The sequence below is a fragment of the Microcoleus sp. MON2_D5 genome (genome assembly GCF_036701905.1).
GTDB lineage: Bacteria > Cyanobacteriota > Cyanobacteriia > Cyanobacteriales > Microcoleaceae > Microcoleus.
This window is the reverse complement of sequence record NZ_JAUBRM010000016.1, coordinates 3,404-61,074: the sequence shown is the minus strand read 5'-3', so window position 1 is coordinate 61,074 and position 57,671 is coordinate 3,404. Positions and strand designations below refer to the sequence as shown.

General features: G+C 46.0%; 48 protein-coding genes and 2 riboswitches (1 of these 50 cut by a window edge). Of the genes, 21 read left to right on the top strand and 27 right to left on the bottom strand.

Annotated features, from left to right (window positions below; all coding sequences use genetic code 11):
* On the top strand, positions 1 to 112 hold the 3' end of the coding sequence (locus tag QUA47_RS08195) for a tetratricopeptide repeat protein (protein ID WP_333404599.1). The gene continues 383 nt to the left of window position 1, outside the view; 112 of the gene's 495 nt are visible here — the last part of the coding sequence; its start codon lies beyond the left edge, outside the window; its stop codon occupies positions 110 to 112.
* 89 nt (positions 113 to 201) lie between these two features.
* On the top strand, positions 202 to 1,269 hold the full coding sequence (gene thrB / locus QUA47_RS08190; RefSeq protein ID WP_333430384.1) for a homoserine kinase: 1,068 nt from the start codon (positions 202 to 204) through the stop codon (positions 1,267 to 1,269).
* 286 nt (positions 1,270 to 1,555) lie between these two features.
* Here thrB and QUA47_RS08185 read toward each other — a convergent pair whose 3' ends face one another.
* Positions 1,556 to 2,803 carry a response regulator gene (locus QUA47_RS08185; RefSeq protein ID WP_333430383.1) on the bottom strand — a complete coding sequence of 416 codons (1,248 nt, stop codon included), beginning with the start codon at positions 2,801 to 2,803 and terminating at the stop codon, positions 1,556 to 1,558.
* Between the two features lie 466 nt (positions 2,804 to 3,269).
* Here QUA47_RS08185 and QUA47_RS08180 point away from each other — a divergent pair, with 466 nt between their 5' ends.
* Complete coding sequence (locus QUA47_RS08180; RefSeq protein WP_333430407.1) at positions 3,270 to 5,972, top strand: endonuclease MutS2; 2,703 nt, start codon at positions 3,270 to 3,272, stop codon at positions 5,970 to 5,972.
* 159 nt (positions 5,973 to 6,131) lie between these two features.
* Positions 6,132 to 7,073 carry a site-specific DNA-methyltransferase gene (locus tag QUA47_RS08175; protein WP_333430382.1) on the top strand — a complete coding sequence of 314 codons (942 nt, stop codon included), beginning with the start codon at positions 6,132 to 6,134 and terminating at the stop codon, positions 7,071 to 7,073.
* Here QUA47_RS08175 and QUA47_RS08170 read toward each other — a convergent pair.
* Positions 7,036 to 7,587 carry a hypothetical protein gene (locus tag QUA47_RS08170; protein ID WP_333430381.1) on the bottom strand — a complete coding sequence of 184 codons (552 nt, stop codon included), beginning with the start codon at positions 7,585 to 7,587 and terminating at the stop codon, positions 7,036 to 7,038. The genes QUA47_RS08175 and QUA47_RS08170 overlap by 38 nt on opposite strands.
* Positions 7,577 to 7,789, bottom strand: a complete 213-nt coding sequence (locus QUA47_RS08165) for a helix-turn-helix transcriptional regulator (protein WP_333334891.1) — start codon at positions 7,787 to 7,789, stop codon at positions 7,577 to 7,579. Before QUA47_RS08165 ends, QUA47_RS08170 begins: the two co-directional genes overlap by 11 nt.
* Before the next feature lie 384 nt (positions 7,790 to 8,173).
* On the opposite strand from QUA47_RS08165, the gene QUA47_RS08160 reads away from it, so the two are divergent.
* Both QUA47_RS08160 and QUA47_RS08155 read left to right on the top strand, forming a co-directional pair.
* A complete protein-coding gene (locus QUA47_RS08160) occupies positions 8,174 to 8,779 on the top strand; it encodes a DUF3038 domain-containing protein (RefSeq protein ID WP_333215091.1) in 606 nt (201 codons plus the stop codon).
* Between the two features lie 207 nt (positions 8,780 to 8,986).
* Entirely contained in the window at positions 8,987 to 10,582 is a 1,596-nt protein-coding gene (locus tag QUA47_RS08155; protein ID WP_333430380.1) for a DUF4335 domain-containing protein, read from the top strand.
* 158 nt (positions 10,583 to 10,740) lie between these two features.
* Here QUA47_RS08155 and QUA47_RS08150 read toward each other — a convergent pair whose 3' ends face one another.
* From QUA47_RS08150 to QUA47_RS08135, 4 genes are all read right to left on the bottom strand, one after another.
* Complete coding sequence (locus QUA47_RS08150; protein WP_333430408.1) at positions 10,741 to 10,953, bottom strand: hypothetical protein; 213 nt, start codon at positions 10,951 to 10,953, stop codon at positions 10,741 to 10,743.
* Positions 10,871 to 11,188 carry a VanZ family protein gene (locus QUA47_RS08145; protein WP_333430406.1) on the bottom strand — a complete coding sequence of 106 codons (318 nt, stop codon included), beginning with the start codon at positions 11,186 to 11,188 and terminating at the stop codon, positions 10,871 to 10,873. The genes QUA47_RS08150 and QUA47_RS08145 overlap by 83 nt, the downstream gene beginning before the upstream one ends.
* A gap of 188 nt (positions 11,189 to 11,376) precedes the next feature.
* Positions 11,377 to 12,735 carry a DUF3370 domain-containing protein gene (locus QUA47_RS08140; RefSeq protein ID WP_333430379.1) on the bottom strand — a complete coding sequence of 453 codons (1,359 nt, stop codon included), beginning with the start codon at positions 12,733 to 12,735 and terminating at the stop codon, positions 11,377 to 11,379.
* A gap of 162 nt (positions 12,736 to 12,897) precedes the next feature.
* Positions 12,898 to 13,821, bottom strand: coding sequence for a nucleoside hydrolase (locus QUA47_RS08135; protein WP_333430378.1), 924 nt, complete (start codon positions 13,819 to 13,821; stop codon positions 12,898 to 12,900).
* Positions 13,822 to 13,899: 78 nt separating this feature from the next.
* On the opposite strand from QUA47_RS08135, the gene QUA47_RS08130 reads away from it, so the two are divergent.
* Both QUA47_RS08130 and QUA47_RS08125 read left to right on the top strand, forming a co-directional pair.
* Entirely contained in the window at positions 13,900 to 15,861 is a 1,962-nt protein-coding gene (locus tag QUA47_RS08130; RefSeq protein ID WP_333430377.1) for a S9 family peptidase, read from the top strand.
* A 236-nt stretch (positions 15,862 to 16,097) separates the two neighbouring features.
* Positions 16,098 to 16,316 (top strand): hypothetical protein, encoded by a 219-nt coding sequence (locus tag QUA47_RS08125; RefSeq protein ID WP_333123847.1) that lies wholly within the window; start codon positions 16,098 to 16,100, stop codon positions 16,314 to 16,316.
* 212 nt (positions 16,317 to 16,528) lie between these two features.
* Here the strand turns inward: QUA47_RS08125 and QUA47_RS08120 are convergent, their stop codons facing one another.
* The 4 genes from QUA47_RS08120 to ntrB all read right to left on the bottom strand — a co-directional run bounded on the left by QUA47_RS08120 (position 16,529) and on the right by ntrB (position 20,749).
* Complete coding sequence (locus QUA47_RS08120; protein ID WP_333430376.1) at positions 16,529 to 17,314, bottom strand: universal stress protein; 786 nt, start codon at positions 17,312 to 17,314, stop codon at positions 16,529 to 16,531.
* 46 nt (positions 17,315 to 17,360) lie between these two features.
* The gene (locus QUA47_RS08115) at positions 17,361 to 18,200 is read right to left on the bottom strand and encodes a nitrate ABC transporter ATP-binding protein (protein WP_333430375.1); all 840 of its coding nucleotides are present in this window, start codon (positions 18,198 to 18,200) and stop codon (positions 17,361 to 17,363) included.
* Positions 18,201 to 18,352: 152 nt separating this feature from the next.
* Entirely contained in the window at positions 18,353 to 19,783 is a 1,431-nt protein-coding gene (locus tag QUA47_RS08110; protein ID WP_333430374.1) for an ABC transporter substrate-binding protein, read from the bottom strand.
* Between the two features lie 117 nt (positions 19,784 to 19,900).
* The gene (ntrB, locus tag QUA47_RS08105) at positions 19,901 to 20,749 is read right to left on the bottom strand and encodes a nitrate ABC transporter permease (RefSeq protein ID WP_333404580.1); all 849 of its coding nucleotides are present in this window, start codon (positions 20,747 to 20,749) and stop codon (positions 19,901 to 19,903) included.
* Positions 20,750 to 20,849: 100 nt separating this feature from the next.
* A riboswitch (cyclic di-AMP (ydaO/yuaA leader) is annotated at positions 20,850 to 21,062 on the bottom strand.
* A gap of 175 nt (positions 21,063 to 21,237) precedes the next feature.
* On the opposite strand from ntrB, the gene QUA47_RS08100 reads away from it, so the two are divergent.
* On the top strand, positions 21,238 to 22,431 hold the full coding sequence (locus tag QUA47_RS08100; protein ID WP_333430373.1) for a sensor histidine kinase: 1,194 nt from the start codon (positions 21,238 to 21,240) through the stop codon (positions 22,429 to 22,431).
* Between the two features lie 128 nt (positions 22,432 to 22,559).
* Here the strand turns inward: QUA47_RS08100 and QUA47_RS08095 are convergent, their stop codons facing one another.
* Positions 22,560 to 22,727 carry a hypothetical protein gene (locus QUA47_RS08095; protein WP_333430372.1) on the bottom strand — a complete coding sequence of 56 codons (168 nt, stop codon included), beginning with the start codon at positions 22,725 to 22,727 and terminating at the stop codon, positions 22,560 to 22,562.
* Between the two features lie 99 nt (positions 22,728 to 22,826).
* A riboswitch (cyclic di-AMP (ydaO/yuaA leader) is annotated at positions 22,827 to 23,039 on the bottom strand.
* A gap of 170 nt (positions 23,040 to 23,209) precedes the next feature.
* Here QUA47_RS08095 and QUA47_RS08090 point away from each other — a divergent pair.
* Complete coding sequence (locus QUA47_RS08090) at positions 23,210 to 24,406, top strand: sensor histidine kinase (protein ID WP_333430371.1); 1,197 nt, start codon at positions 23,210 to 23,212, stop codon at positions 24,404 to 24,406.
* Between the two features lie 191 nt (positions 24,407 to 24,597).
* Here the strand turns inward: QUA47_RS08090 and QUA47_RS08085 are convergent, their stop codons facing one another.
* Complete coding sequence (locus QUA47_RS08085; RefSeq protein WP_333430370.1) at positions 24,598 to 25,935, bottom strand: ArsB/NhaD family transporter; 1,338 nt, start codon at positions 25,933 to 25,935, stop codon at positions 24,598 to 24,600.
* 207 nt (positions 25,936 to 26,142) lie between these two features.
* Between QUA47_RS08085 and QUA47_RS08080 the strand changes: the two genes are divergently transcribed.
* Together QUA47_RS08080 and bchD are read left to right on the top strand one after the other, a co-directional pair.
* Positions 26,143 to 27,426 (top strand): HAMP domain-containing sensor histidine kinase, encoded by a 1,284-nt coding sequence (locus tag QUA47_RS08080; protein WP_333430369.1) that lies wholly within the window; start codon positions 26,143 to 26,145, stop codon positions 27,424 to 27,426.
* Between the two features lie 34 nt (positions 27,427 to 27,460).
* Positions 27,461 to 29,608: a magnesium chelatase ATPase subunit D gene (gene bchD, locus QUA47_RS08075; RefSeq protein WP_333404568.1), complete on the top strand. Its 2,148-nt coding sequence runs from the start codon at positions 27,461 to 27,463 to the stop codon at positions 29,606 to 29,608.
* Positions 29,609 to 29,683: 75 nt separating this feature from the next.
* Here the strand turns inward: bchD and QUA47_RS08070 are convergent, their stop codons facing one another.
* Positions 29,684 to 30,010 carry a PEP-CTERM sorting domain-containing protein gene (locus QUA47_RS08070; protein ID WP_190657859.1) on the bottom strand — a complete coding sequence of 109 codons (327 nt, stop codon included), beginning with the start codon at positions 30,008 to 30,010 and terminating at the stop codon, positions 29,684 to 29,686.
* 564 nt (positions 30,011 to 30,574) lie between these two features.
* Here QUA47_RS08070 and QUA47_RS08065 point away from each other — a divergent pair.
* Both QUA47_RS08065 and QUA47_RS08060 read left to right on the top strand, forming a co-directional pair.
* Complete coding sequence (locus QUA47_RS08065; protein ID WP_333215010.1) at positions 30,575 to 31,303, top strand: Bax inhibitor-1 family protein; 729 nt, start codon at positions 30,575 to 30,577, stop codon at positions 31,301 to 31,303.
* Positions 31,304 to 31,550: 247 nt separating this feature from the next.
* Positions 31,551 to 33,134: a tetratricopeptide repeat protein gene (locus QUA47_RS08060; RefSeq protein WP_333430368.1), complete on the top strand. Its 1,584-nt coding sequence runs from the start codon at positions 31,551 to 31,553 to the stop codon at positions 33,132 to 33,134.
* Between the two features lie 85 nt (positions 33,135 to 33,219).
* Here QUA47_RS08060 and QUA47_RS08055 read toward each other — a convergent pair whose 3' ends face one another.
* On the bottom strand, positions 33,220 to 33,945 hold the full coding sequence (locus tag QUA47_RS08055) for a Uma2 family endonuclease (RefSeq protein WP_333430367.1): 726 nt from the start codon (positions 33,943 to 33,945) through the stop codon (positions 33,220 to 33,222).
* Between the two features lie 204 nt (positions 33,946 to 34,149).
* Between QUA47_RS08055 and prfB the strand changes: the two genes are divergently transcribed.
* Both prfB and rpsU read left to right on the top strand, forming a co-directional pair.
* A protein-coding gene (prfB, locus tag QUA47_RS08050; RefSeq protein WP_333430366.1) for a peptide chain release factor 2 occupies positions 34,150 to 35,284 on the top strand; the annotation gives its coding sequence in 2 pieces (ribosomal slippage) (positions 34,150 to 34,221 and positions 34,223 to 35,284; 1,134 coding nt in all).
* A gap of 173 nt (positions 35,285 to 35,457) precedes the next feature.
* The gene (gene rpsU / locus QUA47_RS08045; protein ID WP_006632476.1) at positions 35,458 to 35,652 is read left to right on the top strand and encodes a 30S ribosomal protein S21; all 195 of its coding nucleotides are present in this window, start codon (positions 35,458 to 35,460) and stop codon (positions 35,650 to 35,652) included.
* 11 nt (positions 35,653 to 35,663) lie between these two features.
* Here the strand turns inward: rpsU and QUA47_RS08040 are convergent, their stop codons facing one another.
* From QUA47_RS08040 to fbp, 12 genes are all read right to left on the bottom strand, one after another.
* On the bottom strand, positions 35,664 to 37,127 hold the full coding sequence (locus tag QUA47_RS08040) for an AtzE family amidohydrolase (RefSeq protein WP_333430365.1): 1,464 nt from the start codon (positions 37,125 to 37,127) through the stop codon (positions 35,664 to 35,666).
* A gap of 14 nt (positions 37,128 to 37,141) precedes the next feature.
* On the bottom strand, positions 37,142 to 37,318 hold the full coding sequence (locus QUA47_RS08035; RefSeq protein ID WP_333430405.1) for a DUF4089 domain-containing protein: 177 nt from the start codon (positions 37,316 to 37,318) through the stop codon (positions 37,142 to 37,144).
* A gap of 119 nt (positions 37,319 to 37,437) precedes the next feature.
* Positions 37,438 to 37,938, bottom strand: coding sequence for a KGK domain-containing protein (locus QUA47_RS08030; protein WP_333430364.1), 501 nt, complete (start codon positions 37,936 to 37,938; stop codon positions 37,438 to 37,440).
* Between the two features lie 57 nt (positions 37,939 to 37,995).
* Positions 37,996 to 38,448, bottom strand: coding sequence for a hypothetical protein (locus QUA47_RS08025; protein ID WP_333430363.1), 453 nt, complete (start codon positions 38,446 to 38,448; stop codon positions 37,996 to 37,998).
* An 11-nt stretch (positions 38,449 to 38,459) separates the two neighbouring features.
* The gene (locus QUA47_RS08020) at positions 38,460 to 38,768 is read right to left on the bottom strand and encodes a hypothetical protein (RefSeq protein WP_333430362.1); all 309 of its coding nucleotides are present in this window, start codon (positions 38,766 to 38,768) and stop codon (positions 38,460 to 38,462) included.
* 26 nt (positions 38,769 to 38,794) lie between these two features.
* Positions 38,795 to 40,060, bottom strand: coding sequence for a cytosine deaminase (gene codA / locus QUA47_RS08015; RefSeq protein ID WP_333430361.1), 1,266 nt, complete (start codon positions 40,058 to 40,060; stop codon positions 38,795 to 38,797).
* A 212-nt stretch (positions 40,061 to 40,272) separates the two neighbouring features.
* On the bottom strand, positions 40,273 to 40,764 hold the full coding sequence (locus QUA47_RS08010) for an ureidoglycolate lyase (protein ID WP_333430360.1): 492 nt from the start codon (positions 40,762 to 40,764) through the stop codon (positions 40,273 to 40,275).
* 236 nt (positions 40,765 to 41,000) lie between these two features.
* Positions 41,001 to 42,545: a cobyrinate a,c-diamide synthase gene (locus QUA47_RS08005; protein WP_333430359.1), complete on the bottom strand. Its 1,545-nt coding sequence runs from the start codon at positions 42,543 to 42,545 to the stop codon at positions 41,001 to 41,003.
* 313 nt (positions 42,546 to 42,858) lie between these two features.
* Positions 42,859 to 44,223: a glucose-6-phosphate dehydrogenase assembly protein OpcA gene (gene opcA / locus QUA47_RS08000; protein WP_333214987.1), complete on the bottom strand. Its 1,365-nt coding sequence runs from the start codon at positions 44,221 to 44,223 to the stop codon at positions 42,859 to 42,861.
* Positions 44,224 to 44,385: 162 nt separating this feature from the next.
* Positions 44,386 to 45,915, bottom strand: a complete 1,530-nt coding sequence (zwf, locus tag QUA47_RS07995; protein ID WP_333430358.1) for a glucose-6-phosphate dehydrogenase — start codon at positions 45,913 to 45,915, stop codon at positions 44,386 to 44,388.
* Between the two features lie 261 nt (positions 45,916 to 46,176).
* Positions 46,177 to 47,331, bottom strand: a complete 1,155-nt coding sequence (gene tal, locus QUA47_RS07990) for a transaldolase (RefSeq protein WP_333430357.1) — start codon at positions 47,329 to 47,331, stop codon at positions 46,177 to 46,179.
* Positions 47,332 to 47,520: 189 nt separating this feature from the next.
* On the bottom strand, positions 47,521 to 48,594 hold the full coding sequence (gene fbp / locus QUA47_RS07985; RefSeq protein WP_333430356.1) for a class 1 fructose-bisphosphatase: 1,074 nt from the start codon (positions 48,592 to 48,594) through the stop codon (positions 47,521 to 47,523).
* 323 nt (positions 48,595 to 48,917) lie between these two features.
* On the opposite strand from fbp, the gene QUA47_RS07980 reads away from it, so the two are divergent.
* The 5 genes from QUA47_RS07980 to QUA47_RS07960 form a co-directional block, all read left to right on the top strand.
* The gene (locus QUA47_RS07980) at positions 48,918 to 49,052 is read left to right on the top strand and encodes a DUF4058 family protein (protein WP_333430355.1); all 135 of its coding nucleotides are present in this window, start codon (positions 48,918 to 48,920) and stop codon (positions 49,050 to 49,052) included.
* Positions 49,053 to 49,257: 205 nt separating this feature from the next.
* The gene (locus QUA47_RS07975) at positions 49,258 to 51,687 is read left to right on the top strand and encodes an ankyrin repeat domain-containing protein (protein WP_333430354.1); all 2,430 of its coding nucleotides are present in this window, start codon (positions 49,258 to 49,260) and stop codon (positions 51,685 to 51,687) included.
* A 29-nt stretch (positions 51,688 to 51,716) separates the two neighbouring features.
* Positions 51,717 to 53,066, top strand: coding sequence for a serine/threonine-protein kinase (locus QUA47_RS07970; RefSeq protein WP_333430353.1), 1,350 nt, complete (start codon positions 51,717 to 51,719; stop codon positions 53,064 to 53,066).
* A gap of 415 nt (positions 53,067 to 53,481) precedes the next feature.
* Positions 53,482 to 55,767 (top strand): AAA-like domain-containing protein, encoded by a 2,286-nt coding sequence (locus QUA47_RS07965; RefSeq protein ID WP_333430352.1) that lies wholly within the window; start codon positions 53,482 to 53,484, stop codon positions 55,765 to 55,767.
* A gap of 36 nt (positions 55,768 to 55,803) precedes the next feature.
* Positions 55,804 to 57,671, top strand: a 1,868-nt coding sequence (locus QUA47_RS07960; RefSeq protein ID WP_333430351.1) for an AAA-like domain-containing protein, incomplete at its 3' end; no start/stop codon positions are given.

Sequence of the window (57,671 nt, the reverse complement as noted above, 5' to 3'; positions counted from 1 at the left end):
CAAACCTGGGGCGATCGCCGATTATCAAAAAGCAGCCGAACTCTATCAAAAAGATGGCAATACCGACGATTATCAAGATGCCATCAAGCATCTTCAAATGCTGCAAGAATAAATGGCTTTTGAAAACATAGTATAATACCTGCGATCGGCGTTCATCCGCATTCATCGGCGGTTAAACACTCCAAATTAACTATTCAAAAAATGCCCGAAACTTCCACCGTCACCGTCACCGTACCCGCCACAACCGCCAACCTAGGCCCCGGCTTTGACTGCATCGGCGCCGCTTTAAGCCTCTACAACCGCTTCCAATTCTCCCGACTCGAACCTTCAGCAACAGAGAAACTAAGAATTACAGTTACAGGTCAAGAAGCCGCCAAAGTCAAGACAGATGACAGCAATCTGGCTTATCAAGCTTTTCTCAAGTTATACGATCGCCTCAACCAATCGCCGCCCCCTGTAGCGATACATATAGATATGCAAGTGCCGCTGGCTAGAGGTTTAGGAAGTTCCGCCACAGCTATTGTCGGTGGCTTAGTCGGTGCAAATGAGTTAGCCGGTGCGCCTTTGAGTCAAGTGGAAGTGATGCAATTGGCGATCGAACTTGAAGGACATCCCGACAACGTTGTCCCCGCTTTACTCGGAGGTTGTCGCCTCGCTGCTAGCAATCCACCCCCCCAACCCCCCCTTAGTAAGGGGGGGCTAAGAGAAGAATTCCCCCTCCGTGAAGCGGGGCTAACAGAACAATCACCCTTAGATTTAGAGGCGGAAATTCTACCATCACCCCCCCTTAGCAAGGGGGGGCAGGGGGGGGGTTCCTGGGAAATTTGCGACATTCCCTGGCATCACAATATTGTGCCCGTGGTAGCCATTCCCGATTTTGAACTGTCTACAGCCGAAGCCCGCAAAGTTTTGCCAGCAGATTACAGTAAGGCTGACGCGATTTTTAATGCCGCACACCTCGGTTTGCTAGTGCGGGCTTTGGAAACTGGGAATGAAAACTGGCTGCGCTGCGCCCTCCAAGACAAAATTCACCAACCTTACCGACAATCTCTGATTAAGGGATATGAAGCGGTGCAACAAGCCGCCGTGAATGCAGGGGCTTGTGGAATGGTAATTAGCGGTGCCGGGCCGACGCTTTTGGCTTTAACGGATGCTACTAATGCTGATGCGGTTGTGAGGGAAATGGCGGCTGCTTGGATGGAATTTGAGGTAAAGGCAGATGTAAGGGCGATCTGCCTCGATACTCAAGGCGCGCAAGTCTCCCTTTAGTTATTCTCCTCCTAGACACGCAACATCTACATAACCGTGTTTTGTAGGGGCAATCTCCCGTGGTTGCCCCTCTCCATGGAATTATTCCTATTTCTATTCTCTTCCTCTCTCCTTCCAATCTCTTGAATATCAACTCACGTCTCTTTTCGATAACTTCTGCCATGCCCTCTACAAAATTTTACCTTTAAAAAAAATGCAGTCATTGTAGGGGCGGACTCACCATAATCTCAGGCTAAAACCAACAATCTCAAAAACCAGTCCCTACAATGAATGTAAATACTATTAATTAGCTGTGACGCATGGGAATTTCTATGTAAATTTTAGTACCTTTACCGGGTTCCGAAAAACACTTTAACTCTCCTTTGTGCTGCTCTACAATTATCTGATAGCTGAGAGCAAGTCCCGAGTAGATGGGTGGTTCCGCAGGAGGGGCAACCAAAAATGGCTCAGAAAGTTGCGCTGTGATATCTTTGCTAATTGCCATGTCGTTATCAGCAATCTCAATAGAAATTCGCTCAGCATCGACCACCTGAGTGCTAATCAAAATCACAGGCTTAAATTTGATTGATTCCAACTCTGCCAACTCTTGAGCAGACTCTTCCAAAATATCGATCGCGTGATTGATGATATTCAGAAAAGCTTGATTGAGCAGACCTGCATAACACTCAATTTGTGGCAAATTGCCGAATTCTTTCATCACCTTGATGTCTCGCCTTCCCTCGCGAGCCGGCAAGCGGTGCTGTAACAACAACAGAGTATTTTCTAAACCGTCAGAAACATCGAATAACTGCCAGCCCGATCGATCGCTGCGGGAAAAATCCTGTAGCGACAAGATTATTTGGCGGATGCGATCGCTCCCGGTACGCATGGAACTCACAATTTTTAATAAATCGTCGAGTACGAATTCCACATCCATATCTTGTTGTTTTTGCATGATTTCTGCTCCGGGTTCTACTACGTCTTTTTGATACAATCGCAGCAGTTCAATTAAATCGGTAGCGTAACTTTGGACGTGAGTTAGATTGCTGTAAATAAAAGTAATTGGGTTGTTAATTTCGTGGGCGATACCTGATACCAATTCGCCCAAACTAGACATTTTTTCAGTTTGCAGCATTCGATCGCGCGACAGTTGCAATTCTTGCTGGGTGAGAGCCAACTGCGCCCTCAACTCGCGCGATCGCTTAGAAGCGCGCACCCGCGCCAATAATTCCTGCTTAACTATCGGTTTAAACAGAAAATCGTCAAAGGGCGCATCCAATTCTTGAACTTCATCAAATTGCTCGGCTGTTGTCAGCAGAATAAAATAGGCTGCCGCCAATTCTCGATCGGCCTTCAGCAGCCGGCACACCTCCAAAAAGTTGATTTGAGGCGAAGTCCCGTCGCAAATTATCGCATCGGGGGACACTTCCCTCGCCAAGTCTAAACCCTCTTTGTCGTCGGAAACGACTCTTACCTGATGTCCCTCTTGGCCGAGTAACTCTTGCACCACTTGAAAAGTCACAGTATCCGCGACGATCGCCAGAATCTTTGCCATACTTCTACCATCTCCACAAATTACTTTTTAGGATACAACCGCCCGAATTGCGCTGACATATTTAAAATTCCCAAATAGTTCAATGCCACCAAAAAACAACCGATGCCCGAGCCCTCAAAACCAAAAATAGCTCATACCATTTTAGATTTTATATTTTAGAGTAAAAAATTGGGAATGACTTACTGTATAATAATAGTTGGGAGCTTGCCTACAGTTGCATATTTTTTGGGGAATGGCATCACTAGAAGGTATAATTTTAGACGGGCAATGCAAAAATGCAAATTTTCTCCTTCGTAATTAATGGTACATCAGAGCTTTCTGCCGAAAGACTGCTGAGGGCGATCGCAGATACTTTCTCAAGTTGCGCCAGGAAACAATAAAAAACTTTAAAATCAATTAATAGTATCGTCAAATTCACCTTCTCGGTCAGCGCCTGAGAATGCCAATTACCAACACCACCTCAACTTTGATTCAAGCCGAAACACTAGAACTATTAGAATGGCCGCGCCTGTGTCAGCACTTGGCTACCTTCGCGGCCACCAAACTCGGCGTCGCCGCCGCCCTCGACCTCGAAATCCCGGCAAATCAAGCTCAAACAGCAGAACTCCTAGCCCAAACTCAGGAAGCTTATCAGTTAGAGAGCCGCGCTGGCGGTGCTTTGAGTTTTGAAGGAATCCAAGACATCGGCACTTCGCTGCAGCGAGCCGAACTGCAAGGTTTGCTCAGCGGCGAAGAATTGCTGGCAATTGCTACCACCCTCGCCGGAGCAAGGCAATTGCGCCGGATAATTGACTCTCAGGCAGATGTGCCGACGCTCAAAGAACTGGTAGCCCAATTGCGGACTTATCCCGAACTAGAGCAAGAAATCCACCGCTGTATAGACGATCGCGCTCAAGTAGCAGACAGAGCCACTCCTAAATTAGCAGGAATTAGAGTTCAAATGCGACAGTTGCGCGATCGCATTTATCAAATATTGCAGGGGATTTTGCAGCGCCAATCCAACGCCGTACAAGAACAGCTAATTACCCAAAGAAGCGGACGCTTTGTCATTCCCGTCAAAGCTCCACAAAAAGATGCCATACCGGGCATCGTTCACGACTCCTCGGCCAGCGGCGCGACACTGTACGTAGAACCCCACAGCACAGTCAATCTTAACAACCAAATGCGGCAGTTTCTCAGGCAAGAACAAGCCGAAGAAGAAGCAGTCCGCCGCGCCCTCACGGAGCAAGTCGCAGCAGTAAAACCTGATTTAGACAGATTGGTGGTGGTAGTTACAACTTTAGATTTAGCGGCCGCTAAAGCGCGTTATAGTTTTTGGTTGCAAGCCAATCCGCCGAAATTTATCGAATTGGGAGAGCCAGAATTAGCACCAAAAAATCCCGAAAAAGAAGATGAGGAAAAAGAAGAAAAAGAAGATGAGGAAAACTCAGAAAACAGTCAATTATTAATTCGCAACCTGCGATCGCAAATTACCCTGCGCCAGTTGCGCCATCCTTTATTAGTTTGGCAGCAACAGCACGAACAAGGCTTTCCAGTCGTGCCGGTCGATTTAACGATCGGGCCGCACATCCGCGTCGTCGCCATCACAGGTCCCAACACGGGCGGCAAAACTGTCACCCTCAAAACCTTGGGATTGGCAGCTTTAATGGCGAAAGCAGGAATGTTTGTTGCCGCCCGCGAACCCGTAGAATTGCCTTGGTTCGACAATATTTTGGCCGATATTGGTGACGAACAATCTTTGCAGCAAAGTTTGTCTACTTTCTCCGGTCATATCCGTCGCATCAGCCGCATTTTAGAAGTTTTACACAATAAATCGCAGGCGGAAGGGGAAGAAAATTCAAATCTTGCAATTACTAATTCCCAACAGCAAGACCAAGAAGTCACAGATACACAAAACACTGTTTCTGCTCTCCCAATTCTCAAACCTAAATTACAAATTCCCCAACCCCAAATCCCAAATCCCAATTCCCAATTACCAATTCTCAAATCTTTAGTTTTGTTAGACGAAGTAGGAGCGGGGACAGACCCCTCAGAAGGCAGTGCATTGGCGATCGCCCTGTTGCAATATCTCGCCCAACATTCCCTATTAACAGTTGCAACTACCCACTTTGGCGAACTCAAAGCCCTCAAATATCAAGACTCCCGCTTTGAAAATGCCTCAGTAGAATTTGACGACAATTCCATGCAGCCAACCTATCGCTTGCTGTGGGGAATTCCCGGACGTTCCAACGCCCTCACCATTGCCAAAAGACTCGGTTTGCTACCATCGATAGTCGATGAAGCTCAAACCTATGTGGGGGGAGCGTCTCAAGATGTCAATCAAGTGATTGCTGGACTCGAAGCACAGCGCCGGAAACAGGAAACCAAGGCCAGAGAAGCAACTCAACTGCTACACCAAACCGAAAAACTGCACAGAGAAGTTTCTCAAAAAGCAGCCGCTTTGCAAGAGCGGGAGAGAGAACTAAAAATAGCTCAGGAAGTGGCAGTAAATGAGGCGATAGGCTCGGCAAAATCAGAAATTGCTCAAATCATTCGTCGCTTGCAGTCGGGCAACCAAACGGCTCAAAATGCCCAACAAGCGACAGAAACCTTAAATCAAATTTCTGAAAAACACCTGCCCTCTCGACAGCAACCGGCTAAACCCAAACCGAGTTTTATGCCGAAAGTGGGCGATCGCATCCGCATTCCCAGCTTGGGCCAAACCGCCGAAGTCCTCAGCGGCCCCGACGCTAACGAAGAGTTGAGCGTTCGGTTTGGGATTATGAAAATGACTGTGAAACTAGGAGAAATTGAATCCCTCGACGGTCAAAAACCGGAAACTAAAGCTCAATTAGCCAAGGCGGCCGCCCAAGCACAAGCACTCGCTACGGCTAAAGCTAAGCAAGCAGCGGCGGAACCTGCAAAACCCAATCCCGAAATTGCCATTCGCACTGCTAATAATACGATCGACCTACGGGGTGCGAGAGTCTCAGACGCAGAAATCGAAATAGACAGAGCTCTTTCCAAAGCCGTGGAATACGGAGTGCTGTGGATAATTCACGGCAAAGGTACGGGACAGTTGCGGCGCGGCGTTCACGAGTTCCTCGCGAATCACCCCCAGGTTTCCCGCTTTGAGCTCGCCAGTCAAAAAGAAGGAGGTGCAGGTGTGACGGTGGTTTATTTGAAATAGTCAGGATTTACGCATTTCCGGTTGACTCGTAATTATATAGTTGTCGGCAGCAAAACAAGTCGCAACGAACATATCATACTGATGCAACCGGAATGAATACTATACTGCAAATGTGGCATAATTAAGAGTTGATTTACCACTTTAGTAACTGCCTGACTAATGAAAAAAACTCCCTCAAATGAAGTTTTGGTTGGCGACTGTCGTGAAGTAATGAAGACCTTGCCAGAAAATTATATTTCTGCGTGTATCACTGACCCACCTTATAATTATGAATTTATTGGTCATAAATGGGATGACTCAGAAATTCAAAGGCGTATTGAAAGAGTCAATGGCAAGGGAAATAAAACCCTTGTTAAAAACATTCCCTATGGCAGTGGTTTAGCAGGTGGAGTCAGAAACGAAAAATGGTATCAAAGGAATCGTAACAACACTCTGGATTATGAAAAGTGGTGCTTTGAGTGGGGTGAGCAGCTTTTTCGGATCTGCAAACCGGGTGCGACAGTTTTAGTTTTCAACAGCACACGGACTGTTGCTCACGTACAAGTAGCACTTGAAAATGCTGGTTTCTATGCGAGAGATATTCTTGTTTATAAAAGATCGAGTGGTATCCCTAAAGGTGTCAATATTAAACAACAGTTAGAGAAGAAAGGATATGAAAATTCTGAAAAATGGGATGGTTGGCACAGTTGTCTGAGGAATGAATGGGAAGCAATCTGCGTACTTCAAAAACCACTGGTCAATAATTACTTGGAAACTCTACAGGAGTATGGTACTGGTGTATTTTATACTAAAGATCAGTTTGGTGGTTTTCAATCAAATATTTTAGAAGGTATACAGCGTGAGAAAACCGAGGAGTTTAACGTCCATTGCACAGTTAAACCAATCGCTCTAATGAGAAAGCTGGTCGAAATATTTGTACCGCGTTTGGAAAATTCTATTCTAATCGATCCTTTCGCAGGATCTGGAACCACATTGCTGGCGGCGAAAGAATTTGGCATTAGGTATGTTGGCATTGAAATAGTACCGGAGTACATAGAGATTATCAACAAGCGCCTTGATAGTTTCAGCGGTATACAGGGAATTCTCCCACTTTTTCAATAAGAAATGACTTTAAATCAAACCCGCTTATTTTTTGTATGAACTCAAACGAATCGTCCCCCGTGTAAACTTTCCAAGTCCCTACTTGGCACGCTGTAATAGCTGCGGGCAAATTATCTTGTCTAAGAATTAAGAATACGGGTTCGTAATTATAAGTACGAAGTAGTGGGCCATAAGATTTGAACTTTTTCAGTGTTCCAGAATCTCCTGAGCCAATACGATATTTTGTATCTATTGCGTACCCATCAACAATCAGATCGCACGGCTCATCGCTTCCAACTTTAAATGCGGGCTGAAAGCTACTGCAATATGTTTTACACGTTTCAGTAACTAACAATTGCCAACACATACCTAACTCACGTCCCCAATATTGCCTATTTTCTTTTTTTATTATTGGAGAAATACCAAACACATCCATTAAAATATCGTGTTCTTCATTCTCTTCTGCATAAATTTTTTTTGTAAATGAGTTTTGGTATCTTCCTAAAATTTCCTCTAGTCTTCTTTCAGTCATCATCAACTACCAGATCAGCTAGACTAACGGATAATGCCTTGGCTATTTTGCTGGCATTAAGTAGCGTTATATTCCTTTCACCTCGTTCAACTGAACCAATATAGGTGCGATGTAATTCAGATAGTTCTGCAAGCTGATCTTGGGAAAGATTTCTGAGCTTTCTGAAATGTCTAACTTTTTTACCAAATTGCTCCGTAATATCCATAGATGGCGCCAGATGAAGCAATGACAACTATAATCTGACAGACTATAAGTAGCGACAGACTATAAGTAGCATTTGAGAGCGCTAGGATCTTGGCATTGATATAAGTCCCGATAGTTTCAAAGCACTGATTTGATTTCGGTCACTCTGTGGCGTAGGATGGTTAGAAGTAAAAATCTATGGGTTTTGCCGATTGCGATCGATCGAACTTGAAGCCGCAACTTTTAACCCGCACCTCCGTCCAGCAATTAGGATTGCCGGAATCAAAGCAACGAGCTATGGAGACAAATTAACAGATGTGCTGTTGCCCACAGGCCGCAAAGCTTGAATCACGGCATACTGTTTGATATCCAGCCTCAATCTGTCTTAATTTCCCGTGCTGAAGCCATGCGCTCGACCGTAAAGCCCTCCGCTCCCACAAACGAAACGGGCCCATCTCCCAACTGGGAAGAATTGACCCAAAAAGCACCAGAACCTACCCAGTTGGACAACATTAAAGCCCAACTGGATTTAGTGCTGTTAGCCCTAGAAGCACTGGCAGAAATTGGCTCAGAGGCGATGCTCAAGGTAGCAGCCGAACTGAATTTAGAGCCAATGGTAGCCGATCGGGTAGCTTTGTGGCGGCTGCGCCAATCTAACCCGCTGCGGAAAGGTCACGGAGGGCGCAAAAAACTCGATGTGGAGGAAGCTCGATCGCTCGTTTTGATAAGCTGTCATTTGGCAAAACAGCACCAAGCTTTAATCCGCCGCGCTGTTGCTTTGCTCGAACAAATGGCAGAGCAAAACCGCGAACCTCACACCATCGCTTTGCTGGGAGATTATATTGACAGGTTCAGCAACACTTATGGCTCGCGCATGGAAGATGCAGAAAATTTATCGGCACGAGAACTAACTGATTTGGCCCTCAAACTCCTGATCGATTTGCTGTTTTACAGCAGTCCCGGCGGGCACCGCCGCCTCTGGCTGGCTCTTCTAGACCGCGCTAAAAATTAGAAATTTATGAAATTGCGATCGGACGAGAATAACGAGAATGACAAACATCAGGAACAGGCAAGATGCCTGTTCCACCAGAAAATTTATTTATTGTGGAACAGGCATCTTGCCTGTTGCTAAAAAAGCTTGTTAAGAATGCTGGAAAATATTAGATAAAACATAGTTATTTCCTCTTCCCTCTTCCTTCTTCCTTCTTCCTTCTTCGCTATGGTTCTCAAACGGTACACGCCCCCCACTTGCACGCTGGAAATTACAGCCAAAAGTTCGCCTCTATCTCGCTGGGCGGGCCAACCGGTGTTTAAATCTTTAAGTTTCGAGCTGCGACTCGACGACCCCAGGCTGCCAGATACCGAACACGTTACCCTCAGGGGCGATCGAATTCAACTCGAAACCCTCCACGAAGCTGTCAGCACCTACGTCCAAAACTTGCTGGGCGAATCCCGCGATTGGGAAAGCAACCTTAACTCTCAAACCGCTCGTACCGCTGCAGGGCCAGACTCGCCACAAGCCGCGCCTAACGCCGTCCTATTCGATCGAGCCGTCAACACTTCCGAACTAGCAACTTCCGCCCCGAACACCTCCTACCTTCCGGTTCCCCCCCGCTTAGAACCCCGCGGCTTGCTCGCCCACAACTTGTTTTTAGGCTCTTTGAGCGCCGCAGAATCCGGGCCGGTAGTAAAATTGAGCACCCTGCAACTGTTTGACTTAGCCACAGCACTAGATGACTGCGCCGCCGAAGTGATGGCGCTTCCCAACCTCAACCGCGAGCCCCGAGGGCCGCTGTCCTCACCCTGGCTTAAGGTGGCAGCAATGATGGTCGCCAGCGCGGGTCTGACGACAGGAATTATCAAAATGCTCGATCGGGCCGCCACCTCCCCGCAAACCGCCACAGCCCCCGCCACAGCCCCCGCCAATCCACAACTCGCCCCCGCTCCAGGAAACCCCCAGCTAGCTGCCGGCGTCTCCCCCAGTCCAGTTCCCGCCCTACCGACACCCGCAGCACCAACACCCGCAGCCACACCCGGTTTACCGCCCCTGCCGCCCCCGCCCATCAACACCGCCGCCTCGCCCAGCCCCAGCTTACCTCCCATCGCCCTCGCCCCAAATCCCCCCAGCAACAGACCCAGCCCCATCCAGCAGCCACCCCTGCTATTTCCCGCCAACGGCAGCGCAGCCAGCGCCCCACAGAGCGCCCCAGCTTTCCCTCAAGGGCAAACAATCACAATTCCCGCCCCCGAAGAACCGCCCATTTCCGCCCGCCAAGCACCTGCACCAGTACCCTACGTGCTGCCCCCCCTACCGCCGAGACTAGCTCCCGCCGTACCGCCCCCCCTGCCGCCCTCCCTGTCTGCTTCCCGATTTCCCGTTCCCCCGCCGCAGCCCTCGCCCCGCCCCATCGAGCCGATTGTCCCCCCCGCCAGTACCGAACTCCCACCTCTTGAGGATGCTCAACCCCCAGCCGAACCCGAGGACAACAACCAGGCCGCGGCGAGTCAAAAAAACCGCACTTTATTTGATACAATTCCTCAAGTTTCAGAAGCTAGAACTTACTTTGAGGAACGCTGGAAGCCTCCAGAAGGAATGGAACAAACTTTGGAATACAGCGTGCTGATCGATGAAAATGGGTCAGTTCAAACTATTGTGCCGATGGGAAAAGCAGCAGCAGATTATATCGAGCAAATTAATATGCCATTAGTCGGCGAGCCGTTTGTTTCTGCCGTTTCTAATGGCAAAAACCCGAAAATTCGAGTTGTTTTGCGACCGAACGGTCGAGTACAAACCTTTTTGGAAGAGAGTGATTAAACGCTCTCAAACACATTGTCGAGATGGGAAATCCCGGTTAATTGCTAATCTTAAACAAGTTCAAAAAAAATCAAATTTTAACTGCCGCCGCAGCAGCCAGCGTATTGACAGTTGCTCCAGTTTAGGCGGCAAATATTTCTTTACCCGTGCGCGCAGAGTCACCATTGGCAAAAGTTGCTGAAACTCGTTAACCGGTTCGCATTGTGAACCCTACAAACTTCCTTCTTCCTTCTTCCTTCTTCCTTCTTCCTTCTTCCTTCTTCCTTCTTCCTTCTTCCTTCTATATCATCAATGCCCTTTTTTTCTATCCCAAACTTCTCCAATCCAATAAAAAACTGCAATCCCGCCACAACTAAATAAAAAATCTTCAATACTAGCACTGCGATTGGGTAAAATCGCTTGCAGCATTTCTTCCGCAGCAGTGAACAGGGTAAAAATTGCGGGTCCGAAAGGAATTGAATAATTAAACAAATTGATATTTTTTTTTCCAGTTGCTCTATGGCACAGAAAAGATGCTATTCCGTACAAAATAAAGTGGCCGAGTTTGTCATAAGGCGGATGAGCGAGAGGAAAGTTGACTAAGTTCCCCGTATCGGCTAAAAGCATGATACTGAGAAGAATTAAAACGTACACAAAACAAGCAATAATCCAGAATTTTTTTGATAAGTTCATCTTTTTTTTGCCGATAGCAACTAGGGACAAATCTATTCCGCGCAGCGCAAAAATAAAAACAAATCTGGTTAATTACGCATTGTCTTTGTAGGCGTCGGCCTACCCGTAGCAGCCGCTAAAATTTAATATGTTTTTACTGTCAAAACTTGCGGAGGCGACGCATCGGGCGGATAAATAAAATCCACTTCGACAAGTCGCTTTTCTCCCGCTTGCATCTCTAATTTTACCAAAGCTTCCCCCTGCTGTCCGCGCCGCTGCACTAAATGCACGTACCGAGTTTGAGGCACTTTATTGTCATCAGTATAGCGCACTCTGACCGTTCCCCTAAAAAAAGTTTGAGGTGCCGGAGGTTCTAAAAAACTAAGTCCTCCTGAAGTTAATTTGTCTGTCTTAATTGGAGTTTGAATTGCGACAGTTACAGTTTGATTTTTGCTGGTAAAATTGTACAGCGGCAAGCTGAGACTGTATTGAATTCCGTAATTGCCGTGGGCGCGGTATGCTGTATCTGGGTAGCGGACTAGCATTCTCGCACTTTGCACTTGATTTGTGCCCAGCATCCCGCGCGGGAGGCTGCTTAATGGATAGGAAAATGCTGTTCCCGGTTGGGGAATTGCTAGGTTTGATGTGGCTTGGTTGTCTGAGAGAAGTGCTCGCCATTCGGAACCTAATGCTACACCAGCAACTCGGCCGTAAATTAGTTGACCTTCGGTGATTTCTGGCGGTGTGGGAGTTCGATCGCGCGGCCCGGCTATATTACCATTGTCTAATAAGTTTTGCCATTCTGCTAAGTTGGGCGATCGCTCCTTTCCCTGTCCGTTTCCATCTCCGTCAACTCGGGCAAACATCGCCAGACTGGCAACATAGACTATACCATCGCTGCGTAACCGCATCAAGGTCGATCGACCGTTTAGCGGCGGTACCAATCCCCGCACCGGTATCGCATGATTCATCAACAGTTCGCTTTTTCCCGGTGGAATAATTAACTCAGCCCCAAACTCAGACTGTCTCCTTCCTCTCAAAATATCATTCACAGCGCGGCTTCCCGGCCCCGCGTAAATATTACTGTTTGAATTATCGACTTGTGGCGGCAATTCAATAAAAGGTGCATCCGGTTGACTGAGATAACTCGCAGCTTGCAATATATCTAATTTTACTGGTTTATTGCCAGGATTGTAAACAATTACTCCTTGATACAAGGTTCGCAAATCTTCCGGCGAAGGTGCGCGGGCGATGTGGTGGGCAAATATGTCGAAACGTCCGTGAAACGGAAAGTTTAAATGTGCCGCCGGAAATCTTTTACCATCCGGGGGAAATGTCGAAAGCAAAATTCCTTCTTGCAGCACTACTTCTGGACTGTTGCTGTTAAATACTGGTATGTTGTCTAACTGTCCGGGGAGAGGTCGCACTTCTTGGATTTGGACGATTTCTTGAGGTGCGGGAGGAGTTTGGGCTAAGGGGATAATTGATAGAATGGGCAGCATTTTTTGATGTTTTGCGTTTGGGAGATGAGATTTTTTTTACCGCAGAGGGCGCAGAGGGCGCAGAGGAAGAGAGGGAAGAGAAGAGGAGGTAAGTAAATATTCGTGTCAGGGCGGGTTTTGTACGGAGATTTTACCTACCAGTCCTAGCAGATATTGGGATTTTTACCTCGCCCACTGTTGTAATATGTAATTGTAAAATTGGGCTGTGTCTACTTTATCCATTGATTGAATTTTTCGCCCTCCTATTTTAAGTTTTGTGCGTCCTTGGCTGATGCCTTCGGTAATAATTTCTGTTTCCCATTCTCGCAGTTGGTAAAATTCGGGATGCGCTAAATAAGCGGTTGCCAAAATGTCCCAAAAATAATAATCTTGAGATATTGCTAGGGCATAACACTGTCCGGCTAAGTCGGAAATAGGATATTGGCGCTGTCTTGCTAAGACATTGGAAAATTCTACAGTCAGCGGTACATTATTAGTGATGTCTAAGGGACACATGACAACGGGAATTTGGGTTTGCCAAATTCTATCGATTGCTATCGGGTCCCAGTAAGCATTCCATTCCGCCGACATATCTTGTCCGGGTTCCATATCTTTGCTAACATTGCCGATAACATTTAGCGCGCCTCCCATCCAGACAATTTCTTGAATTTTGCTTTCTATTTCTGGCGCGATATCTAAAGCTTGCGCTACTGTTGTTAACGGCCCTGTTACCATTAATGTGACGGGTTCGGCTGCATCCTGCAAAACTCGCACCATAAAGTTTTGTCCGGGTTCTGATATTAACGGCGTGTCAATGGTTCCTTTTTCATTTAGAATGGGAAGTCGATCGACTGCAAAGGAATCTCGCCGAAATAACACGGGAAATGGGTTGAGTCCTCGCACCGTACTCGCCGCCACCGGAACTTCTGAACGCCCCATCAAATCGAGGATTTTGCGCGTTGCACTCACAGCCGGTTGAATGTAGCAGTCCGCAGGAGTTACAATTACTCCCAGAGTTTCGACTTCCTCCATTGTCATCAGCAACACGACGGAGAGATAGTCGTCAACTGCACCGTCGTGATCCATGAGTACGAGTTTTTTGGGCATTTTGCTTCCCGGTGACTGAAGTAGTGTAAAGTACAAATATTAATTTTTTTGTGCGAGAAACACAACTGCCTCAACTATATGAATAAAGTATCACCTTACGGCTCTTGGAAATCGCCTATTTCTTCCGATTTAATTGTTTCTGGAACGGTCGGACTCGGACAAATTGCTATTGACGGCGATGATATTTACTGGGTTGAGGGAAGGCCTTCGGAAGCGGGAAGAAGCGTCCTCGTGCGGCGCACTCCTGACGGTACAATTAGCGACGTGACACCGCCTCCTTTTAATGTTCGCACTCGCGTTAACGAATACGGCGGCGCTTCCTTTGCAGTTGCGGGCGGTGTTGTCTATTTTTCTCATTTTGCCGACCAACGTATTTATACTCAAACATTAAATTCTCAACCCGAACCTCTGACACCTACTGCTAATTCTCGCTATGCAGATGCGATAGTGGACAAGCAAAGAAATCGCCTGATTTGCGTGCGCGAAGACCATGCAGGTGAGGGCGAACCTGTCAATACTATTGTTAGCATTAATTTAGATAACGGCGAAGATATCCAAATCTTAACTCAGGGCAATGATTTTTATGCTTCCCCTCGTTTGACTCCTGACGGTTCTCTACTTTCCTGGATTTGTTGGAACCATCCAAATATGCCGTGGGATGGCACAGAATTGTGGGTAGCAGAAATTAATGCTGACGGTTCTTTAGGTGAAAAATACTTAGTGGCTGGCGGGTTTGAGGAGTCGATTTTTCAACCCGAATGGTCGCCCGATGGAGTTTTGTATTTTGTTTCTGACAAGTCTAACTGGTGGAATTTCTACCGCTGGCAATCTAGAACCCCCCTCAATCCCTCCTTGGTAAGGGGGGAAGCAGAGATAGAAACCAGCTTGTGCGAAATGGCGGCTGAATTCGGACTTCCTCAGTGGGTTTTTGGAATGTCTACTTATGCCGTTGTCTCGGAAAGCCAAATTATTTGCACCTACACTCAGCAAGGCCAGTGGCATTTAGCGAGTCTTGATTTAACGACAAAGCATTTGACAACTATTGAGACGCCTTACACTGATATTTCGTCGGTCAAAGCGCGGGGAGAAACTGTTGTTTTTCTGGCAAGTTCGCCGACTGAATCTACTGCTATTGTACAACTCAATTTAGCAACAAGCCAACTAGAAATATTGCGCCAATCGAGCAATTTAAGCATCAATCCGGGTTATCTTTCGGTACCGGAACCGATTGAATTCCCCACGGAAAACAATTTGACTGCTTTCGGTTTCTTCTATCCCCCGAAAAATCAAGATTTCGCAGCACCTGCGGGTGAAAAACCGCCGCTTGTCGTCAAAAGTCACGGCGGCCCAACTGCTGCTACTTCTAGCAGCATGAATTTGAAAATTCAATATTGGACGAGTCGCGGTTTTGCCGTACTCGATGTTAATTACGGCGGCAGCACTGGTTACGGCCGAGAATACAGAAAAAGACTGCAAGATAGTTGGGGAATTGTCGATGTTGACGACTGCGCTAACGGTGCTAAATATTTAGCTCAAAAAGGTTTAGTTGATGGCGAAAGAATGGCGATCGCCGGAGGCAGCGCAGGGGGGTACACTACTCTGTGCGCTCTTACTTTCCGCGATGTGTTTAAAGCGGGTGCGAGCTATTATGGAGTTAGCGATTTGGAAGCTTTGGCCACGGATACTCACAAGTTTGAAGCGCGCTATCTGGATGGATTGATCGGGCCTTATCCCGAAAGAAAAGATTTGTATGTAGCTCGTTCGCCTATTCATTCCGCCGAACGTTTATCTTGTCCCGTTATCTTTTTTCAAGGATTAGAAGATAAAGTGGTTCCGCCCAATCAAGCGGAAATGATGGTAGAGATATTGAAAGCTAAAGGTTTGCCGGTTGCTTATGTTGCTTATGAAGGGGAACACCATGGTTTTCGCCGCGCTGAAAATATCAAAAGAACTCTTGACGGCGAATTCTATTTCTATTCCCGGGTGTTTAAGTTTGAGTTAGCTGAACCTGTGGAGGAAGTGGTGATTTTCAATCTTTAGAAAACATGAAGTTTGCAGTTGCTCGGTCTTCCCTAAAACGCACCTGCAAGCTTTATCATAATTCGCAAATTTTAAATGTGATTTACTTCACAAATTTGGCGGTTTCCTATCACAAATTTTGCTGTTTATTGTCACACTTTTAAAGGCAATAGAGTTCTAAATTTTTATAGTGCGATCGCCTTTTGCTACCGCAAAAAAGCCCGATCGCGCAATCGTCAAATTCAGACTTAATCCCTATGCTAACTCCTATTCACCTGATTCCATCTGCTTTGGCCGAGCTGTTTGCCGAAGTGAATCATAATGGCTACATTACCCTAGCCGATAGGTACGGTTTGATGGCTGCTATTTTTGACGAAAATTTGACGGAGGAAGACAAACGCTCGATCGATCGACTCCTGCGCTCTGTGTGTCGAGGAAAGATCAAATTAGTTAACGAATTGTCTATGATCAGGTAAGTGAGGATAATTTTACTTAAGAATAATTTTAAACATCTCAATAATTAAAAAAAGTCCCAATTCTCTGGTAGTTGGGACTTAGAGCGAGAAAACTATTGTTAATTTTTTATCGACATAGAACTTACGCAAAAAAAGGTTTAGCGCACTAATTTATAGCGGTAGGATTTGCACTGCGAACCTTACATATAGTTTTGCGTAAGTGCTGAACAAGTTTAATGTGCAGACATAACTGTAGCCAACTGTAACTTGCTCAAACTTTCTTCAGGCGGAACATCCATCTGATAGCTGAGTGCCGCAGGAATCCCGAGCACGCAGCAGGGAAAATTATTGCCTAGTTCCCTAACCAGCGAGTGGTTGCCGGAATCGCAGCCCAAGAATAGTAAATTTGCTGATTCTAATTCAACCACGTTTCTCAGTTCTGTAGCAACGCGCCCGATGCGTAAATGAGCTTTGAATAAACCGCGCCATTCCTCAGCCAAACAGCGCGCTTGCCACAGCAACTTATCTGCTATCTCATACTCATTCTTTTGACCAAAAATTTCTTGAAAATAATGCGGATCGATCCAAGCTTTTTGCTGGGATACCGATGGGATTTCGGTTGGTAAAGCGAGCGCAGGCGCTGCACAACTAAGGGCGAATGTTTCCTCTAAATCAGACACTTTCTGCTGTGCAGCCAAGGCATTTGCTACAGCAACTTTGCAAGTATCTTCGCGGTAACTTTTTGACGATTCGTCGATTACGTATACGACTTGAACCGTGACTTCTTTAGTTGTTACTAAACGAGTTTGATGCGCCATCCACAGGGTAATATCCAGAGCTACTTGACTTTGGGGAGAACTGTTGTAACCGACAATAAAATTGATATTTTTTGCCTGTTTTGAGGATTTTGACTTCTTATAAACTGGTAATGTTGGCTCCGGCAGCAACACCATTTCTTCTGCTAAATTTTGGTATCCCAATGCACTTTCAAAACGCGCTAACATTGTTTTGAGATTCACAGGCTTAACCTCTCTTAAGTGAATTGTTATGTCGATCCGTCGGGTGTTATTCGTCTTGAGTAAAGTAGCGATCGAGAAAATTCAAAGCATAGTTGCGGATTTCGTAATACTCCTTCGATTCCCGCAACTCCTGGCGATCGCGCGGGCGCGCAAACGGCACTGACAAAACTTCACCTATCGTCGCAGCCGGGCCGTTTGTCATCAGCACAATGCGATCGGACATATAGATAGCTTCATCAACATCGTGAGTAATCATCATTGCAGCTTGTCTGTGATTTTCCCAAATATCCAGCACCTGTTTCTGCAACTTGCCGCGAGTTAGAGCATCCAGCGCTCCAAAGGGTTCGTCCATTAATAACATTTTCGGTCGAATCGCCAAAGCTCGCGCAATTCCTACGCGCTGTTTCATGCCCCCTGAAATCTCGTCTGGATATTTATCGGCTGCCGATGTTAAGTTTACCATTGCTAGATGTTCGTTGACAAGACTAATCTTCTCCGGGCGGCTAAGACTTCGCAAAACTTCATCAACTGCTAGCCGAATATTTTCTCGCACCGTCAGCCAAGGCAGCAATCCATAGTGCTGAAATACCATCATGCGATCGGCTCCAGGTTTGCGAATTTCTTTTCCTTCCAGTGTCACCATTCCCGCGGTCTGTTTTTCCAAACCTGCCACTATTTTTAGCAGCGTTGATTTGCCGCAACCCGAGTGACCGATTACCGAAATATATTCGTTTTCTCCAATACTTAAATTGATATTTTCCAAAACGCTAAATTCGCTACCGTCAGCAGTTTTATACGACTTGAACAAGTTGTTAATTTCCAGAAATTCCGGGTGCTTCTGGACTTGGCTGCTGGCTTCGATAGAAGTAGAAAAGTATTGAGTCACGGTATTCTCCTAAAAAGTAGTAAAGTGTTAATTTGATTTCCTTACGGTTGCGTAATTTCTAAAATATTTTAGTCTGTTTCAACCGACTTTAGCTATTAGCCAGGGACTTAAGTGCCTGGGGGGACGGTCGGAAAAGGGCAAGATGTCAAACATTAAGACTGAAAAAAAGACTGAGGGCGGTTGGCTCGAATTTCAAAACTATTCAAATAACCCACCGGATCGCTAGGATCAAATGCCTTTTTATCAATGAAAAGTTCCGCAGGTTCCACTTGGTAATCCTCCTGGGGACAATCGATCCCCATTTCGGCAACAATCTTGCGGTAAAGGTCGGTTCTCCAACCTTTTTTAGCTAATTCCTCAGCATTTTTTGGCACCTCCTTAATCTGTCCCCAGCGGGCGGCTTGAGTCATCAACCAAATACTCTGAGACTGCCACATAAATGTTGAATGATTTCCGGGTATTTGAGGCAAGTTCTTAGGAATGTCATAGAAAATAGTTGCATCTTCCGATTGTATGGTGCGGTCTTTTTCGTCAAACCCTCCATAGTTGTAGTCGCCAACTATTGCCGGTCGCGTAAATTTGTCGATCGCCCCTTTTTTCGGTTTCGCCCCCGTAAACGATCGCTCAGTCAGCAGCGCCGATATTTCACTGCGGTTTTCCGGCTTGCTGCAATACTGACAAGCTTCCACCATTGCCTTAACCAGCGAGTAATAAGTCTTGGGATTTTCCTCAATGAATGATTGCATTACTCCCAAAAGGCGATCGGGATGTCCCAACCAAACTTCCTTCCCTTGCACGAAGGTAAAACCCACTCCCAAATTGCCTTGAATTGCCCGCGTATTCCAAGGTTCGGCTACCATGTAAGCCTGCATCGCGCCAATCCTGATGTTCGTTACCATCTGCGGCGGCGGCACAATAATTACCCGAAATTCTTTGAACGGATCGACACCGGCAGCCGCCGATATGTAGCGGACAAAGTATTCGTAAATCGCAGAACTCAGAACCACTGCCCAAACTCTTTTTTCCGACGGCTGACTGTCAAAAAAGGCTCGAAATTGTTTGCCAAATTCTTCCAAATTGCCGTTGTATTCGTGCCAGGGGCGCAAACCGGAATCCCACATAGCTTTGTTCATCGTCATGGCGTTGCCGTGGCGGTGAATTGTCATTGCCGCGCACAGGGGTGCGTGGCGCGCTCCTTCGGCGCCAATTCGGGCGTTTGTGACGGCGCCGGATACGACTGGGGAGGCGTCGAGGCGGCCGAAGATTACGCCGTCGCGGGAGGTTGCCCAGCTTGCTTCGCGGTTGAGTTTGACGTTTAAACCGTATTTGCGGAAAAAGCCTTTTTTCCAGGCGATCGCAAATGGTGCACAATCGTTAACCGGCACGTATCCTACGGTTAAATTGGGTTTTTCTAAGGTTCGGGAATCGACGATCGGCTTTACGGCTGAGGCTTCTTCAGTCAGTCCTTTTGCCGATCGATCCGCGCTAATTCCACAACCCGATAAAGCCATTCCCGCCGCCGCCGCTCCCATTCCTTGCAAAAACTCTCGGCGGTTCCATTCATTGGAAAACTTGTCACTCATATTTAATTTGACTAATGACTTTTAAATGTTGACTGTTGACTGTTGACTGTTAACTGTTGACTGTTGACTGTTGACAACAGACAACTGCTTGCCTAACAACTGCCAACTGACTAATGACTAATGATTAATGATCGGTCGATGCGTTACCAATTCCTGAACTTTGTCAACAGCAGCGTCGAGCAACAATCCAGTTATGCCAATTACCAACACCGCTAAAAATACCGAGCTCAGATTCAAACGGCTCCACTCATCCCACACAAAAAAGCCAATTCCCACACCGCCTGTCAGCATTTCCACCGCCACAATCACCAGCCAAGCAATCCCCAAACTAATCCGCAAACCTGTAAAAATGTATGGCAAGCTCGCCGGCCAAATTATTTTGGTAATCCGCCTCCAGCGGGGCATTTCCAACACTTGCGCCACATCCAGATAATCCTGGGAAACGCTAGAAACTCCCAAAGCAGTGTTAATAATTGTCGGCCACAAAGACGTGATGAATATAACAAAAATTGCCGACGGCTCTGCTAAATTAAAAATGGATAGAGCTATCGGCAGCCACGCTAGCGGCGACACCGGTTTGAAGATTTGAATCAGCGGATTAAGCGCCATCATTGCCGGTTTCGACATCCCGATGAGAAATCCTACGGGAATCGCAACTGCAGCACCCAGGAAAAATCCCACCAACACCCGTCGCAAACTCGCTAGCAGCAGCCAGCCAATGCCTAAATCTCCAGGCCCGCGCTGATAAAATGGATGCAATATGTAATCTAAATTAGCTATAAACGCCTGATACGGAGTGGGAATCAACTCGCTTTTGAAGCTGGCAACAATCCACCACAAGCCAAGAATTCCCAAAAAACCCGCAGCAGGTAACAAAACAGCATCTCGGATGACAACGGGTTTTACACGCTTCCACGTTGCAACTCCTGCAAGTGCGATCGCAGATAAATTAAGCTGTATGAACATTTCAATCTCCTTCAGAGTCAGGGCAGGTACAAGAATCTTGAACAATACCAACCTGAGACACTGACGAAGCCAAACAATCTTTTTCAGAACATTTGGCTTTTCAGTCTCTTCTCAATGCCTGCGAAGTTAGCTGACGGGCTAGGACTGAGAGATGTCCTTCTCCTTAGATTTCAAAATCCAAAATTACACTTAAATTTGGCAATTTTTAACTTTGCTTTTTAATTCTTTAGAGATTCGCCCCGAAAATTGGTTCCTCCGCTCCAGCCGCACGCTTGGTTCGATCGCGCATTGGTGGATTAGGCTTGACGTTTTAAGCCAATTTAACTTAAGCTAGCACGACCATTTAATTTTGTCAATATGTCTTTAGAAGTAGCTATTGGCGATCGGGGAAGCCCAAAAAAAGTTGACAAACTCTTCAAAAAATTAATTATTAAACTAACCTAGAGAGATAAAATGCGATCGCTGACTTGATTTATATATTAAGGGCCATGATTGATTTTAGCCAAGCGCTACAAGATAAAATTGACCTAATTACCCAAAACTGGATCGAAGCTGTTCGCGCCGAGGAACAAATCCAAACCGCCAAACAACTCACCTACGATTCCGTGCGCGACAGCCTTCCCGTCGTACTGCAAGCGATGGTAACTATGCTGTCCCAATCAGAAGACAGCGACACTGGGACAGTCATAGAAGAAAGTTTACACCACGGGACTGTCAGGGCACAACAAGGTTACGATGCCCAAGAAATTGCGCGGGAATACCGCTTGCTGCGGAGGGTAATTTTCGATGCTTTAGAGCCAGAATTGCTAAAAGGCTCGGGCGCTGAAGTGAGCCGAGCTTACCGCTTAATTGACAGTGCCATCGACGAAGCAATTGCTGATTGTTTCCAAACCTATACCCAGGCAAGATTCCAAGAACTACAGGAGTTGCACAACCACTTGCAACTTACAAATCAAGAACTGACTCGCTTAGTTCGCGCCAGTCAAGAGAATCTATCTCACTTAGCTCACGAATTGAAAACTCCCCTCACCTCTATTATTGGTTACTCAGAATTGTTTTTGCGCCAACGAAACAATCCTGGACTTAGAGATTCTGTTCCCAATTTGGCACATATTGATAAAGTCCTCAGCAACGGCAGACGCTTACTTAGATTGATTAACGATACTCTCGAAATCTCGCGGTACGACGCGGGACGCATACAATTGCAGCTAACTGCGACAAATGTGCGATCGGCGATCGGGACTGTTGTCGAAATAATCGAGCCTTTGGCTAAAGAAAAAAATTTAGAAATCGTCGTTGAGTGCACTCCGGTTATCGATCAAGTTATGACAGATTACTTGCGGTTGCAGCAAATTATCACTAACTTGGTGAGCAACGCCATTCGCTACACCCAAGCTGGTACTATTACCATAAAAACCGAATTATTGTCAGACGAACAGTGGAGTCTCTGCATCAGCGATACAGGAATTGGCATTGCTTCAGAAGACTGCGATCGGATTTTTCAACCCTATTTTCGAGCCAACAGCTCCCTGGGTTCTAGCATTCCTGACACTACAGGCTTAGGGCTAGCAATTGTCGTTCGATTAGTCAACCTCTTGCAAGGTAAAATCGAATTAGTTTCTGAAGTAGGAGTTGGCTCCTCCTTCACTGTAATTTTTCCCTTAGAATTGGATGGAGTTTAGATTACGGTTAACTGTTGACTGTTGACTGTTGACTGTTGGCTGCCCACTGCCAACTAATGACTAATGACTTCTTCAAATCAGAAACCGAAGAGTTACATAAATAGTCGCACTTATTAATTGCACCGCCATCACAGGCAGCCCGTAACGCAGAAAAGTTGGAAAAGAAATCCGGCGCCCGTGCAGTCAAAACCAGCCGCCGGCAACAAAACTGCATCTCGGATGACAACGGGTTTTACCCGCTTCCACGTTGCAACTCCTGCAAGTGCGATCGCAGATAAATTAAGCTGTATCAACATTTCAATCTCCTTCAGAGTCAGGGCAGGTACAAAAATCTTGAACAATACCAACCTGAGACACTGACGAAGGCAAACAATCTTTGTCAGAAATTTGGCTTTTCAGTCTCTTCTCAATGCCTGGGAAGTTAGCTGACGGGCTAGGACTGAGAGATGTCCTTCTCCTTAGATTTCAAAATCCAAAATTACACTCAAATTTGGCAATTTTTAACTTTGGTTTATAATTCTGTAGAAATTAGCCCCGAAAATTGGTTCCTCCGCTCCAGCCACACGCTTGGTCTGAGCGCGCATTGGTGGATTAGGCTTGACGTTTTAAGCCAATTTAAGTTAAAATAGCACGAGCGTATTATATTGTCAATAGGTCTTTAGGAGTAGCTATTTGCGATCGGCGAAGCCCAAAAGTTGACAAACAATTCAAAAAGTTAATTATTAAACTAGCTTAGAGAGATAAAATGCGATCGCCCACTTATTTCTCTACTTGAGCCATGAGAGACTTTAGCCTCGCGCTGCAAGATCGAATCGACATAATTATACAAAACTGGATCGAAGCTGTACGCTCCGACGACCAACTCGAAACCGCTAAAGAACTCACCTACAATGGCGTGCGCGACAGCGTTCCACTGGTACTGCAAGCGATCGTAACTATGCTTTCCCAATCCCAAGAGAGCGACATTCGCACACTCGTAGAAAAAAGTTTAGAACACGGAACTCTCAGAGCAAAACAAGGCTACGACGCCGAGGAAATTGCGCGGGAATACCGCTTGCTGCGCTGGGTAACTTTCGAGGCTTTAGAGCCAGAATTGTTAAAAGCCTCTGCTGCAGAAGTCAGCAGAGCTTACCGGTTAATTGACACGGCGCTCGACGAAGTAATTGCTAAATGTTTCCAAACCTTTACCCAGGAAAGATTCCAAGAACTCAAGGATTTGCAAAACCAATTGCAACTTACAAATCAAGAACTGACTCGCTTAGTTCGCGCCAATCAAGAGAACTTATCTCACTTAGCTCACGAATTAAAAACTCCCCTCACCTCTATTATCGGCTACTCAGATTTGTTTTTGCGCCAGCAACAAAACTATTCCGAAATTAAAGGTTCTGTTCCCAATATAGGGCATATTGATAGAGTCCTCAACAGTGGCCGACTGTTGCTGAGATTGATCAACGATACTCTGGAAATTTCGCGGTACGGAGCCGGACAAATAAAGTTACAGCTAGCTCCAATCAGACTGCCAGATGTACTCGCCACGGTTGTTGAAATAATCGAGCCTTTAGCGAAAGCCAAAGGTTTAGAGATAGCTGTGGAGTGCCATCTCTCAGACGATCAAGTGGTGACTGATTGCTTGCGCTTGCAGCAAATTATCACAAACTTAACCAGCAACGCCATTCGCTACACCACAGCCGGTACTGTTACAATAAAAAGCGAACTTTTGCCAGATAAATATTGGACAGTAACGGTCTCAGATACAGGAATTGGTATTGCTCCTGAAGACTGCGATCGGATTTTTCAACCCTACTTTCGAGCCGACAACTCCCTGAGCTCTGGCATTCCTGACAGTACCGGCTTAGGGCTAGCAATTGTCGCTCGATTAGTCAATCTCTTGCAAGGTAAAATCGAATTAGTTTCTCAAGTAGGAGTTGGCTCCTCCTTCACTGTAATTTTTCCCTTAGAATTGGATGGAGTTTAGATTGCTGTTAACTGTTGACTGTTGACTGTTAACTGTTGACGGTTGACTGTTGACTGTTGACTGTTGACTGCCAACTGCCAACTAATGACTAATGACCAATAACTAATGCCCAATGCCCAATGCCCAATGCCCAATGCCCAATGCCCAATGCCCAATGCCCAATGCCCAATGACTAATGACTAATGACTTCTTCAAATCAGAAACCGAAGAGTTACATAAATAGCCGCAGTTATTAATTGCACCGCCATCACAGGGAGCCCGTAACGCAGAAAAGTTTGAAAAGAAATCCGGCGCCCGTGCAGTTCAGAAATTCCCGCCGCCACTATATTAGAAGAAGCTCCTACCAAAGTGCCGTTTCCGCCTAAAGTTGCTCCGTACATCATCGCATAAAACAGCGGCAGCACAGCAGGTGGAAACTGCCCTGCAAAATCCGGAGCCAGCACCTCTGCAGGTGCGAGCCCGGTATTGACAACATACTGTTTTAGCAGTGGCACCATCGCCACTACCAAGGGAATATTTGGCACCACGCTCGACATCAAACCCACAAAAAATAACAAAACTAAAGAACCCAGAAAAATATTCTTACCTAAAATCACTGCTAATATTCCAGATATACTGGCGATAACTCCGGTTTTTTCCAAACCGCCAATCAGCACAAAGATAGACATAAAAAATAGCAGCGTGCTCCAATCTAAATCCCGCAAAATATTATTAACAGAATCAATTTTGGAATGGTGAGCTAAAAGCATTGCCAAAGCAGCCCCCAACAAAGCAACCGCTGCCGGTGAAATAGGCACGGGCAGAGACTCTCCTATTACAAAAAATGTCAGCACGAAAGCTATAATTACACCGCCCACTGCTAAGATTCGCGGGTGATTAATTGTTGGGCGCGGCAAATGTTCCAAATCGTCTAAGTTCTTGTGCCAAATATCGCGGAACAGCCAAGGCAACATAACTACTATCACTCCTACGGCAATTGCCCCGCCCAAACTTAACTTTACCAGGTAATCTGCAAAGCTCATGTTAATAGCATCGCCGACAATGAATGTCGCCGGATCGCCCACGATGGTCAGCAGTCCCGAACTGTTAGCTACAAATACCATTAAAATCAGTAACGGCACAAAATCTACACCCACTTCTTCTGCCATTGGCGGAATTAATGGTGCTAGCAGCATGACTGTCGTGGCATTGGGCAAAACAGAACAAATTGGGGTAGTAATCGCAACAATACCCAGCAATAGATTTTTGCCTTTGCCTTTAGCCAAAAGCACAATTTGAGTTGCCAAGTATTCAAATACTTTGGTAGGCTCAAAGGCTCTCACTATTACCATGACTCCGAAAAATAAGCCCAGCGTGGCGTGACTCCGACTGATATATTCGATCGCGTTGTTTAACGTCATCACGTGGGTAAAAACCAGAATCACTGCTCCCAGAAATGCCGCAACTGTGAGGTGTATCCATTCTGTAATTATTAAGAAAACTACACATATAAATGTTGTTGCAGCAATCACAGCTTGCACGTTTTCCATTTAGTCCCCTGAAAATAATAGAACTTAAAAATTAAAAAGTCTCGGTTCGAGTGACTATACTACTTTCTGGCTCTTCTGTCAATAAATTTAAGCGCTGATTTTGGCAGCAACAAGCTGGGAACGAGTCATCAAGAGCTCTCCAGCACAGGGAAAAAATCACCTCAAAACTACTTCTTTCGGCAGGGTCGCGAGCGCCCAAAGTTTGATATGGCGATCTGGCGATCGCTCAACTACAATGAAGCATGGGCAATCTCTGCCACACTCAACCCCCACGCAGACATTATGGACTACAGCCAAGTGCTCGCCGAAAAAACCGATATTATCGTCCAAAACTGGATTGAAGCAGTTCGTCAGGATCGGAACATTGAAAGCGCTGACGCCTTAACGCACTCAGCAATCGAAAATCACATACCTCACCTGCTGGCGGCGATGGTCACAGTGCTTTCCCAATATCAAAACAGCGAAATAAAACTATTAATTGAAGCCAGTTTAGATCACGGATTTCTCAGAGCAGAACAAGGCTACGACGCTGCCGAAGTAGCGCGGGAATACCACTTATTGCGTCAAGTAATATTCTCGCAGTTAGAATCAGAATTGCTAGCAGGAACCACTGCCGACGTATTCAGAGCTTTTAGGCTGATAGATGCCGTAGTAGACGAAGCAATTGCCCAGTGTTTCAACAGCTACGTCGCTCAGAGGCTGCAGGAACTTCAACAAATCCAAACTCAGTTACAACTCACCAATCAAGAACTCTCTCGCCTTGTCAGCGTCCATCAAGAAAACGTCTACCATTTGGCTCACGAACTTAAAACTCCTCTCAACTCAATTATCGGTTATTCCGAACTATTTCTGCGAAAAGAAAAATGGCAATCTGAAGTCAAAGATACCCTCCCCGGCATCGAACACATCGAGCGAGTATTACGCAACGGCAGACACTTGCTTCGCATGATTAATGACACACTAGAACTTTCTCGCGCCAATGCCGGAAAAATTAAACTTAACCTGCGGCCCACTAATGTACAATCTGTAATTAACACCGTAGTAGAAATGATGCAGCCAATTGCTGATGCTAAAGGATTAAAGCTCGCTGTTACCAGCGAGTGCGCCCCAACACAAGTAATCGCCGACGCACAGCGGCTGCAACAAATTTTGACCAACCTGGTGAGCAATGCCATTCGCTATACAGAATCTGGTAGCATCGAATTAAGTTGCCACCCTGCTGGAGACGGAAAGTGGGCGATCGCAATTACAGATACTGGCATTGGCATCGCCCCGGAAGATACAAAGCGCATCTTTGACCCCTTCTTTCAAGCAGGAGAAGCAGCCAAACAGCTCTTTCCTACCGAAAGCACTGGCCTGGGATTAGCAATAGTATCGCGGCTCGTCACGCTGCTGCAAGGCAAAATCGAGTTAGTATCAGAAATAGGAGTCGGCTCAACTTTTACCGTCATTCTGCCGCAAGAAGTTAAAATACTCCAAGAAGTAAGCTAAACATTAAGTTCAAATTTTTACATCCGAAAATCCTATGCCCGCAGCCAACCTTAGCCCTTCCACCACAGCCTTTCCCCTCACCGCCGTAGTCGGGCAAGAAGCAATCAAATTAGCCCTGCTGTTAGCAGCAGTCGATCCCGGATTGGGAGGAGTTGCGATCGCAGGCCGCCGCGGGACAGCAAAATCAGTAATGGCCCGCGCCTTGCACTCATTACTGCCACCCATTGAAATTGTTAAAGATTCTTTTTGCAACGCCGAACCTAATGATATTCTTGCAGAACAAGCATCAGGCTTGTTACCAGAAAATGGCGGGCAAGATACCCACACCACCGATAGTAATTCCTTAACTACTGAAATAATTCCCACACCATTCATTCAAATTCCTTTGGGTGTCACGGAAGACAGACTCTTAGGTTCAGTCGATGTCGAACAATCAGTAAAATTCGGCCAAACCGTATTTCAACCCGGACTCTTAGCCCAAGCAAATCGAGGGGTACTTTATGTAGACGAAATCAACCTCCTCGATGACAACATTTCCAACCAATTGCTAACAGTATTAACCGAAGGCCGCAACCAAATAGAACGCGAAGGCATTAGCTTCCAACACCCCTGCAAACCTCTATTTATCGCCACCTACAACCCCGAAGAAGGGCCGCTCAGAGAACATTTGCTCGATCGCATCGCGATCGTACTTTCAGCCGACGCAGCACTCGAAATAGAAGAAAGAGTCTATGCAGTAGAACAAGCTTTATCCTACTCCAGCTCTCCCCAAGACTTTCTCAATCAATACAGCGAAGACACCGACAACCTCAAAACCCAAATCATCCTAGCCAGAGAATGGCTCAAAGATGTCAGCATTAAACGCGAACAAATTGCCTACCTAGTAGAAGAAGCCATCCGGGGTGGCGTTCAAGGACACCGGGCCGAAATCTTCGCAGTCCGCGTCGCCAAAGCCGCCGCCGCCATGGAGGGACGCACAGAAGTTAACGCCGAAGACCTGCGCCGCGCCGTAGAATTAGTCATCGTACCCCGCGCCACCATCATCCAAACTCCCCCAGACGAAAACTCTCCTCCTCCTCCCCCCCCGCCGCCTCCCCAAAAGCAGTCAGAACAAGAACAAGACGAACCAGAAAACGAGCAAGAAGACGAAGAAGACCAAGAGGATGAAGACAACCCGGAACCTGAAGAAGAACCAGAAAAAGATACCATTCCCGAAGAATTTCTCTTCGACCCCGAAGGCGTAATTCTCGACCCCAGCGTGCTTTTCTTCGCCCAAGCCGCCAGCCGCCAAGGCAAATCTGGCAGCCGCAGCACCATTTTCTCGGAAGATAGAGGCCGTTACGTCAAGCCAGTTTTACCCAAAGGCCCCGTCCGCCGCATCGCCGTTGACGCCACCCTCAGAGCCGCCGCACCCTACCAAAAAGCCCGCCGCGACAGGAATTCTAACCCCCCCCAACCCTCCAGCAAGGGGGGGCAACAGGCGAGTCAACCCCCCCTTAGCAAGGGGGGGCAAGGGGGGGTTGAGCGCCGTGTATTTGTGGAACAGGGAGACATTCGGGCGAAGCGCTTGGCCAGAAAAGCTGGAGCTTTAGTCGTATTTGTCGTCGATGCCTCCGGTTCGATGGCCCTCAACCGGATGCAGTCGGCCAAAGGTGCAGTCATGCAGCTACTCACAGAAGCTTATCAAAGCCGCGACCAAGTTGCTCTGATTCCCTTTCGCGGGGAACAAGCAGAAGTGCTGCTACCGCCGACTCGCTCGATAGCCTTGGCCCGCAAGCGTTTGGAACGGTTGCCCTGCGGAGGCGGTTCCCCCCTGGCCCACGGTTTGACTCAAGCAGTGCGGGTGGGAGTCAACGCGCGTCAGTCTGGAGATATCGGTCAAGTTGCGATTGTCGCCATTACTGACGGACGCGGCAATATTCCTTTGGCTCGTTCTTTGGGCGAACCGATTGTAGATGGAGAAAAGCCTGATATTAAGCAGGAATTGTTAGAAATTGCTGCCAAAATTCGCGGGTTGGGAATGCAGTTGCTGGTGATTGATACCGAGAGCAAGTTTATTTCGACTGGCTTTGCGAAGGAATTGGCCAAGACTTCTGGAGGGAAATACTATCACTTGCCCAAAGCTACCGAACAGTCGATCGCAGCTATGACTAAAAATGCTCTGCGCGACGCGATCGGCTAAAATCCTGATACCCGGATTTATCTCCGTTTATCTGCGGTTAAAAATCAAAAAATTAGACTTTTTGCCACAAAAAGTCTAATTTTTAACTCTCACTCTCCGGCGACTCAGCGCCAGCGAACCCGCAACTAAACCCAACCCTACCACCGTCGAAGGCTCAGGAATTCTTACGCGCAGAGGCTCCCGCCTTACCGTTGCCCGGTTCTGGGTTGAAAAAGTTGTACCTTGGGGGGCTTGACCGGTCTGAGCCAGCAGCAAATTTTCTGAACCCTGCCATGAAGCAGCGGTAGAAACGGCTCGGACATTAGCTGCAACTGCAGCTTGACCGCTGGAAATAACGGCGGCGACAGCCAATAAAATCCCGGCTGTAGGGGGCAATAATTTGCGTTCAAAAAAGGTGGGCATTGGACATTACCTATTTAGCAGTTTGTCGATAGAACTCAATCTTTTCATTAATTTTATCGGTATCCTCTGCCTGAGCTACTGTCTGAGCTACCTTAGCAATTAACGGAACCGATTTTAGATTTTAGATTTTATTTATATTTTATATTTTATATTTTATATTATTGAAGTTTCTGGTCCCTAGTTTCAACTAAGTCGCAAATCAACAACCTAAAATCAACTGTGGCCCCTGCCTCTAGCATATACTCCTTAATCCCCAATCGTAAATCCCCCCTCCCAAATAGATTGACTTCAGCTATCTGTGATTCGATCGACTTTAAGCTAGCCCTTAGCCCCAGATAGGGCCGGCCCTTTAAACTCTATAGCTTTGCCGCGAGGCGCAACGGTGCCACACAGCAACACGGCACAGACCTGTACGCAGTCGATTATAAACAATCGATCCCTGGTTGGGAGTGATTTCACCCCCCTTCTTTATCAAATCTTTAAACTCTTTCAGATTTTGCAAACAAAGTGTAAAGCTGTCAAAATGATAGATAGCAATTCTCAGCCAAAATTAGGTAAATCCTCGTGAGTAACACTAGCAATTTCCGCGAAGCCGTGCGCGAGGCCAAAAACCACGCGCTGGTAGGCCCGAACGTCATCTCCAACGCTCTCCCCTTCGTGGGCGGCGGACTTGTCTTAACTGCTGTCGGCACCTACGGCGGCCTCGGAGTGATCCGTAACTATCCCGGGATCTTCTTTCCCACCTTCATTGCCGCGATCGTCGTAGAATTAATTCTCTTCTTCATCGCCCGCGGTGCCGCCGAACAAGGCAACAAAAACACCGCTTTGCCCCTGCTGGCAACCTACAGCCTGCTTTCCGGCTACACTCTCAGCGGATTGGTATTTACAGCCCTCAGAACCCAAGGCGTCGGCATCTCCGGCATCGCTTTTGCGGCTCTCGGATGCGGCATTACCTTTATCGCCGCCCGCCAAATTGGCTCCAACCTTTCTGAACAAGACGGCATGGCCCTCACCAAAACTATAAGTTTAGGTGTGATTGCTTTGTTAGTCGTCGTTGGCGGTCAGTTTCTGCTCTCACTCTTTGGCGTCTACACCCCAACCTGGTTGGAAATTGGCATTTCTGGCATCGGCGTGTTTATATTTGCCGGCGCTGCGATCGTCGATTTTTACATATTACCCCGCAGCTACCGCGATGACCAGTATTTGCCCGCCGCTCTGTCGATGTACTTGACCTACATCAACTTGTTCATTTTCATTCTGCGCCTGCTGATTGCTATCAACAGCCGCGATTAATTGAAACTTTAGCTTAAAAAAAACCGCGGCTCGATCGACATCGGGCCGCGGTTTTTTTTTATTAAGATTTGGAATCAAGATAGTCGTCATCGCCTCCTCTGTCCCTCATACAAAAAACTTATATCATGTTCAGAGTCGGCAGGCATAAGGTATAATTTTACTTTTTAATCACTTAATCAAAGCTCTTGTTATCTAATTGTGTCGAGCGCGATTTCAATATTAATCACAAATTAATCGGAGAAAACTCATGTACTTAAAATATGAAGATATTAGGATAGTCAGCGTAGAAATTACCTCCAGGTGCAATGCAGCTTGTCCCCAGTGTCCCCGCACCGACAACCCGATTTTGCCGGGGGCGGAATTAAAGATGGAGGATATTGAGAGAATTTTCCCACAAGAGTTTTGCTCTCAGTTGGATTTGGTGTATATGTGCGGCAACTACGGCGATGCTATGACTAGCAATACCACAATTCCCGCGATCGAGTATTTGCACCGCATGGGAGTTCCTCATATCAGCCTGTACACCAACGGTAGCGGACGCAATCCCGACTGGTGGCAAGCCCTGGCAAAGGCGATGACAGGAGAACACGATCGCGTAATTTTTAGTATCGACGGGTTGGCAGATACTAACAGCATCTACCGCCAAAATACCAACTGGGACAGGATAATGCAGTCGGTTAATGCCTTTATCCAAGCTGGCGGAAAAGCTGTATGGCATTACTTGATATTTGAACACAACCAGCACCAAGTAGAAGCAGCACGGGATTTAGCCCAACAACTAGGATTTGTCGAGTTTGTACCGAAAGCTACCTCTCGTTTTGTGGCGAAAGAAATTTATGACAAAGAGGCCGCAAATCAACAGCCTCAGAAGGCAGAAAACTCTCAGGTAGATGCTAAGAGCGATCGCCCCAACCAACCAGCAACAACTAATGCGTCAGCCCCTCAAAATCAAACACAGACGGCTGTTGGGTTGCACCAACAAGCTGAGGACTTTTTGAAACAAGGACAGCTCTCAGAGGCGATCGCAGCCAGCCAACAAGCCCTAAAAATTCAGCCTAATTTTGCAGCAGCCTGGAAAACTTTAGGCAATGCTGTTCAAGGTTTGGGGCAGATGCAAGCAGCAGCAGATTGTTACGCCAAGGCACTTAAATTTCAGCCTAATTTTCCAGAAGTTTATGCTAATGTCGGCAGTCTTTATGCTCAACAGCAACAGTGGCAGCCAGCTAGTGCTTATTACCAAAAGGCGATCGAGCTTAAACCCAATTTTGCCGGAGCTTATCGCAATTTAGCTCAAATTTTGACACAGTTGGGGCAACCAGAAAAAGCCAATTATGCTTGGTATCAAGCTATAGCTATCGAAACCTCTCAAGCACCCGCTCAAACTCAGCCTATCCCATCAAAGCCAGCCAGCGAAGAACTCCAACCCCCATCATTGGAACAATATAAAAATCCACAGGGAGACCAATTTATCCAAGCTGTAGAAAAATTTGGTAGCCTAAATAATTACTACCGCAATGTAGAAATTAGCTGTCAAACTCAAGCCACCCAAGAGATTTTCATCAGTTTTGAAGCGGAACTCTGGCCTTGCTGTTGGGTAAGTCATACTAAATACGCTGTTTATAACCACACTTACAGACCGCAAATGCTGGGTTTAATTGAAAAGTACGGAAATGGCTTTAATTCTCTCAGAACTCAATCGGTGAAAGATGCGATCGCCAGAGATTGGTTTCGCGAAGACCTCACAAAAAGTTTTTCCTGTTCTAAAAGGTTGGATGTATGCGCTCACGAATGCGGTAAAACTTTCAATTCAACAGGTTCGCAGTATATCTAAGAAGTCAGTTGACTGTTGACTGTTGACTGTTGACTGTTGTCACAAAATAGAAGGAAGAATGCGGTGAAGCCGATCGAATTTCACGTCAAGATTCAGGCAGGTTATCTGGATCGATCCCTTGCGATCGCAAATACTCAGCTAAACGTTCGGCTCGCTGTCGTTCTACCCTCAACTCTTCGCGCATCTGCCCCGCCGCTACATCCGGCAGGGGATAGATATTTCCAGACTCATCGTACCAAACCAAAATTTCTTGCTCTATGCCCCCAATAACTTGCTGAGATCGCCCTATGCCCAATCCCACTTCTGGCATCCAATAGGGTTCGCCAATCTGCTGCCGGTACTGCCCGTCAATCAGCTTGTAGGCTTCAAACGGTTGATGCCGATCGCGCCGCCAAAATTCGGGGTTGTAAATAATGTAGTACAAAACCCCTAACCCGGCATAAATCGACATTTTCTCGTCGTACTCTCCACCGGGTTTGTGAGACACCATTTCCAATGCTAAGATCGGCACAACCTCGTTTTCTTCCCAGACAGCATAGCTGCGGCGAGATTTGCCTCCTTTTCGGCGCTCCACCCCCAAACTGAGAAACCCGTCGGGGACGACAGGCACTTTGGGACTGATTCCTGTGGTGTGATACACCGCCATATCCACCCCAAAGTACCAATCCATGCGATCGGACCAAATACCGGTCAGGACAAACAACAATAGGTTGGGTAGCAGATTCTGGTCTTCGTTATCCACAGGCGTATCGTCCGAACAGGGCAGGTCTTCGGTGGACGGCAAGCTTAATTTTAGTTCTGGGGAAATCATGGCAGTTAACTTCCATTGAGATCGTTAACCTGATTTTAGATTATAGCAACTTTTTTTGAATTGGGAATTTTTAATGCGGTAAAGTTTTTAATTCAACGGGTTCGCACTATATCTAATCAGGAAGAAGCAATAACATTTTGTTTGTTGAAATATCCCAATTTCAGCTAAACTTAAAAATACACCCCACAACTAGGAGAACTCACAGTGGAAGTTCTAGACATCAAACACAATATCGAAACTTTGTCCGATCGACTGGGTACAACCCAGGACTATCTTTGACATCCCCGCACTCACAGCCAAAATTCAAGACTTAGAGCAAATCTGCGCCCAACCAGCATTTTGGGACGACCAAGATCGAGCTCAAGAAACTCTCCAAGAACTCAATGACCTCAAATCTCACTTAGAACAATACAGCAATTGGCAAACTAGCTTAGAAGATGCTAAAGCTATTTTAGAACTGCTGGAGTTAGAAGCCGACGAGTCCCTGTTCCAAGAAGCCTCATCGAGTCTTTCTCAGTTAACCCGCGAACTCGACCAGTGGGAACTGCAACAATTACTATCTGGACCCTACGATGAAGGCGGCGCTGTTTTGACAATTAACGCCGGGGCCGGCGGCACAGATGCTCAAGATTGGGCCGAAATGCTGCTGCGGATGTACACCCGCTGGGGGGAAAGTCAAGGTTACAAAGTACATTTAATGGAAATTTCCGAGGGAGAGGAAGCAGGTGTTAAATCGGCTTCTTTGGAAATTGTCGGCCGCTACGCTTACGGTTATATGCGATCGGAAAAAGGCACTCACCGCTTGGTCAGAATTTCGCCTTTTAATGCTAACGACAAGCGTCAAACCAGTTTTGCGGGCGTGGAAGTGATGCCAATTCTCGATCGATCCGTACAGTTGGACATTCCAGAAAAAGATTTGGAAGTCACTACTTCCCGCGCTGGCGGCAAGGGCGGGCAAAACGTTAACAAGGTAGAAACCGCAGTCCGCATCGTTCACCTTCCTACTGGTTTGGCCGTCCGCTGCACTGAAGAACGCAGTCAGTTGCAAAATAAGGAAAAAGCTTTGGCATTACTCAAGGCTAGGCTGTTGGTGATTGCGAAAGAACAGCGGGCTTCGGAAATTGCCGAGATTCGCGGCGATATGGTGGAGGCGGCTTGGGGCCAGCAAATTCGCAATTATGTTTTTCACCCATACCAAATGGTCAAGGATTTGCGTACTGGGGTGGAAACAACCGCCATCGCAGATGTGATGAACGGCGAATTAGACCCGTTTATTCAAGCTTATCTGCGCCAGGAAAATCAGTTGATAGCCCAAACTGATTCAACCGCGCGAATCTAATTCGCGCCTTGACATACAAAGTCTGGCTGTGCAAACTAAAGAATCAAGAGCGGTGATGGCAGCGGATTTGCTATAATTTTGGGGTTTTTGCCGATCGCCCGACCTTCAACAGGTCGCGCGGTCAAAAACCTTGATATGATAAAACTTGATCTGACAAACACTAAGGAGAAATAATGACCCAAGTTGTAATAGGCGAAAATGAAGGGATTGAGTCAGCCCTGCGACGGTTTAAGCGACAAGTTTCTAAAGCGGGTATTTTCCCCGACATGAGAAAGCACCGCCACTTTGAAACTCCGTTGGAAAAGCAGAAGCGCAAAGCTATTGCCAGAAGGACTAAGAGACGCTTTCACCGCAATAACAAACCCTAGAATTATTAGCACTAAATTGATTCGGCAGATACAATGCCTTGCGATTCTAGTACCGCAGCGACTCGGAGAATCACCGCTTCGCTGTAGGGAGCACCAATAATTTGTACCCCCAAGGGCAAAGCGCCGGGCCGCTGTACGGGCACGCAAAGAACGGGCAAGCCAATAAATGATAGGGGTTGGGTGAACAGTCCGAGATTGGGACGCACTAAGATTTCTTGTCCGGCTATTACCATTTTCTCGACGCCAATTTCAGGGGCAGCTATCGGGGTTGCGGGTGCGAGGATGATGTCTGTGTGTTGGAATATTTCGCGAATTCGATCGCGGTACCACTGTCTGAATCTCTGCGCTTGCAAGTACCAAGTCGCAGGGATCAGGGTTCCCGCTAAAAAGCGATCGCGCGTGGCAGGATCGAAGTCTTGAGGGCGCGATCGCAAGTTGTCTAAATGCAAGTTTCCCCCCTCGCAAGCGGTAATGATAAATGCCGCAGCCCTGGCGCGATCGGATTCCGGTATGCTGACTGTTGCAAGCCCCCCTATTTTTGGGGGGTTTGTTGTTTTTTCTGTGCTTATACCACAATCCAAAACATTTGTCAAGGCTTTAGCAACTATTTCTACAGCATCCATTGCTTCCGGTTCGGCCCCTGTGGCGAAATAGCCGTCAGCAACAGCAATTCGCAATCCTTCGATGCCTTGATTTAACTGCGACGAACAAAGTTCTGGCGGGCGTTGAGTGCAAACTGGGTCACGAGAATCAGGGCCTTGCAGGATATCGTACAGCAGCGCCATATCTCTGATCGATCGCCCAAACGGCCCCACACAATCCAAACTACTCGAAAATAAATAAGCGCCAGCCCTGGATAAACGGCCGTAAGTAGGCTTAAACCCAAAGACACCACACAAAGCAGCCGGTACGCGGATGGAACCGTTAGTATCAGAACCGAGGGTGATGGGTACAAAACCGGCGGCGACTGCTGCTGCGGAACCGCCACTGGAACCACCAGCGATGCGCGTAGTATCGTGGGGATTGCGAGTCGGGCCGTAGTGGCTGTTTTCCGTGACGAAACCGTATGCGTACTCGTCCATGTTAAGAGTACCTACGAGCACAGCCCCGGCTTGTTTTAGTCGGGCGACCACCGCCGCGTCCTGGGTAGCCGGAGGATTGTCAGCGTTGATTTTTGACCCAGCTAGGGTAGTAATTCCGCCGATGTCGTACAGGTTTTTGACTGCGAAGGGAACACCTGCTAAAGGGCCTGGGTTTTGGTTATTTGCGATCGAATTATCAATATTTTCGGCTGCTGCGAGTGCGCTTGATGCAGTGATTGCAGTAAAGCAATTAAAAGCTTTATCCTTAACAGCAATCCGTTCCAAAGCAGCACTTACCGCCTCTGTAGCCGTAACCTTACCACATTTAACAGCCGCTGCCGTAGCAACCGCATCAGCCTTCTCTAAAAAACATCTGCGTTCATCTGCGTTCATCTGCGGTTAAAAATCTAAGGTTCAAACACCGGCGCGACTTCTACTTCTTGAGGTAAAGGGAATTCAGTAACGAGTCGGGCGATCGCAGCTATCCTCTCGAAGTTTACCACAACGCCTGGACGATGTTGCGGGTCTAAGGGTAAGTTTATCAGTTCAGCGGTGCGATCGACATATTCTTCTATATTTATCATTAGTCCATCCCAAACAACATCAGCGTTCATCCGCGTACATCTGCCCTCATCTGCGGTTGAAAATCTAAGATTCAGATATAGGTGCGATCGATTATTGTATCGTAATCGCGATCGGGCTGTCAGTTGTTATTGCTCAGTTTTTTATATTCCTCAGATTGTCTGATATCATCTAAAGGAGATTTTGGCTCTAGTGGTTCATCAGGACAAAACTTTATAGATGTCTGCGTTTTTACCGACTGAAAACTTTTATTAACTTCTATTTTAAGCTTTCCTTTTTGCCAACCTTTGGCACCTATTTTGAGGATTTGACAATCGATTCCTTCTTGAGGGGAACTCCAGTTTATATCCCCTGCAGGAATTGTTGTTTCTTCATTAATCGACAGAGATTGCATCCAATAAGATATCGATTTATTGCGAGATTCCTTTTCTACGGCCTCGATATAATTTAGTATATAATCAAACTTCTTAGCGACTAGCTCTTTAAACCTCCGCACCGTAAAAGTAGCTTTATCCAATAACAAAACATCATCCTCGCCGTCTAGTATATCATATTTTTTATTTATTTCAAATTCTTCGTTCATTTTTTTAACAAAATTCTGCTGATTCCTCTTTTCTACCATTTTAAGCTATCTGAGTCAAGGTGGTAGAGACACAATTTGCGATCGCACTTTCCCAACTCAAACACTGACAGTTTGCCGCAACTTCTCAACTGCAACATCCAGCGGAGGCAAAGCAAAATCCTCAGCATCCATTAATTCCTTAACCTTCTCAAAAATCTCAACCTCCGCCTCTTCCTGATCCGTCAGCTTATCATAAAAATAAGGGTCAGTAAACCACTGCTCAAAAGCAAACCTTAACACCCCATTCGGGTCAAGCATAAACTGCCAATACTTAGAAACTCGGTTATCAACTACTTCAAACAGCGGTGCAGGAGTCTGTATGGGATAATAACTGTAATTATCATCACAAATATAGTACCAAACTATTCCCTGCCACGATCGGATAGCATAAACAACATATTCCTTGCCCACCGTCAACGGCAATTCAACTTTTTTAGTATAACCTCGGGCCGGATCAATATAATTTTCCGGTAGAACTTCCCCAGTATTAGCAATACAGCGAACAATCATAACTTGTCTACCTATAAATTCTTAGGTGCTATTTTAGGATATTGTCGTTTAAACTTTAATTCAACTTGTTGCAAAATTTCCCCGTTTTCAAACCAGTGCACTTGTACGGAAGCTCCATTAATTGTAAAAGCCTGAATGCTAGTTATTTTGTACCAGTCTTCGGGATTACCTCCATAGAGGGCAACCAGTCTGGAAACATCCCCTAGTATATCGCCTGGCCCGCCCTGAATTGCTCTACAATTACCAGCTTTAGCATCTTGCAGGAGCAATTGCTCTAGTAAATTTCTCGGACTCTCATCGGGAATAGCACCTTGATTCACAATTTAACAGCTTCAAATATTGTTTGTCAAACCGGATAAAAACTAATTTTAGCAGGTGCAGTTTCCGCCAGCAATTTTCCGCGCGAAATTACATACCGAACCGCAGCGCGCCTCCTAATTGCGTCATAACAATCCTCAGCATCCAACACAATCAAATTTGCAGGTTTTCCCGCCTCTATCCCATAATTCTCATCTCCCAAATTGAGAGTTTTTGCACCGTTGACAGTGACCATATTAAAACAAGCTTCTATCTCAGGCATTCCCGTCATCTGACAAACATGAACCGCCATATGAGCGACATCCAACATATTTCCCGTACCTAAACTATACCAAGGATCTTGCACGCAGTCGTGACCAAAACTCACATTCAATCCCTGCTGCCACAACTCCTTAACTCGCGTCACCCCACGGCGTTTGGGATAAGTATCAGCGCGACCTTGCAGGGTGATATTAATTAAAGGATTGGCAATAAAATTAATTCCCGATTTTGCCAAACTTCCCATCAGCTTAAACGCATAAGCATTGTTGTAAGAACCGAAGGCCGTCGTGTGGCTAGCTGTCACCCGCGCACCAGCCCCGCTTCTTATCGCATAAGCCGCTACCACCTCCAAAAATCTCGACTGTTCATCGTCGATTTCATCGCAGTGAACATCTATTAATCTATTGTATTTTTCAGCAAGTTCAAAAATTCGCTCAACCGACTTCACCCCATCTTCCCGCGTCAACTCATAATGCGGAATTCCGCCCACAGCATCCGCACCCATATCCAGAGATTTCTCTAAAAGTTTGTCATTTTCTGGACTTCCGTAAATCCCGTCTTGGGGAAAAGCCACAACTTGCAGAGTCATCCAATCTTTGACTTGTTCTCGAACTTCCAAAAGTCCTTGCAAAGCAGTCAGCGTCGGTTCGCTAACATCAGCGTGACTGCGGACAAACAAAATTCCTTGAGACGCTTGCAGCCTTAAAGTTTCTACAGCCCGTTTTTTGACATCATCCAGAGTTAAACTTTGCTTCCGTTCCCCCCAGATTTGAATTCCCTCGAACAAAGTGCCGCTTTGATTCCATCGCGGTTCCCCCGCAGTCAAAGCCGAATCGAGATGAATGTGCGACTCCACAAAAGGAGGACTAACTAATTTGCCTTGAATGTCGATTTCGCGTTTCCCAAGTTCTGAGATGTGCGGCGAAACGGCGACTATTTGCTCATTCTCAATAGCAATATCTACCGTTGGGCGATCGCCCGCACCTAACAAACGACATTCGCGCAGAACAATGCTATACTTTTGCTCAGGCATGACAATTGCACCTATTTTAATACTTGTAAACTTTATCTTTCCGGCGTTGCGATTCCGTATAGTGAGGCAAAAAGAATTCCCCAATCACTTGCGAATCCCCTCCTTCTCCTCCTCTGCGTCCTCTGCGCCCTCTGCGGTTAAAAAATCTTACTCAAAAAACCCACCTATAACAATAATCACCAAAAAGAAAGCGCAACTACAAATCGCCAACATCAGACAATCTCAAACTCCAGATTGTGATTTTTCACAAAATCAAAGGTAAAATGGTCAACCACATTAGTATTGCTCAATTCCAGATTATAAAAATCAACAAAATCCGCATCAAAATACGGCCCAGCGTGCCAAGTACCCACATCTAACTTAATAAAACAATTGCCCGGAATCCGAAAAGCAGCCATATCCTCTAAACTCGGTTTATAGCTATCCCCAGGAGGCGCAACCGCCATCAACCAATCCTTCCCCTCCAAAGAACCCAAACACTGAGTACATTGAACGTGTCGCGTAATTTTGCCAAACTTGCGACCTTTATGGTGCAGCCGCATAATGTAAAATCTAGGAATACCATTTTGCAACTTTAACTGAGCATCCTCAGCATCGAAAGACTTGCCATCAACAGCCGCAAAGATAACTTGACCGTAACGCCGAAAATTCTCCGGTGTCACCCATTGTGCGGACAACTGCTTAGTCGAAATTGATTCGCTCATAAATCCCAACACCCCTAGCTTTCTCCGTCATAAATATTCTAATATAAATAGTAAGAACACTGGATTTATACTCTGGGCGCAGCCAGGAACAGGCTTTGCCACTTGTTTCACAAAAAACTTAATTGATTTACTGCCCAAGCGCTACAGACAGTACCTATCTTCTGCTTCCTCTTCATTCTCTTCCTACCCTTCGGGAACGGCTTCGCCGAACGTGTCCTTCGCGTCTTCGCGGTTCGTTAAAAAGATATTAATTGAGCTCGATCGCCCAAAACACCCTTACAATCAAAAGCAGCACACTGCTGCAAAAAACGAGCCGGAATATCAGGACGAGCACCCCAATGCAAATGCAAATAAGAAGCGTGCACCTGACAAACTCCCCAACCTTCAGCAACCGCCTCAACTTCCCCCCGCTTCCCATACCTCCAACTGTGATAAACTGGATTAGTCGGTTCCACAGTTAAGTGCGATCGATGAAACTCATGTCCCCAAACCTCATCAAGAGCAGTTAACACCGAACTATCCCTCACGGCCACCGCTTCTCGGTATCCCAGCGTCAAACGCTTTCCCATCGCAGCAGCAGTTTCCAACACTCCCACCCCTGGCCAAGAATTGCCATCGAAGTCTACAATAGAATCGCACAAATACATCAAACCGCCGCACTCCGCATAAGTCGGCATTCCCGAAAAAATAGCACTTCTTACCGCATCCCGAATTAAAACATTACCGCTCAATTTTTGAGCAAACACTTCGGGAAAACCACCACCAAAATATAACCCTTGCACATTGTCAGGAAAAACAGCGTCATCAAGCGGGCTCCAAAATACCAACTCCGCACCCAACTCTTCCAACAAATCAAGATTGTCCTGATAGTAAAAATTAAAAGCCCGATCGCGCGCAACTGCAATCCTCACTCCAAATTGTTTTCCCAAAGTGTTGACAACATCATCTTTTTTAGTTATAATCGTGGAAGGGAGACTGTGCCAACCCGAAAGTTGCTCAGGCCCCTCACCCCCCTCATTTCGAGTTGCAGCCAACAAAGGCAAAAGTTGCTCCCAGTCAAAACTAACATCCGCCAAATCAGCTAATTTATCGATCGCAGCATGAAGATTCGGCAACTCCTCAGCCGGAATCAGCCCCAAATGTCGATCGGGAATAGTAACAGCTTCCTCCCTACGCAAAACGCCCAAAATAGGTAAATTGAGCGGTTGGAGAGCATCTTGAAGCAGTTCCAAATGTCGATCGCTCGCCACCCGATTCAGCACCAAACCAGCGAATTTAAGGTCAGGGTTAAAAGAACGAAAACCGTGCGCGATCGCAGCCACAGAACCAGAGAGCCTGCTGCAATCTATCACAAACAATACCGGCAAATTCAGCAAATAAGCAACATGAGCCGTAGAAGCAAAGGAAAAATCATAATTGCCTTCTTCTTTTCGATAATTAATCCGTGTATTCGTGTCAAAATCCGTGTCGTGGCTTCGTGATTCCTGATTCCTTCGACTCACTCCATCAAATAGTCCCATCACCCCTTCAACTAAGCCATAATTCGCATCTTGAATATGACGAGAAAAACACTTTTTTACATAAGATTCAGAGGTTAATATCGCGTCTAAATTCCGACAGGGCCGACCAGTGACAAAAGCATGAAACATCGGATCGATGTAATCCGGGCCTACCTTAAAAGATTGAACATTCAAGCCGCGACGGATTAAATAAGCTAAAAGGGCGATCGTCACAGTAGTCTTTCCCGCACCGCTGCGTTCGCCAGCAATTACTAAAGTCATAGTTCTAGATTAGTTACAAAAAATACAGAAAGCAGACAAGTGATAAAGTTATGAGTAGTGGTCTTGAACTTCTCAAATAATACATATTTAAGGAACCGCGAAGACGCGGAGGGCGCGAAGGAAGAATGAGAAGAAGAGAGGTAGTTTAGTGGCTTTTGGGAAGTAATTTAGAGTTTTGAGTCCAAGAACATTATTAATTCAAAACTCAAAACTCATAACTCATAACCCCTAAAAAAGTAGGGCAGACATTGCCTGCCCCACTGAATATTAACTCAATCCTTCTTCCTTCTTCCTTCTTCCTTCTTCTCTCTTTTTACCGCTTAGCCAACTTCAGCATTTGAGCCGTCACTGCCAAACTTTCTTCGTAAAGCACGTCCCGGCCCCAACTCTGCAAGTGCTGGCCCAGCAAGTGTTCCGTCACCTGATCGAACAGAGGACTCACCTGGTTAAACCGATCGGTTTGAGCGCCGCCCTTCGTTTCCATCCGCATACAGCCACCCACTTCCGAACATAGAACTGTACCGCAGTCAGCCTTTTCGTTCGTAGAATTCAAACGCAGAGCAATCAAATCGCCCGGGACATCGCCCGTATCAGCAGTAGGAATAGCAGCCAACTCGGCTTCTACAACTCGTTCGTCCGGCCCCGCGAATTTAATTCGCTTGATTTGGTAATCGCCCTCTTCTTGTTTGAAAGCAACCGGACGCCACTGAAGCCGGCTCGCCAGCCAACCCAAATACATCAGCGCTTGCGTAGAATTGTCCTGTTCGTAATCGATCGTCACCCGATCGATTTCCCGAATCGCAGCGCGACGTTCCGGGGCGTCAAAAGCCTCAGCAGCCAACTCCTGCCACGCAGCCAGCCGGCGCCAATTCAGATCCGCGATCGGAATTCCCTCCTCGATCAGACTGTGCATCAACAGCAATTCAGCTTCAGACTCGGCAAAGCTGCTAGAGTCAACAATCACAGAACTGCTAATTGTCGCCAGTCGCTGGAACAAACCTCGATCGGCATCAGGATTCGCTTTCCACCACAACAGCGTCGGCAAATCCGGGATCGTCAACGCCGTCACGATGCCGCTCACCCGTTCCAGCGCTGCTTCCGTACCCCGGAGTGTAATGTACTCGCAGCAGATCAGATTGCCGGTGGTGCGCTTGTGAACCGGACAATAAGCAGCCACTTGAGCCTGCACGCCCGTATCTTCCCCCGCCGTCGGACACAGAGCAATAATCCGGCAGGGATTGGCAGCCACGATCGCATCAGCCACCCCCGAACCCCCCGAACCCAAACCACTCGATCCCATCTCCTCGCCATTGGAATTTTTGCGAGCCACTTCTTCCCGCAAAGTCGCCAGCAATTCAGCATTAGGTTTGCCAGTTCTCGGCAGCCCGTAAGCTTTTTGAGCCGCCCTGATGCTAGATGCCGTCATCGGCCCGGTAATACCGTCCACCGGCCCGTCGTAAAACCCCAGATCCGCTAATAACCGCTGAGTTTCTTCGGGTTCGTAGACTACAAAAGTAAAAGTTGTTGCCCTACTAGCGATCGGAACATCGCCTTTTGACCCAGATTCTCTGTAACTTTCCCAGATTTGACTCAATTCTGCCTCTATCTGGTCGAGCGACACATCTTTAGGATTTTGCAGCGAAACCAGAGGCGGAGCTTTCATAGGTGTCATCGTCATAAATCTTCTCTCCCTTGTGATCAGTCATTAGTCATTGGTTATTAGTCATGGGTCATTAGTTAGTAGTTATTAGTTAGTAGTTATTAATTAGTAGTTATTAGCTAATCACTAATACTAATGCTGACCAATAACTAATGACTAATAACTGCTGACTAATCACTCTTAAAGTCTGCGCCACTTGCGGCCGTCTCTGTTAATTAGCAGTTCTGCTTCCGCCGGTTCCCAAGTACCCGCTTCGTATTTAGGAACCAACTCTTGGTCGTTGGACGATTCCCACTCCATCAGCGCCGGCGTTACCACCCGCCAAGCTTCTTCCACTTCATCAGAACGGGTAAACAAAGTTTGGTCGCCCAGCATACAGTCAATTAACAGTCGATCGTAAGCATCCGAAGATGTCACCCCAAAGGAAGAACCGTAACTGAAATCCATATCCACCGTCCGCGTCCGCAAATCCGGCCCCGGCATTTTCGCCTCAAACCTCAGCGAAATCCCCTCGTTCGGATGCACGCGCATAGTCAAAACGTTAGGAGTAGTTTGTTGGGCCGCGGACTGAAAGATTAGCAGCGGAACTTCGCGGAACTGAATCGCAATTTCGCTAACTTTTTTCGGCAACCGTTTGCCCGTTCGCAGGTAAAAAGGCACTCCCTGCCAGCGCCAGTTGTCAATCATAAACTTCATCGCCACAAAAGTCGGCGTTGTCGAGTTGGGAGCAACCCCCGGTTCTTCGTGATATCCCGGCACCTGTTTGCCCTTCATCCAACCTGCGGAATACTGACCCCGAATCGCTGAGAAGTCCAAGTTATTCAAATCGGCCAAGCGAGTTGCTTGCAGAACTTTCATCTTTTCGGTGCGGATGCTGTCAGCGTCGAGCGAGTTCGGCGGTTCCATCGCCGTCAGACAGAAAATCTGCATCAAGTGGTTTTGCAGCATATCCCGCAACGCCCCAGATGATTCGTAGTAACCCGCCCGGTCTTCTACGCCTACTGTTTCTGCAACTGTAATTTGTACGTGATCGACAAATTGGCGATTCCACAGGGGTTCAAAAATCGCGTTAGCAAACCGGAACACCATTAAATTCTGAACAGTTTCTTTACCCAAATAGTGGTCGATCCGGTAAACTTGCTGTTCTTGGCAAACCTGCTGCACGACTCGGTTGAGAGCTTTTGCCGAACTCAAGTCGCGGCCGAAGGGTTTTTCAATTACCAAGCGGTGTTTTGCTGGGTCAACCAACATTTGAGCCGCGCCCAGTTGCCTAATTGCTTCTGGGAAAAAGTTGGGGGAAACTGAGAGATAAAATATGTGATTGCCGCGAGTTCTCCTTTCTTCGTCGAGTTCCGCTAAGAAAGCTTTGAGTTTTTGATAGCTTTCCGGGTTGTCAATGTCGCCGGGACAGTAGTACAAACCTTTAGCGAAATCTTGCCAAAATTCTTCATTGCCAATGCCGCCGCCAAATTCTTCAATGCCTTCGCGCATTTGCTCTCGGAAGTAATCGTGACTCCAAGGGCGGCGGGCTACTCCCACGACGGTAGTTTCCGGTGGCAAGCGTCGATCGCGCTTCATCTGATAAATTGCAGGTACCAGTTTGCGCTGGGTGAGATCCCCAGAAGCTCCGAAGATTACCAGAATTTGTGGTTCCGGCACCCGTTCTTTTCGCAAACCGACCCGCAGTGGATTTTCAAGTAGCGTTACCATTATTTATTTTCCTTGTTCTAGTGGTGTTAACCCTGCCAAGACACCATGATAGTTTGCGGTCATTTCTGCTAGTTGCTGGGTGAGAGAGTTAAACGATTCTTAATACTGCTAGAGGAGGCAGATGATTTTGCTCTCTAGGAACTATGACATCCATTAATCTCAAAATTCCTAGAGAGGATTTAAGACTCAGCATTTAAGAACCCAAATAATTATCTATTCCGATTGCTAAATGCTTCTGCCTTTCAGGATACAGATATCTGCCTAAGCGACCGGTGACAACTTCTGGACTTTCTCTTGCAAGGAATCCATCAGGGATTGGAAGGGCCCGACAAATTTTGCAATCCCGTCGAGGAGCAAGTCTTCCATCACTTTGTCCAGGTTGATGTCGATGTCGGGATCTTTGAGACTTTGGATCAGCGTGTAAGCTTCTTCAACGTTGTTCTCAATCCGGGGTGCGACATCACAGTGGTCGAAACAAGCTTCCACGGTGTTCGGCGGCAAAGTGTTAACTGTGTCCGGGCCGATTAGTTCATCGACGTACATGACATCGCTGTAGTTGGGGTTTTTGGTGCTGGTGGAAGCCCACAGCAAGCGCTGCACTTTCGCTCCTTTGGCCGCTAAAGCTTGCCAGCGATCGCTCGCTACGATCTCTTTATACTTCTGGTAAGCTATCTTCGCATTGGCGATCGCAATTTTCCCCTTCACCGCTTCCAGTTTGGCTTTTGTGGAAATATCTGTGACATTTTTGAGTTTCTCGTCAATCTTGCCATCGATATTAATGTCGATCCGGCTCAAGAAGAAACTGGCAACAGAAGCAATATTGCTAATATCCAAACCTTTAGCCACCCGCGCTTCCAAACCGCGAATGTAAGCCCAGAAGGTTTCGACGTAGCTGTCAACGGAGAACAGTAAAGTCACGTTAACGTTAATGCCTTCGCTGATGACTCGCTCGACTGCGGGCAAACCTTCAGCGGTTCCCGGAATCTTAATCATCACGTTTTCTTTGCCGAGGGCTTGGTAATAGCGCATGGCTTCGCTAATCGTGCTTTCTGTGTCGTTGGCGATCGTCGGTGGCACTTCAATGCTAATGTAGCCATCCAAACCCTTCGACTCTGCGTAAACTGGGGCGAAGATGTCGCAAGCGTTGCGGATATCTTCAAATACCAGAGATTCGTAAATGTCCATTACAGATTTACCGGCCCGGATGCCCGCTTCGATATCCGCGTCGTAAATCACATTACCTGCGATCGCTTTCTCAAAAATAGCCGGATTAGATGTAATCCCGCGCAGTCCCCGACTTTCAATCATCTGTTTGAGTTCGCCGGACTCGATCAGATCGCGAGTCAAATTGTCCATCCAGATACTTTGGCCAATTTCTTTGATTTCTAACAGGTGATTCATTGGTGTTGCTGTCATTACTGTAACTCCTACAATTTGATAGCTGTTTATTGGGACTTGGAAATTGAAAAGTGAAAATTGGTAATTGAAAATTGGCAATGGGGAATTGGTAATTGGGAGTCGAAAGTTATAAGTTAAAACCCTCTTCCTTCTTCCTGACATCCGTTACATCCGTTACATAATCCGTTGCCGAACTTCCCTCTTCCTTCACTCTTGGACGGTTCTAGGATTGCGCGATCGATCTTGAATAAAAGACTCGACCATCGCTACATTTTGTTTACTGCCGATAATCAAGGGCGATCGCTCGTGCAGTTTGGTCGGCACAACGTCTAAGATGTCTTGAATGCCTGTGCTGGCACGCCCGCCGGCTTGCTCCATCAAAAACGCCAAAGGAGCCGATTCGTAGAGCAAACGCAATTTTCCCTCGGGTTGTTTGACAGTTCCGGGGTACAAAAACACGCCTCCCTGGAATAAAATCCGGTGGAAATCTCCCACCAAAGCCCCGCCATACCGGGCGGTGTAGCCTTCGCTGCGGTGTACGTAGCGAATGTAGTCTCTCAAAGATTCCTCCCACTGCCAGAAGTTGCCTTCATTAACGCTGTAAATCGGGCCGCGTTCGGGAACCTTAATGTTTTCGTTAGCTAGAATAAACTCGCCCAAACTGGGATCGAGAGTAAAGGAATGAACACCCTGACCGATCGAATAAACCAGCATGGTACTCGGGCCGTAGAGCACATAACCAGCGGCAATTTGTTTGTGTCCATGTTGCAGCAAGTCGGAAGCAGAACCGTCTTCATCGTCCCCCTCTTGCTTGCGGATGCTGAATATTGAGCCGACATTGAGATTGATGTCAAGATTGGAAGAACCGTCTATAGGGTCGTAGAGCAGACTGTAGCGTCCGATCGGACAATTTTCGGGAATGTAGTAGGGTTTTTCCATTTCCTCGGAAGCCAAGCGGCAGACAAGTCCGCTTTGCTGGAATACCGAGATAAACACTTCATTGGCATAGATATCCATCTTTTTGACGGATTCTCCCTGCACGTTCGTAGCCCCTGTAAACCCCAAGGCATCTGCCATTAATCCGGCTCTGCTGAGCCGCCTTGCGATCAGCTTGGCCGCCAGCCCGATGCGATTCATCAGGGCACTCAGATCCTGAGCATCTGTTGAAAAGCTGTGAAGTTGCTGGAGTACGTGACGGGATAGAGTTGTGCAATCGCGATCTAAGGATTGCACCTGCTCGATCGGGCCCAGGCGGGTTTCCCCTGTCGGCGCGTTTACCATGATTTTGATGTTCTCCCTGTCTTGCTGCTCTAGATTTGGGTTCGATGGAGTCCTTGACACTTGCTCCTGAATCGGCTAAAAGACCGATCCTCCCCCAACTTCTATCTTAGGAAGGGTTTTGCCAAAGGGCGTCGAACTTTAGGTGAATTTTAGATCCGCATCGAAAATTGAGGAGTTCGATCGACTGTTGAGCCGGAAAGTGTATCAAAAATCACTAAAATTTTTAATTAACCGCAGAGGACGCAGAGGGCGCTGAGAGAGAAAGTGGCGATAGAGAAGCCTACGAACGTTGGCTAGCATCTCAAAAAGACCGACAACTTCCTTTGCGCGAAGAAGATGTAGAACCTATTGTTAATTTGCCGGAATTGCTTGCAGGCATTTACGATCGCGTCGGCTATGATTATCGGCTCGATTACGATCAAGATCCCGTACGTAAATTTTCGCCAAAGGTGATATGACACTCCAAAATTCTGGGTAAGGTATCCATAGAAATACGGTAATTGAAATTTAAGCAAATATACAGAGTCCGTCATTGACTTTTCTATTGACTTGTTTGAAATATACTCAAACACTCAATTTACATTGCATAAATTTTTCAAAATTTGGGTTTTAAAAACCAAAATATAAAATGTTTGTTGGTACTCATCAACCCAGGATAATGCTATGGATATTGTTGAACAAATTCCCCAGAACTTAGTCAAACACTATCAAATTAAAAAGCTACTCGGAGAAGGCGGTAGTAGCACAACTTATGAAGCCGTTGACCTCGAAACACACCAGCGAGTCGCACTCAAAGCTTTGTCTTTACAGAAGATGAATGACTGGAAAGTCCTGGAACTATTTGAACGAGAAGCCAATGTTTTATCAAAATTGAATCATCCGGGAATTCCGCGTTATTTGGATTATTTTTATGTCGATACTCCCGATAACCGTTGTTTTTATATAGTACAAGAACTGGCCCAAGGGCAATCTCTAGCCAGTTTAGTCGAAAATGGCTGGCACGCTAGTGAACCTGAAATTCAACGCATTGCAACACAAATTTTGGAGATTTTAGTTTATCTCCATTCACAGACACCACCTGTGATCCACCGGGATATTAAACCAGAAAATATTGTTTTCAAATCGCCGATCGATTCCCACAAAGAAAAAGACTGGGCAGTCTGCTTAGTAGATTTTGGAGCAGTGCAAAACACTTATTACAATACTTTAATGCGAGGAAGTACCGTAGTTGGAACCTATGGTTATATGGCTCCAGAACAATGTCTCGGACAAGCCGTACCTGCAACAGATTTATATGGTTTAGGAGCGACATTGTTGTATTTACTAACCCACCGTTCCCCCGCCGAATTACCAACAAATATACTAGAGAAAGATTTTCGCTCTCAAATTCAGATTTCTTCAGCATTTGCCGATTGGTTAGGAAAAACGATCGCGCCAGATTTAGAAAACCGCTTTCGATCGGCAAAAGAAGCGCTTGAATCTCTTCGCAATCCTCGAATAGTTAACGTTAAATCCAATCCGACGCAATGGAAAAAGCGCCTCAAAATAGGAATTGCTGCTATTGCTACTGTTGCTGTTTTCAATCACTTTAAATATCCCATCCTCAACCGGATTGGATTTACCCCCAATGCAGTTGTCGAGGCTGCCAGCCAGGGAGATACTAACACTATTAGGCATTATCTGGATCTTGGTATTAGTGCCAATAGCAGGATAGGCGATCACAACTTACTACACTTTGCTGGCTCAAAAGAGGTGGCAGAATTGTTAATTGCCAAGGGTGTAGATGTCAACGCTAAGGGTACACATGGCGGTACCCCATTACACATCGCTGCTATGTTCGATCGCATAAAAGTAGCACAGACGCTAATTGCTAAAGGTGCAGATATTAACGCCAGGACAGAAAGTCAATATTTTAATAGAACTCCTCTGTTCTTTGCCCGATCGCCTGAAATGGCCAAGTTGCTGATTGCTAAAGGTGCGGATGTCAATGCCAAAAACAAAAATGGCTTGACTCCTCTACATACGGCGCGATCGAAGGCGATCGCACAAATACTACTCTCTGCGGGCGCAAAAGTTAACATCAAAGAAGAAAATGCCCGAAATGGCAAGGGTACAACTTTATTGCATAATGCAGCCAAAATAGGTTTTAAGGAGTTGGTACAACAGCTAATTAAAGACGGTGCAAATGTGGCGATTCTGGATAGTGAAAAAAGAACTCCCCTGCATCTTGCTGTCGATCGAGGATCTCAAGATATCGCTGAACTGCTAATTGCTAATGGCGCAAGGGTTAACGCTAGAAATGCGAACGGTCAAACTCCATTGTATCGAGCGATCGCGATCGGACACAATGAGATTTCTGCACTGCTAATTAACAACGGTACAGATGTCAATAATATAGATGGATCTGGCACAACTCCACTGCACAAAGCCGCACATTATGGCACTGTAGAAATCTTAAAATTGCTGATTGCTAAAGGTGCAGAAATTAATATCCAGGATAATCAAACAAAAACTCCACTGGATATCGCCGTAGACCTGAAACTTCAGGATACAGTGGCGCTGCTAATTAGTAAAAACCCAGATGTTAATAGTGAAGACAAAGAAGGCAGAACTTTACTGCATATCGCTGTCGATTTCAAACTTGAGGATGTAGCCAAACAACTCATTGCCAAAGGTGCATTCGTTAATGCCAAAAATAACTTGCTTCAAACTCCCCTGCATCTTGCTGTTGCTCAAGGCTCTCAAGATATCGCTGAACTGCTAATTGCTAATGGCGCAAGGGTTAACGTTAAAAATGAGAACGGTCAAACTCCGTTGTATCAAGCGATCGCGATCGGACACAATGATATTGCTGCACTGCTAATTAAAAACGGTGCAGATGTTAATAATAGAGATAAGTGTGACACAACTCCCCTGCACAAAGCCGCACATTATGGCACTGTAGAAATCTTAAAATTACTGATTGTTAAAGGTGCAACAATCAACGCTACAAACTGCTATGGCGACACGCCACTAAAGATAGTAGAAACCAACTGGAACCCCGACGGAGAAGCAGCAGCCAAAATACTGATATCTCGCGGTGCAACCTACTAATCATCCACAATCAACTCAGGCACAAAAATATGAAAACACTACAACAATCGGAAAAAATCATTGCTGAAAGATATCGCATTATCGGCAAATTAGGACAGGGTGGAGTTGGAATCACCTATGCTGCTGTAGATTTAAACAGCAATCAAAAAGTTGCACTCAAAGCTTTATCCCTGCGTCTGACAACTGAATGGAAGAAAATCGAGTTATTTGAACGAGAAGCAAAAACTTTATCGGGATTGAATCATCCGGGAATTCCTCACTACATTGACTACTTTCAAGTTGATACTTCTCAAGATCGTTGTTTTTATATCGCCCAACAATTCGCACCGGGAAAGTCTCTCGCACAGTGGATAGAAAATGGCTGGAAACCAAATGAAGCGCAAGTGCGTCATATCGCCTATCAATTGCTAGAAATTCTAACTTACCTGCAATCGCTGTTACCTGCTACTATCCACCGAGATATTAAACCTCAAAATATTATTCTGCAAAAAAATGGGCGAGTCTTCCTAGTGGATTTTGGCGCAGTTCAAAATACTTACCATCATACCGTTACTGGAGGCAGTACCGTTGTCGGAACCTACGGTTACATGGCACCAGAACAATTCAGAGGAAAAGCTGTATTGTCAACAGATTTGTATGGATTGGGAACCACGCTGCTTTTCTTGTTGACCCAGAAATTTCCATCGGATTTGCCCAGAGAAAAGCTGAAGGTAAAATTCCGCGATATCGTCTCTATTTCTCCAGAGTTTGCCGACTGGTTAGAGAAGGTAATTGAACCTGCAATTGAAGATCGATTTAACTCAGCAAAAGATGCTTTGTCAGCGCTGCGAGGGGAACAGCCAAGCGGGAATAATCCCGACAAAATGTTTAAGCGATCGCCCCAATCCCGAATTACTTTAATTGACACTAAACGGTGGTTATTAATCAAGATACACCCCGATCGTTCACCTAGCAAGCTCAAATGGTTTTTCCAGTTCATTCATCTGAGTTATAAATTTTTACTTCCATTCTCTTTGATTCTGGGATTTGTTCTATCTAGCTTGTCTTGTGAATACACTACAACCGATTGGCTACAGAGATTATCTGGGCTATTTTTCAATATATCAATCCTGGCTATAACAACATTTACCCTATTTTATGCTTTGATGTGGTTGTGTAGGACTGATTATCGTCAATTCACTAGACCAATTCAAATCCGTCCTCAAGATATCCAGCGGGTAAAGTTGAGGGGAATTCATCTGCCATTGCTCAAAAAATCGATGACTTTTTGCGGGATTCGCGCCAAGTCGCGTAACTATTGTTTTGGCTTATTTTTGCCGCAAGCTGAGAAAGAATGGTTGGTAGGGGAATTGAATGATTGTTTAAGTAAACTAAAATAAATCATTGTTGTTATCCACAGACTTGATAAAAAAACGTTTTTTTTCTGAGTGCGTGGATTAAATAAATGCGGAAGTATAGAAGATTTTATGTACTAATTTAGGCAATAATAATCATCAAAAAATCCTGGATTTGGCATGAGAATAAAACTATAAAGAATCTCGATATTTATGAAATATGACTGCCAAAGGGGAAGCCGATCGCACTTCTGGAATAGGTTGCTCAAATGATTACTGGAGAGCAGCGATCGCCTTTTCGATTGGTTATGCTTGACTCAAGGCGATCGTTTCTGCCAGTTTACTGACCAACAAAAATAAAGATGTTTGTGCTTAAATACCGTTAAGGCAAGAAATATCTCGCCCTGACTGGGGTAGTGTCGTTAAGCTCCTGTATCTCCTAAGCGTGAAGGTTCCATTGATGAGTAGTTCCCCAAGAAAGAAAAAAACAATCCTGTTTTTGGCAGCCAACCCCAAAAATACCACCCATGTGGACTTACAGAAAGAGGCGAAGGAAATTGCAGAGGGGTTGCAACGCTCTAAAAAGGCCGACAAGTTCCAACTGGAGCAACAGTGGGCGGTGACGCCAAGAGAAATGCAGCGAGCCGTATTAGATTATAAACCAGAGATTGTACATTTCTCTGGGCATGGTGCAGGAGAAGGCGGTTTAGCCCTAGAAGATGGCATGGGGCAGATTAAGCTAGTAAATGCCAAGGCTTTGGCAGCTTTGTTTGAGGCGTTTAATGAGTACGTGGAGTGCGTAATACTCAACGCTTGCTATTCAGAAGTGCAAGCGGCTGCGATCGCACGTCACATTCCATACGTTATCGGCATGAAGCAAACGGTGGGAGATAACGCCGCACGAGAATTTGCTGTAGGTTTTTACGATACGTTGGCGGCGGGGGAGTCGATCGAATTTGCCTATAAGTTGGGTTGCGTTAGCATCAGCATGGCTGGTATTCCCGAAGAGCTGACTCCGGTATTAAAGAAGAAGTCTGATTTTTCTGAGTTGGATGCAGCAGAGCGATCGCGCGATGCTTCTGTTGGTGATATCGTTGAGGAGCCGTCGCCTGTAGTGGAAAATGCGCGATTCTTGATCGTCGCACCTCCCGTTTCTCTTCTCAATTTAGATAACCCAGAAGGTTCTGTTAGTTTAGATTCACCCCTATATATTGATCGACCTCCCATTGAATCGGAGTGCTACGAAACTATTGTAAAACCCGCAGCTTTAATCCGAGTCAAAGCCCCCCGTCAAATGGGAAAAACTTCCTTAGTGCAGCGAATTTTAGACCACGGCAAGGAACAGGGATATCAAACGGCTTATTTAAACTTTCAATCGGCTGATGGCAGTTCCCTCACCAATATTGATGAGTTGTTGCAGTGGTTTTGTGGTGAGATTACCAATGAATTAAACTTAGAAGATAGGTTAGGAGAATATTGGAAAGGGGTTCTCGGCAGTAAAAATAAAAGCACGAAGTATTTCCAACGCTATCTACTATCGGACAGTGATCGGCCTGTTGTTTTAGGGTTAGATGAAGTCGATCGGATTTTTGAGCATTCAGAAATAGCCACCGACTTCTTTGGATTATTACGAGCTTGGCACGAGCGGGGAAAAAATGAGGTAATTTGGAAAAAGCTGAGGTTAGTCATTTCTCACTCTCAAGAAGTTTATATTCCTCTTAATATTAATCAGTCGCCATTTAATGTGGGATTGCCCATAGAGTTACCTGAACTCAATCAGATACAGGTAACAGATTTAGTGAATCGACACCGATTAAATTTGTCAAATCAAGAGATTTGTGACCTGATGGAAATGGTGGGCGGTCATCCTTATTTAGTGCGAGTTGCTCTCTACCAACTTGCCAAGGGGAGAATTAGCTTAGAGCGCTTGCTAAAAGTCGCTCCTACTGAAGAAGGCCCTTACTACGATCATTTACGACGGCATTTAGTTAACTTGGAAAAAGATACAGAACTAGCAGCAACAATTAGACAAGTGATTAACAGCGAAAAACCTGTAGAGATAAAAACGGGAGAGGCTTTTAAATTGCGAAGCATGGGGTTGATCAAATTTCAGGGAAATGCTGTAATGCCATTGTGTGGTTTGTATCGTCAATATTTTCGCCATCGCCTAGCAGCCTCTCCCCAACCGAATATGACTGCTGTGCAACAAACGAATAACCAATCAAGTTTGAACTTAGAGAGTAATTTAGGAACTATAATTTTCTCGGATGTTGTTAATTCCACCGCTTTATCCGCTGCCAACCAAAAGCTGACACTAGAATTAGTGAATCGAGATTTCAGGCTCATCCGAGACATCTGCGATAGATATCAAGGCAAAGTCCTTAAAGAAATGGGCGATGGTTTATTAATTTTCTTTCCAGAAAGTGCCGTAAAAGCAGTCGCCTGTGCCCTAGAAATACAACGAAATTTAGCCAAAGCTGCTACAACCTTACCTGCGAGTCATGTCCTCCAACACCGGATTGGTATTCACTTGGGGGAAATCTTCTTTTTTAATAATGATATCAGGGGCACTGGTGTAAATCTAGCGGCTCGTTTAGAAGGGAAAGCAGAGCCAGGAGGAATCTGTATTTCTGAAACAGTTTATCAAGTCGTTAGAACCCACTCAGATTTAAATGTGATTGACTTAGGCTTGCAAGAGTTAAAGGGAATTCCTGAACCTGTACGGCTGTACAAATTGATTCCTTAATTTTCTGATTTTCCACCTATGAATTAACAAGAACCTATGAAAGATTATCAATATCAAGTTGGAGGGAGCCTGCCTGCAAACGCCCCAACTTATGTCACTAGAAAGGCGGATGAAGAACTTTATCAAGCTTTAAAAGCAGGAGAATTCTGCTATGTTCTTAATTCCCGACAAATGGGAAAATCGTCCCTGCGAGTGCAGACAATGCAGCGCTTACAAGCAGAGGGAGTCGCCTGTAGTAGCATTGATATCACAGAAATTGGCACCTCAGATATTACGCCAGAAGAGTGGTATGCAGGGGTGATCGATAGCATCATCAGCCGATTAAATTTGTATGACGTTTTTGATTTAGATGAATGGTGGGAGGAGAATAGTTTACTATCGAATGTGAAAAAATTTAGTAAATTTATTGAAGAAGTATTGCTCAAAAACCTCTCAGAAAATATAGTAATTTTTGTCGATGAATCGGACAGTTTAATCAGCTTAAATTTTAAAATAGAAGATTTTTTTGCTGTGATTCGTGATTGCTATAATAATCGAGCTGATAAACCCGACTATCGTCGATTAACATTTACCATGTTAGGGGTAGCCACTCCATCAGATTTAATTCAAGACAAGGGACGCACTCCTTTTAATATTGGTCGAGGGATAGAGTTAACGGGGTTTCAATTAGCAGACGCCCAACCTTTGGCAGTAGGGTTAGGAACTCAAGCAGAAAATTCTCAAGCTTTATTAGAAGCAGTCTTATATTGGACTGGCGGACAGCCATTTTTAACCCAAAAAATTTGTAAGATACTGCTGGATAGTGCCAACTCTACACCCATTCAACATCCTGCTGAGTGGGTAGAAACTTTAGTGCGAGAAAAGGTGATTGAAAATTGGGAAGGACAGGATGACCCAGAACATTTAAAGACGATTCGAGGACGCATTTTACGCAGCGAACAACGGGCAAGTCTGTTGCTGGGAATTTATCAGCAAATTTTACAAAATAATGAAATAGCGGCTGATGATACTCCCGAACAAATGGAACTGCGATTAACTGGGTTGGTGGTTAAGCAGTCTGGCAAACTTAAAGTTTATAACCGGATTTATCAATCGGTTTTTAACCAGGATTGGGTGGAAAAACAATTAGCAGCTTTCCGCCCTTATAGCGAAAGTTTTAAAGCTTGGATAGATTCTGATTACCAAGATGAATCGCGACTGTTGCGGGGTCAAGCCTTGCAAGATGCTCAAAGTTGGGCAAGTAGTAAAAGTTTGAGCCACTTGGATTATCAGTTTTTAAGCTTTAGTCAAGAATTAGACAAGCGAACAATTCAAACTGAATTGGACGTCCAAAAGAAAGCAAATCAAATTTTAGCAAAAGCTCGACAAAAGGCGAGGTTGATTAATTGGCTTTCCTTAAGTGTATTTATTTTTTCTATATCCGCGACGATGATAGTTAATAGCGAAATACTGAAAGCGGCGGGCGTAAGATTTAAAACTGCATCTTCCAGAGAAAACCTTGTTTCTGGTCAACGATTCACTGCATTACTGGAAGCATTGCGGGCAGGACACCAACTCAAACAACTTAATAGATTACTCTGGGAAAAGGACGACACTCAAGCGGAAGTGTTAGATGCTTTGAGGCAAACGCTGTATGCTATCACAGAACACAATACTTTGTCAGGTCATCAAAAATCTGTCTCGGGTGTGAGTTGGAGTCCCGATGGTCAAACTCTAGCTTCTGCAAGTCGTGACAAGACGGTGAAACTGTGGAGTAAACAAGGCAAACTCCTGTTCACTCTTACTGGTCATCAAGAATCTGTCTCGAATGTGAGTTGGAGTCCCGACGGTCAAACTCTAGCTTCTGCAAGTGGAGACAAGACGGTGAAACTGTGGAGTAAACAAGGCAAACTCCTGCAAACTCT

Coding starts and splice junctions, on each gene's coding strand:
- QUA47_RS08090 (WP_333430371.1), top strand. CDS start 23,210: ATGAGAGACTTTAGCCTCGCGCTGCAAGATCGAATCGACATAATTATA.
- QUA47_RS07970 (WP_333430353.1), top strand. CDS start 51,717: ATGAAAACACTACAACAATCGGAAAAAATCATTGCTGAAAGATATCGC.
- QUA47_RS08100 (WP_333430373.1), top strand. CDS start 21,238: ATGATTGATTTTAGCCAAGCGCTACAAGATAAAATTGACCTAATTACC.
- QUA47_RS08085 (WP_333430370.1), bottom strand. CDS start 25,935: ATGGAAAACGTGCAAGCTGTGATTGCTGCAACAACATTTATATGTGTA.
- QUA47_RS08005 (WP_333430359.1), bottom strand. CDS start 42,545: ATGACTTTAGTAATTGCTGGCGAACGCAGCGGTGCGGGAAAGACTACT.
- thrB (WP_333430384.1), top strand. CDS start 202: ATGCCCGAAACTTCCACCGTCACCGTCACCGTACCCGCCACAACCGCC.
- QUA47_RS07965 (WP_333430352.1), top strand. CDS start 53,482: ATGAGTAGTTCCCCAAGAAAGAAAAAAACAATCCTGTTTTTGGCAGCC.
- QUA47_RS08080 (WP_333430369.1), top strand. CDS start 26,143: ATGGCGATCTGGCGATCGCTCAACTACAATGAAGCATGGGCAATCTCT.
- QUA47_RS08155 (WP_333430380.1), top strand. CDS start 8,987: ATGGTTCTCAAACGGTACACGCCCCCCACTTGCACGCTGGAAATTACA.
- QUA47_RS08040 (WP_333430365.1), bottom strand. CDS start 37,127: ATGAACGCAGATGAACGCAGATGTTTTTTAGAGAAGGCTGATGCGGTT.
- QUA47_RS07975 (WP_333430354.1), top strand. CDS start 49,258: ATGGATATTGTTGAACAAATTCCCCAGAACTTAGTCAAACACTATCAA.
- QUA47_RS08165 (WP_333334891.1), bottom strand. CDS start 7,789: ATGGATATTACGGAGCAATTTGGTAAAAAAGTTAGACATTTCAGAAAG.
- rpsU (WP_006632476.1), top strand. CDS start 35,458: ATGACCCAAGTTGTAATAGGCGAAAATGAAGGGATTGAGTCAGCCCTG.
- codA (WP_333430361.1), bottom strand. CDS start 40,060: ATGCCTGAGCAAAAGTATAGCATTGTTCTGCGCGAATGTCGTTTGTTA.
- QUA47_RS08070 (WP_190657859.1), bottom strand. CDS start 30,010: ATGCCCACCTTTTTTGAACGCAAATTATTGCCCCCTACAGCCGGGATT.
- QUA47_RS08130 (WP_333430377.1), top strand. CDS start 13,900: ATGAATAAAGTATCACCTTACGGCTCTTGGAAATCGCCTATTTCTTCC.
- tal (WP_333430357.1), bottom strand. CDS start 47,331: ATGACAGCAACACCAATGAATCACCTGTTAGAAATCAAAGAAATTGGC.
- bchD (WP_333404568.1), top strand. CDS start 27,461: ATGCCCGCAGCCAACCTTAGCCCTTCCACCACAGCCTTTCCCCTCACC.
- QUA47_RS08145 (WP_333430406.1), bottom strand. CDS start 11,188: ATGCTTTTAGCCGATACGGGGAACTTAGTCAACTTTCCTCTCGCTCAT.
- QUA47_RS08060 (WP_333430368.1), top strand. CDS start 31,551: ATGTACTTAAAATATGAAGATATTAGGATAGTCAGCGTAGAAATTACC.
- QUA47_RS08110 (WP_333430374.1), bottom strand. CDS start 19,783: ATGAGTGACAAGTTTTCCAATGAATGGAACCGCCGAGAGTTTTTGCAA.
- zwf (WP_333430358.1), bottom strand. CDS start 45,915: ATGGTAACGCTACTTGAAAATCCACTGCGGGTCGGTTTGCGAAAAGAA.
- QUA47_RS08185 (WP_333430383.1), bottom strand. CDS start 2,803: ATGGCAAAGATTCTGGCGATCGTCGCGGATACTGTGACTTTTCAAGTG.
- QUA47_RS08135 (WP_333430378.1), bottom strand. CDS start 13,821: ATGCCCAAAAAACTCGTACTCATGGATCACGACGGTGCAGTTGACGAC.
- QUA47_RS08030 (WP_333430364.1), bottom strand. CDS start 37,938: ATGGTAGAAAAGAGGAATCAGCAGAATTTTGTTAAAAAAATGAACGAA.
- ntrB (WP_333404580.1), bottom strand. CDS start 20,749: ATGTTCATACAGCTTAATTTATCTGCGATCGCACTTGCAGGAGTTGCA.
- QUA47_RS08125 (WP_333123847.1), top strand. CDS start 16,098: ATGCTAACTCCTATTCACCTGATTCCATCTGCTTTGGCCGAGCTGTTT.
- QUA47_RS08010 (WP_333430360.1), bottom strand. CDS start 40,764: ATGAGCGAATCAATTTCGACTAAGCAGTTGTCCGCACAATGGGTGACA.
- QUA47_RS08095 (WP_333430372.1), bottom strand. CDS start 22,727: ATGTTGATACAGCTTAATTTATCTGCGATCGCACTTGCAGGAGTTGCA.
- QUA47_RS08025 (WP_333430363.1), bottom strand. CDS start 38,448: ATGATTGTTCGCTGTATTGCTAATACTGGGGAAGTTCTACCGGAAAAT.
- opcA (WP_333214987.1), bottom strand. CDS start 44,223: ATGACGATGACACCTATGAAAGCTCCGCCTCTGGTTTCGCTGCAAAAT.
- QUA47_RS08170 (WP_333430381.1), bottom strand. CDS start 7,587: ATGATGACTGAAAGAAGACTAGAGGAAATTTTAGGAAGATACCAAAAC.
- QUA47_RS08055 (WP_333430367.1), bottom strand. CDS start 33,945: ATGATTTCCCCAGAACTAAAATTAAGCTTGCCGTCCACCGAAGACCTG.
- QUA47_RS08175 (WP_333430382.1), top strand. CDS start 6,132: ATGAAAAAAACTCCCTCAAATGAAGTTTTGGTTGGCGACTGTCGTGAA.
- QUA47_RS08160 (WP_333215091.1), top strand. CDS start 8,174: ATGCGCTCGACCGTAAAGCCCTCCGCTCCCACAAACGAAACGGGCCCA.
- QUA47_RS08035 (WP_333430405.1), bottom strand. CDS start 37,318: ATGATAAATATAGAAGAATATGTCGATCGCACCGCTGAACTGATAAAC.
- fbp (WP_333430356.1), bottom strand. CDS start 48,594: ATGGTAAACGCGCCGACAGGGGAAACCCGCCTGGGCCCGATCGAGCAG.
- QUA47_RS08140 (WP_333430379.1), bottom strand. CDS start 12,735: ATGCTGCCCATTCTATCAATTATCCCCTTAGCCCAAACTCCTCCCGCA.